Source organism: Kamptonema formosum PCC 10802 (assembly GCF_000332335.1).
Lineage (GTDB): Bacteria > Cyanobacteriota > Cyanobacteriia > Cyanobacteriales > Oscillatoriaceae > Oscillatoria.
Window position 1 is genome coordinate 6230467 of sequence record NZ_KB235948.1, and the last position, 57671, is coordinate 6288137.

Annotated in this window: 46 protein-coding genes and 3 pseudogenes (2 of these 49 only partly in view); 23 read left to right on the plus strand and 26 right to left on the minus strand. The window is 54.3% G+C overall.

Annotated features, from left to right (window positions below):
- A protein-coding gene (locus tag OSC10802_RS0127460) for a rhomboid family intramembrane serine protease (protein ID WP_017719988.1) crosses the window boundary here: on the plus strand, positions 1–725 show its 3' portion. 4 nt of this gene lie to the left of the window's left edge; 725 of the gene's 729 nt are visible here — the last part of the coding sequence; its start codon lies off the left edge, out of view; it ends in the stop codon at positions 723–725.
- A gap of 256 nt (positions 726–981) precedes the next feature.
- On the opposite strand, the gene OSC10802_RS0127465 is transcribed toward OSC10802_RS0127460, so the two are convergent.
- The 5 genes from OSC10802_RS0127465 to OSC10802_RS0127485 form a co-directional block, all read right to left on the minus strand.
- The gene (locus tag OSC10802_RS0127465) at positions 982–1296 is read right to left on the minus strand and encodes a DUF1830 domain-containing protein (RefSeq protein ID WP_017719989.1); all 315 of its coding nucleotides are present in this window, start codon (positions 1294–1296) and stop codon (positions 982–984) included.
- Between the two features lie 225 nt (positions 1297–1521).
- Entirely contained in the window at positions 1522–1764 is a 243-nt protein-coding gene (locus OSC10802_RS0127470; RefSeq protein ID WP_017719990.1) for a DUF7219 family protein, read from the minus strand.
- Positions 1765–1919: 155 nt separating this feature from the next.
- Positions 1920–2294 carry a hypothetical protein gene (locus OSC10802_RS42065; protein WP_017719991.1) on the minus strand — a complete coding sequence of 125 codons (375 nt, stop codon included), beginning with the start codon at positions 2292–2294 and terminating at the stop codon, positions 1920–1922.
- A 46-nt stretch (positions 2295–2340) separates the two neighbouring features.
- The gene (locus tag OSC10802_RS42070; RefSeq protein WP_017719992.1) at positions 2341–2715 is read right to left on the minus strand and encodes a DUF1816 domain-containing protein; all 375 of its coding nucleotides are present in this window, start codon (positions 2713–2715) and stop codon (positions 2341–2343) included.
- Between the two features lie 159 nt (positions 2716–2874).
- Positions 2875–3225, minus strand: coding sequence for a histidine kinase dimerization/phospho-acceptor domain-containing protein (locus OSC10802_RS0127485; protein WP_017719993.1), 351 nt, complete (start codon positions 3223–3225; stop codon positions 2875–2877).
- A 243-nt stretch (positions 3226–3468) separates the two neighbouring features.
- Here OSC10802_RS0127485 and OSC10802_RS0127490 point away from each other — a divergent pair, with 243 nt between their 5' ends.
- The 8 genes from OSC10802_RS0127490 (at position 3469) to OSC10802_RS0127535 (ending at position 19617) form a co-directional block, all read left to right on the plus strand.
- Complete coding sequence (locus tag OSC10802_RS0127490; RefSeq protein ID WP_017719994.1) at positions 3469–5886, plus strand: NACHT domain-containing protein; 2418 nt, start codon at positions 3469–3471, stop codon at positions 5884–5886.
- A 319-nt stretch (positions 5887–6205) separates the two neighbouring features.
- Entirely contained in the window at positions 6206–7249 is a 1044-nt protein-coding gene (locus OSC10802_RS0127495) for a chemotaxis protein CheB (protein WP_017719995.1), read from the plus strand.
- Positions 7236–7478, plus strand: a complete 243-nt coding sequence (locus tag OSC10802_RS53340) for a hypothetical protein (protein ID WP_017719996.1) — start codon at positions 7236–7238, stop codon at positions 7476–7478. Before OSC10802_RS0127495 ends, OSC10802_RS53340 begins: the two co-directional genes overlap by 14 nt.
- Before the next feature lie 369 nt (positions 7479–7847).
- Positions 7848–8471: a chemotaxis protein CheB gene (locus OSC10802_RS0127510; protein ID WP_017719998.1), complete on the plus strand. Its 624-nt coding sequence runs from the start codon at positions 7848–7850 to the stop codon at positions 8469–8471.
- A gap of 648 nt (positions 8472–9119) precedes the next feature.
- A complete protein-coding gene (locus OSC10802_RS0127515; RefSeq protein WP_017719999.1) occupies positions 9120–10979 on the plus strand; it encodes a CheR family methyltransferase in 1860 nt (619 codons plus the stop codon).
- A 1609-nt stretch (positions 10980–12588) separates the two neighbouring features.
- The gene (locus tag OSC10802_RS44885; protein ID WP_017720001.1) at positions 12589–14427 is read left to right on the plus strand and encodes a sensor histidine kinase; all 1839 of its coding nucleotides are present in this window, start codon (positions 12589–12591) and stop codon (positions 14425–14427) included.
- Positions 14408–18382, plus strand: a complete 3975-nt coding sequence (locus OSC10802_RS44890) for a PAS domain S-box protein (protein ID WP_017720002.1) — start codon at positions 14408–14410, stop codon at positions 18380–18382. Before OSC10802_RS44885 ends, OSC10802_RS44890 begins: the two co-directional genes overlap by 20 nt.
- A gap of 371 nt (positions 18383–18753) precedes the next feature.
- Entirely contained in the window at positions 18754–19617 is an 864-nt protein-coding gene (locus tag OSC10802_RS0127535; protein ID WP_044171692.1) for an alpha/beta fold hydrolase, read from the plus strand.
- A 2247-nt stretch (positions 19618–21864) separates the two neighbouring features.
- Here OSC10802_RS0127535 and OSC10802_RS0127545 read toward each other — a convergent pair.
- The 9 genes and pseudogenes from OSC10802_RS0127545 to OSC10802_RS51260 form a co-directional block, all read right to left on the minus strand.
- Complete coding sequence (locus OSC10802_RS0127545) at positions 21865–22146, minus strand: DUF1816 domain-containing protein (RefSeq protein WP_017720005.1); 282 nt, start codon at positions 22144–22146, stop codon at positions 21865–21867.
- A 126-nt stretch (positions 22147–22272) separates the two neighbouring features.
- Positions 22273–23385 carry a 23S rRNA (guanosine(2251)-2'-O)-methyltransferase RlmB gene (rlmB, locus tag OSC10802_RS0127550; protein WP_044171694.1) on the minus strand — a complete coding sequence of 371 codons (1113 nt, stop codon included), beginning with the start codon at positions 23383–23385 and terminating at the stop codon, positions 22273–22275.
- Positions 23386–23590: 205 nt separating this feature from the next.
- On the minus strand, positions 23591–24049 hold the full coding sequence (locus OSC10802_RS0127555; RefSeq protein ID WP_026098872.1) for a Mini-ribonuclease 3: 459 nt from the start codon (positions 24047–24049) through the stop codon (positions 23591–23593).
- A 430-nt stretch (positions 24050–24479) separates the two neighbouring features.
- The gene (locus OSC10802_RS0127560) at positions 24480–24869 is read right to left on the minus strand and encodes an STAS domain-containing protein (protein ID WP_017720008.1); all 390 of its coding nucleotides are present in this window, start codon (positions 24867–24869) and stop codon (positions 24480–24482) included.
- A gap of 89 nt (positions 24870–24958) precedes the next feature.
- Positions 24959–25381, minus strand: a pseudogene (locus tag OSC10802_RS48045) (zinc ribbon domain-containing protein); the annotation flags it as partial.
- A gap of 7 nt (positions 25382–25388) precedes the next feature.
- A pseudogene (locus OSC10802_RS54940) lies at positions 25389–25775 on the minus strand (hypothetical protein).
- Between the two features lie 441 nt (positions 25776–26216).
- Positions 26217–26354: pseudogene (locus tag OSC10802_RS56760) on the minus strand (MerR family DNA-binding transcriptional regulator); the annotation flags it as partial.
- Positions 26355–26475: 121 nt separating this feature from the next.
- Positions 26476–27633 carry a glutamine-hydrolyzing carbamoyl-phosphate synthase small subunit gene (carA, locus tag OSC10802_RS0127585; protein ID WP_017720010.1) on the minus strand — a complete coding sequence of 386 codons (1158 nt, stop codon included), beginning with the start codon at positions 27631–27633 and terminating at the stop codon, positions 26476–26478.
- Between the two features lie 95 nt (positions 27634–27728).
- A complete protein-coding gene (locus tag OSC10802_RS51260; RefSeq protein ID WP_155968461.1) occupies positions 27729–27974 on the minus strand; it encodes a hypothetical protein in 246 nt (81 codons plus the stop codon).
- A gap of 589 nt (positions 27975–28563) precedes the next feature.
- Between OSC10802_RS51260 and OSC10802_RS0127590 the strand changes: the two genes are divergently transcribed.
- Complete coding sequence (locus OSC10802_RS0127590; protein WP_026098875.1) at positions 28564–29412, plus strand: retropepsin-like aspartic protease family protein; 849 nt, start codon at positions 28564–28566, stop codon at positions 29410–29412.
- 63 nt (positions 29413–29475) lie between these two features.
- On the plus strand, positions 29476–30039 hold the full coding sequence (locus OSC10802_RS42095; RefSeq protein ID WP_017720012.1) for a retropepsin-like aspartic protease family protein: 564 nt from the start codon (positions 29476–29478) through the stop codon (positions 30037–30039).
- Between the two features lie 410 nt (positions 30040–30449).
- Here OSC10802_RS42095 and trpD read toward each other — a convergent pair whose 3' ends face one another.
- A complete protein-coding gene (gene trpD / locus OSC10802_RS0127600; protein WP_026098876.1) occupies positions 30450–31526 on the minus strand; it encodes an anthranilate phosphoribosyltransferase in 1077 nt (358 codons plus the stop codon).
- A 284-nt stretch (positions 31527–31810) separates the two neighbouring features.
- Between trpD and OSC10802_RS0127605 the strand changes: the two genes are divergently transcribed.
- The 5 genes from OSC10802_RS0127605 to OSC10802_RS42100 all read left to right on the plus strand — a co-directional run bounded on the left by OSC10802_RS0127605 (position 31811) and on the right by OSC10802_RS42100 (position 38655).
- On the plus strand, positions 31811–33739 hold the full coding sequence (locus OSC10802_RS0127605) for a sensor histidine kinase (RefSeq protein ID WP_017720014.1): 1929 nt from the start codon (positions 31811–31813) through the stop codon (positions 33737–33739).
- Between the two features lie 375 nt (positions 33740–34114).
- The gene (locus tag OSC10802_RS0127610; RefSeq protein WP_017720015.1) at positions 34115–34939 is read left to right on the plus strand and encodes an ABC transporter permease; all 825 of its coding nucleotides are present in this window, start codon (positions 34115–34117) and stop codon (positions 34937–34939) included.
- Between the two features lie 16 nt (positions 34940–34955).
- A complete protein-coding gene (locus OSC10802_RS0127615; RefSeq protein WP_017720016.1) occupies positions 34956–36215 on the plus strand; it encodes an ABC transporter ATP-binding protein in 1260 nt (419 codons plus the stop codon).
- Between the two features lie 48 nt (positions 36216–36263).
- Positions 36264–37538, plus strand: coding sequence for a polysaccharide pyruvyl transferase family protein (locus tag OSC10802_RS0127620; protein ID WP_026098877.1), 1275 nt, complete (start codon positions 36264–36266; stop codon positions 37536–37538).
- A 103-nt stretch (positions 37539–37641) separates the two neighbouring features.
- Entirely contained in the window at positions 37642–38655 is a 1014-nt protein-coding gene (locus OSC10802_RS42100) for a glycosyltransferase (RefSeq protein WP_017720018.1), read from the plus strand.
- Positions 38656–38824: 169 nt separating this feature from the next.
- Here OSC10802_RS42100 and OSC10802_RS0127630 read toward each other — a convergent pair whose 3' ends face one another.
- From OSC10802_RS0127630 to OSC10802_RS51265, 5 genes are all read right to left on the minus strand, one after another.
- Positions 38825–39919: a sensor histidine kinase gene (locus tag OSC10802_RS0127630; protein ID WP_017720019.1), complete on the minus strand. Its 1095-nt coding sequence runs from the start codon at positions 39917–39919 to the stop codon at positions 38825–38827.
- 1721 nt (positions 39920–41640) lie between these two features.
- On the minus strand, positions 41641–42846 hold the full coding sequence (locus OSC10802_RS0127650) for a beta-ketoacyl-ACP synthase (RefSeq protein ID WP_017720023.1): 1206 nt from the start codon (positions 42844–42846) through the stop codon (positions 41641–41643).
- Between the two features lie 253 nt (positions 42847–43099).
- Positions 43100–43864: a peptidylprolyl isomerase gene (locus tag OSC10802_RS0127660; RefSeq protein ID WP_017720025.1), complete on the minus strand. Its 765-nt coding sequence runs from the start codon at positions 43862–43864 to the stop codon at positions 43100–43102.
- A gap of 106 nt (positions 43865–43970) precedes the next feature.
- The gene (locus OSC10802_RS0127665) at positions 43971–44537 is read right to left on the minus strand and encodes a photosystem I assembly protein Ycf4 (protein WP_017720026.1); all 567 of its coding nucleotides are present in this window, start codon (positions 44535–44537) and stop codon (positions 43971–43973) included.
- A 58-nt stretch (positions 44538–44595) separates the two neighbouring features.
- Entirely contained in the window at positions 44596–44832 is a 237-nt protein-coding gene (locus OSC10802_RS51265; RefSeq protein WP_155968463.1) for a hypothetical protein, read from the minus strand.
- A 76-nt stretch (positions 44833–44908) separates the two neighbouring features.
- Between OSC10802_RS51265 and OSC10802_RS0127670 the strand changes: the two genes are divergently transcribed.
- From OSC10802_RS0127670 to OSC10802_RS0127680, 3 genes are all read left to right on the plus strand, one after another.
- Positions 44909–45967 carry a photosystem II reaction center subunit D2 gene (locus OSC10802_RS0127670; RefSeq protein WP_017720027.1) on the plus strand — a complete coding sequence of 353 codons (1059 nt, stop codon included), beginning with the start codon at positions 44909–44911 and terminating at the stop codon, positions 45965–45967.
- A gap of 325 nt (positions 45968–46292) precedes the next feature.
- Positions 46293–47651: a photosystem II reaction center protein CP43 gene (gene psbC, locus OSC10802_RS0127675; protein WP_017720028.1), complete on the plus strand. Its 1359-nt coding sequence runs from the start codon at positions 46293–46295 to the stop codon at positions 47649–47651.
- Positions 47652–48066: 415 nt separating this feature from the next.
- A complete protein-coding gene (locus tag OSC10802_RS0127680) occupies positions 48067–48252 on the plus strand; it encodes a PCP reductase family protein (protein WP_017720029.1) in 186 nt (61 codons plus the stop codon).
- Positions 48253–48683: 431 nt separating this feature from the next.
- Here OSC10802_RS0127680 and OSC10802_RS56765 read toward each other — a convergent pair whose 3' ends face one another.
- The 5 genes from OSC10802_RS56765 to OSC10802_RS0127700 all read right to left on the minus strand — a co-directional run bounded on the left by OSC10802_RS56765 (position 48684) and on the right by OSC10802_RS0127700 (position 53114).
- Positions 48684–49040, minus strand: a complete 357-nt coding sequence (locus OSC10802_RS56765; protein ID WP_026098879.1) for a hypothetical protein — start codon at positions 49038–49040, stop codon at positions 48684–48686.
- A 202-nt stretch (positions 49041–49242) separates the two neighbouring features.
- Positions 49243–49389, minus strand: a complete 147-nt coding sequence (locus OSC10802_RS51275; RefSeq protein WP_198525207.1) for a hypothetical protein — start codon at positions 49387–49389, stop codon at positions 49243–49245.
- A gap of 104 nt (positions 49390–49493) precedes the next feature.
- Complete coding sequence (locus OSC10802_RS0127695) at positions 49494–52286, minus strand: CBS domain-containing protein (protein ID WP_017720030.1); 2793 nt, start codon at positions 52284–52286, stop codon at positions 49494–49496.
- Positions 52287–52334: 48 nt separating this feature from the next.
- Positions 52335–52559 (minus strand): hypothetical protein, encoded by a 225-nt coding sequence (locus OSC10802_RS51280; RefSeq protein WP_155968465.1) that lies wholly within the window; start codon positions 52557–52559, stop codon positions 52335–52337.
- Between the two features lie 342 nt (positions 52560–52901).
- Positions 52902–53114: an RNA polymerase sigma factor gene (locus OSC10802_RS0127700; protein ID WP_017720032.1), complete on the minus strand. Its 213-nt coding sequence runs from the start codon at positions 53112–53114 to the stop codon at positions 52902–52904.
- Positions 53115–53707: 593 nt separating this feature from the next.
- Here OSC10802_RS0127700 and OSC10802_RS0127705 point away from each other — a divergent pair.
- The 4 genes from OSC10802_RS0127705 (at position 53708) to OSC10802_RS0127720 (ending at position 57400) form a co-directional block, all read left to right on the plus strand.
- Positions 53708–53944 (plus strand): hypothetical protein, encoded by a 237-nt coding sequence (locus OSC10802_RS0127705; RefSeq protein ID WP_017720033.1) that lies wholly within the window; start codon positions 53708–53710, stop codon positions 53942–53944.
- A 115-nt stretch (positions 53945–54059) separates the two neighbouring features.
- The gene (locus OSC10802_RS44900) at positions 54060–56105 is read left to right on the plus strand and encodes a putative Ig domain-containing protein (RefSeq protein ID WP_232731851.1); all 2046 of its coding nucleotides are present in this window, start codon (positions 54060–54062) and stop codon (positions 56103–56105) included.
- A 315-nt stretch (positions 56106–56420) separates the two neighbouring features.
- Positions 56421–56693 (plus strand): UPF0367 protein family, encoded by a 273-nt coding sequence (locus OSC10802_RS0127715; RefSeq protein WP_017720035.1) that lies wholly within the window; start codon positions 56421–56423, stop codon positions 56691–56693.
- Positions 56690–57400: an energy-coupling factor ABC transporter ATP-binding protein gene (locus OSC10802_RS0127720; protein WP_017720036.1), complete on the plus strand. Its 711-nt coding sequence runs from the start codon at positions 56690–56692 to the stop codon at positions 57398–57400. Before OSC10802_RS0127715 ends, OSC10802_RS0127720 begins: the two co-directional genes overlap by 4 nt.
- Positions 57401–57602: 202 nt before the next feature.
- Here OSC10802_RS0127720 and OSC10802_RS51285 read toward each other — a convergent pair whose 3' ends face one another.
- Positions 57603–57671: the end of a hypothetical protein gene (locus OSC10802_RS51285; protein ID WP_155968467.1), read on the minus strand. The gene runs 153 nt beyond the window's last position; the window shows 69 of its 222 coding nt (coding positions 154–222); the start codon falls outside the window, past its right edge; the stop codon is at positions 57603–57605.

Below are 57671 nucleotides of genomic sequence, written 5' to 3' on the forward strand. Positions count from 1 at the left end.
TTCCCATTGCGGACAATATTATAACTCGCAATCGTTTCAATGTCAATTATTTGCTCATCGGGCTGACAGTGGCGCTGTTTTTGTGGGAGTTGAAACTGGAAGCTGCCGGTAAGCTCACCGATTTTCTGCTGTTGTGGGGAATTGTTCCCCAGCAGTTGAGTGCGGTGGCGGCAGAGGCAATCGGGCAGAAAAACCCCGCTGCTTGGTTTGTTTTGCTATTCATGTCCGCTCGCTCCCTACTGGGCGCAATGTTTCTCCACGGCAGCTTTAGCCAAATTTTGGGCAATCTCCTGTTTCTTTGGGTGTTTGGCAAGAGTGTGGCGGATATTCTCGGAAGCGGGCGATTTTTGCTGCTCTATTTGCTTTGCGGCGCGCTCACCGGCACCGCCCAAATTCTGCTCGATCCGGCTGTTGCGGTGCCGGTGGTGGGGGCGAATGGGGCGGTGGCGGGTATTTTGGGAGCGTATCTTTTAAGCTTTCCCAAGGCAAAAATTGACAGCATTCTGCCGCTGGTTATTTTATATATTCCTGTGCAGCTGCCGGCGCTTTTCTATTTGCCTTGGTGGTTTGCTCAGCAGGCGTTTTATGGGATTGGGCAGCTGGAGGTTGCCGGTGGCGTCAATTCGGGAGGGATGGTGTTCTGGGCGCAAATTGTGGGGCTGGCAGTTGGGGCTGCCTTGGTGCCGGTGATGGCAAAGCGCAAACCCAACACCGCAATTTATTAAGCTCAGGACTTATGCAGCGACCTCAATTGTGTGGTGGGTTACGCGCTTCGCGTTCCCCACCCTACAGATAGAGTGGGAAAAAGGAGGCTCTGACTTAAAAATAGTCTGGGAGGGGCGACACCCCCGCGCTCCCCCCTCCCCGGGGAGATGATGCTCAATGCTCAATGCTCAATGCTCAATGCTCAATGCTCAATGCTCAATGCCCAATGCCCAATGCCCAATGCCCAATGCCCAATGCCCAATGCTATATCAAGCATCAAGCTGGCTTTTCTGCCAGCATTTCTCTGTTCTCCGTCTCGCGCTTTAGCGGAATTACTTCGCAAACTTGCAAGCGAGCGCAAGGAATCTTTTGTGACAGGATAATATTCGCCGGCTTGGCGGAGTGAATTTCTAGCAAGTCCTCTGGTTTCGCTTCAAACATCAAACGCTCTCCCGGAAAAATAACCCGGTCACAAAACCCATTTGTAAGCTGCGGAACTCGAACAATTTGAATGCGCTCTGTCACGTTAATATAGCAGCAGAGAATGGCAGCGCTGCTCTCAGCGCTGAGAAGATCGTAAATGTGAATCATAGCGGCAAATCCCCCTGGATATCGGTGGCTGTTCTTTTCTCAGAAAACCTGGCTGATATTCAGCACGAATCGGTTTGTTGCGGGAGCTGAGCCCACCGGCAACCTCTGAGCGCTGCAAGCACGGAGCCTGCTGTCGCTAATTTTACATTAAATTGGGAGTGCCAGCTTGCCAGCGCTCCTCGGGAAGAGGCACTGGTCAGCCGGCACCAAAGGCTTGGACTTCGGCTACTCAGTTGGAGCCGGCATTTCCCCAATATCGAGCTGCTTTTTCGCCTGTTTCAGCTGTTGCCAAAGCGCCCGGATTTCTTGATAGGCTACTTCTGGAGCGATTTTGCCGCCGGTTTGCAGACAGCAGATATAGCTGACCTTTTGAGAAAAGTCTTGCAAATTGGCATTGAAGGCCAGATTCTCTGGCGTAAAGTGCCCGAAATAGCGACTGCGCTGGTAAATAAAATCACAGGATTTCATTTTGACCTCTTCTATCTGACCTCTTCTGTCTCACCTGTCTGCTAACTATTTTACCGACTTGGCGAAGCTAAGCGCGAATTTGATAGCGCCTCGCTCCAGAAGTTTACGCGCGGTAACTTCCAGAAATATTTGGTCCCGAGCCAGACGGGTGCCGCCTAAAAATTAAAAGCCGACAGGTGCCCCCCCGCGCTTCTCATTTTTAATGGGAAGATATCCGGGGAAATAGAAAGTGTTAGCCAAGCAGCCTTTTCGCGGAAAAGCTGCTGAATTCCTCGGTGAATGTGAGCTTCTATGCGCAATCGCAGCTCTAGAGATCGGTAGGGAAACTTTGGCGGGGATAGGGGTTTGTTTGTCTCGATCTCATCCCTAGAGAAGACCGCAAGTCTCCTGAGAACATACGCTATTAACTCTTCGCGCAGCTCACAATTGGCGAAAGCGTCTTTGTAGGGGAAATCGGGATATTGATCCAGGGCCATTTCAATTTCCTCGCTCACTACTCTCACCACTTGACTGACTATTTTGTCGTTCATTTTCCCTGTTTTTCGCTTGCTAGTGGTACTCTAGGCGCTTTAACGTTCAGGAGGAGACGGCTCCCGGCTCCCACTGAGACACAGGAGGCTTGGAAGACTGGAAATATTTCTCTTTTGTTTCCCATTTCACCCGCTCCGGAGCGCAATTCCAGCCTCCGTCCGAAACCTGTACCTCTTCCCCATCGATGGTGAGAGCCAGCGGCTGGCACTGCTTAATCTCGAAGGAAATTCCTTCAACCCCCTCCTGTTGCAGGTCTTCCACGTAACCGGCGCAGGCAAGTTCGGCTTCCTTGGCACTCAAGAAAGGCCCAAAATAGTAGGTGCAGGAAGGCCGGTCGGTAAGAATTTCCAGCCACCACGCCAATCCTAATTTTTCTAAGTAAGACGTAAAAACCTCTTCGATCCTTTCTGACAATTCCATAGCCTTTCCTCATCTTTGTACTCAACTGTTCGCTCTCTTATCCTACTGCCAGGAACTTTACTGTTAGCGCTCTCACAACCTCCTCTCACCTAACCCGACACTCAGGAAATATGCCATCTCCGCCTTTCTCCCCCCTGAGGTGGCGTAAAAAACGCACCTTCACTTTTTCTTTAGTTTCTTAGGATCTGGGCGGTTTGAAGCCCCGCTAGAATAGTCATTATTCGGCATTATCCCCGTCTCGCTGAGCAGCTGGTTCATTTCTCTGACCGCATCTTGAATGCGCTGAATATATTTCATGTTTTCCGCAACTGTCCACTGATGGTTGTAAACTTCGAGCAATTGAGCCGAAAGCAGGATCACCGTCAGCTGAGTCCGCAGCTCCTGGGATATCGTCGTGGCGCAGCCGGCTTGGAGCTGGCGGATTTCTCGGTGTAGCACGTCTTGCCATCCCGGACTTTCCCCGAAACGCACCGGCACCGCTTCCAGAACTGTTGACTCTCTCGCATCCATATCTGCACCGTTCGCTTATAAAACTGTTTTTTTCACGCTTACCATTCAACCTAACAGCCGCCTGCGTGAAATCAAGCCTGTGCAAGGGGTTGACTCCTGTATGAGTTTGTGTGATTTGTATGATTTCGCTGTTTTCGTTACAATTATTTACAATAAGCGGTGCGGGAGTTCCGCTAGGCTACAAGAGGGATAAGAATCGTAACATTAAAATAAAATAAAAACTAGCCCTCTATTGGTATAAGTATGATAAAGCGGTCACTCCAGGCATCTCCCGAAGGTGCGCTCCGAGCCAAGCAGGCGGTGGCCCGCAAGGGATGGACGCAACAGGACTTAGCCAATGAAGTGGGTTTAAAGACTCGCCAGCCAGTGGGCAAATTTTTTGCCGGCTTGCCGGTGGACCGTCGCGTCTTTATAGAAATCTGCTTTCAGCTGGGGCTCGACTGGCGGCAGATTGCTGGCCTGCCGGCAGAGGGTCAAGCGCAGCAATCCTCTTCGCCCACCGCGACCGTCGTGGCTGTCGCGCCCCTGGTGCGACAGGCGCGCGCCCTCTGCCACCACAAAATTGCCGACCAGTGCGGCACGTTGCGGATGCTGGACGTTGCCCGCCCAGTAGACATAGGAGATATTTACATCGATGTCAATATCCTCGAAGAAATCACCAGCCGCCGGTGGCTGGACATCTCTGACCTGCTGCAAAACTTCGACCCAACAGAAGATGAATTTGACCGCTTGGGCCTCGGGCAGGTGCGCCAGCAGCGCGTGCCCGCCCTAGAAGCCATCTCCAGATACCCCAAACTGATGGTGCTCGGCAAACCCGGTGCCGGTAAAACCACCTTTTTGCAATATGTGGCCATGCAGTGCAGCCAAGGGCAGCTGATGCCCGACCGGCTGCCGGTGTTTGTGCGGCTTAAAAACTATGCCGACGACGCTGGCAAAACTCCCCCCCCGGAAAGAGAGGGGCGAACCTTCACCTCTCTGGAGGACTACATCAGCGAAGAACTCTCCGGCTGCGGCGTCTCGCCCGACCTGCTGGAAACCGCGCTCAAGCACGGCAAAGCTTTGATTTTGCTGGACGGCTTGGATGAAGTCCCTGAAGAGGACAGCGAGGAAATCCTCAAACAAATCCGCCGGTTTTGCCAGCACTACTACAGCAACCACTTCGCCATCAGCTGCCGCATTGCCGCCCACAGCTACCGCTTTGACGGCTTCACAGAAGTTGAAGTCGCCGATTTCAACTCCGCACAAATCGAAGCCTTCGCCCAAAAGTGGTTTGTCGCCGCTGCCGGCAAACTGGCAGACGGACCGGCACTGGCGGCCCAATTTATCGAGCAGCTCAAACGACCCGAAAACAAGCAAATCCGAGAGCTGGCCACCACGCCCCTGCTGCTCAATCTCGCCTGCTTGGTGTTCAGCGCCAAAGCCGATTTCCCCTCCAACCGCATCAAGCTTTACCAAGAAGCCCTGGCCATTTTGCTCGTCAAATGGGACTCCACCCGAGGCGTTCAGCGACAAGATTATTACCGCTACTTGCCTCTGGCGGAGAAAATTCAGCTGCTCACCCACCTGGGAGCCACCACCTTTTTTGCCGGCGAATACTTCTTCGAGCAGAGCAAAATCCAGCAATACATCGCCGACTATCTCGCCACCTTGCCCAGCGCCCCAAAAGACCCAGTGTCCCTGCAGCTCGACAGTGAAGCAGTGCTGAAAGCCATTGAAACCCAACACGGCTTATTAATCGAGCGGGCGCGGCGAATCTACTCCTTCTCTCACCTCACCTTTCAGGAATACTTTGCCGCTGCAAAAATCGCCGCCGCCTCCGAACTGCTCACCCTCGCCAGACATGCCGGCGACAAGCGCTGGCGGGAAGTATTTTTGCTCGCCGCCAGCATGCTGCGCCCAGCAGATCCCCTGCTGCAGCAAGCGAAACAGCACACCGACACCCTCGCCGCCTCCGACGAGAAACTGCGGGAATTTCTCCGCTGGGTCAACCACAAAGCCCTCTCCCTCCAGGGGCGGGGCAAACCGGCAGCCGCCAGGGCCTTTTACTTTTCCCTCGCCCGCGCCGCCGACCATTACCTGGCCGGTGGGCTCACCCTTGGCCCGCCTAGCTGTCCTTTTCCCAACTTCCCTTACTTTCCCCTCTCCCTCTACCTTTCCCTCGCTCACAATCTCGACCGCGAATTGGCCAAGGTCAATTCTGCCGGCAGCCTCTATACCGCCCTCAACTTTAACTTTTCCTCTCACCGCGAGCTGGAGAAGGTCGAGCCGGTGTTTGAAAAGGCCGTCAGCCGGCTTTCCACCCTGGAGAAAACCCTTGAGTTTGCCCTCGAACTTGACCTGACCCCCCAGCGCGACAGAGCCAGTGAATTGCAGCGCTTGCTGCAAAAGCTGAGAACGGAACTCCCCAACCTTGAGCAAGACCTGGCAAACGTTAAGGCGTGGTGGGTTTCTGCCGGTCAAGCCTGGATTGAAAAGTTTACATCCGCGATTGATCAGTACAGTTCTGCCGGCGTGCACTGGCAGTTCAGCAAGCAGCAAAAACAAGCGATCAAAGATTACTATGAAGCCAATAAATTGCTTGTAGACTGCCTCAATAGCGACTGCCAGGTGACGCAGGCTGTCCGCGAGCAGATAGAAAATAGCTTGCTCTTAAGTTCGTGAGCGATATCTCACGACACCGGGTTTCTTTAAGAAACCCGGTGTCTGGCCCTCAGCAGTAGGTGCGTTCCCTAAGAGGGAACGCACTCTACCCCTGGAGAGAGAGCGGGCTAGCTTTTCTATTTTTTTACAATTGACCGCTCAGCCTGAACAGTTAAAATCACCATTGAACTGGATTTCTTGTCGCGCCCCAGCACCTAAACCGCAACCTTATGCTATAATAGGAAAAAAATTACTTAGCACACGAAAATCGCTGGCAGGCTGCAGAGTCCTCCCGCGCCGGCACTAACCGGGCGATTCAAAACGCCCTGAGGAAAGAAAAATGCCCGGACACGATATCATCGTCATTGGAGCCTCCGCCGGCGGGGTGGAAGCCCTGAGCACACTAGCCGCCGGTTTGCCAGCAAACCTGCCAGCTGCGCTCTTTGTCGTTCTTCACATCCCCCCGCACGCGGCCAGCGTCCTGCCCCAGATTCTCAGCCGCGCCGGCACCCTGCCAGCCTCCCACCCCATTGATGGCCAAGCAATTCAGCACGGGAGGATTTATGTGGCACCCCCAGACTTCCACCTGCTGATGAAACGCGGCCACATCCACTTGGCCGGCGGGCCGAGGGAGAACGGCCACCGGCCCGCCGTCGATCCACTGTTTCGCACCGCAGCGCGGATCTACGGACCGAGGGTGGTGGGGGTGGTGCTGTCGGGAAATCTCGATGACGGCACCGCCGGTCTGCAGGCGGTGAAACTGCGCGGTGGCGTGGCCATCGCCCAAGAGCCCGGGGAGGCGGTCTATTCAGGAATGCCGCGCAGCGCCTGCGAGAATGTCGGGGTCGATTGGGTGCTGCCGGTGTCACAGATTGCCGCCGTCTTGGCGCGACTGGCGAAGGAGCAGGTGGAAGAGAAACCAGCAGGAGCGGTTTCCAAAGATATGGAAATAGAATCGGATATGGCGGAACTGGATATCGGCGCTGCGCAAAGCAACGACCGGCCTGGCAAGCCCTCGCAATACGCCTGTCCGGAGTGCGGCGGTGCCTTGTGGGAGCTCAGCGAGGGAAATCTGCTGCGGTTCCGCTGCCGCGTCGGTCACGCCTTTTCCGCAGAGAGCCTGCTGGCAGAGCAGTCCGAGGCGCTGGAAGAGGCCCTGTGGACGGCGTTTCGCGCTCTCAGGGAGAGCGCCGCTCTGGCCCGCCGGATGGCGGGGCGGGCCGGCGAGCGCGGCCTGAGCCGGACAGTGGCAAACTTTGAAAAGCAAGCCCAGGAGGCGGAGCAGCGAGCCGAAATCATCCAGCAAGTGCTTGTCAGCCAAGACGCTACTCCAGTAGAGGAAGCTGCGCTGAGCGACGAGTTTCAGAGCGATGAAAGCGCTTAAAATTTTGGATTTTGGATTTTGGATTTTGGATTTTGGATTTTGGATTTTGGATTTTGGATTTTGGATTCTCTCGTTCCCAGCCACCCTGACGGGAAGCCTGCGGCTACAGGCAGGGAACGCAATCTGGAGGCTCTGCCTTGAAAAGGTTTGTAGTTGGGCTTTAGCCCTACCGAATCTACCGCCGCCCTTGCAAGTTTTCATTGATGGCGGTGTGCGCAGTTCATCGTGACTGCCTCCTTTGGGCAGATAGGAAGATTAAAAGCCTAACAGCTCAGGATTTTTTATACTAGCTGAAAAAGCTTTCCCGCCCTTTTTTTCCATCCAAAATCCACGCATCCAAAATCCATGCATTGCCATCAGGGGCGGGGCGGCGAGATGCCGGTCAGTGCTGAAATCGCCTCTCTGCTTGTCCTAAGGGTCCTAAAAAATGTGCGCGCCCGCCGGCAACCCTTGCTTGTGGGCGCGGAATGAGCTAGCGACGGGGGTGAAAGTGCGCTGTGTCGCCTCTGTACTTTGGCGGCAAGTCAGGTAAAATTAAAGAAGGCACCCACTCCCGTCTGCCTCAACCGATTCCTGGCTGCGAGGCTAACAGCGAAACGTGAGAAAAAATCAGCAACAGAAAACCCCAGCGCCTTTCTCCGAAGCCCCCTTTGACATCATAGCCATAGCCGCCTCAGCCGGCGGACTGAAAGCTCTGAGTGCCGTACTCTCTGAGCTGAAAGCTGATTTGCCGGTGGCTATTGTTGTGGTGCAGCACCTCGCCCCCAACCACCCCAGCCAGATGGCAGAAATCCTGACTCGGCGGACGCCCCTAGAAGTCAAGCAAGCGACGGATCGGGAGTGTCTGAAACCGGGGACGGTTTATATCGCCCCCCCCGACCGGCACCTGCTCGTCAACCCTGACAGAAGTCTCTCCCTTTCCCAGTCAGAAAAAGTGCATTTTGTGCGCCCCTCAGCAGAGGTGCTGTTTGAATCTGTTGCCAGCAGTTACAAAAACCGCGCCATTGCGGTAGTCCTGACAGGAGCTGACCGAGATGGGACACAGGGAGTGCGGGCGATTAAAAACATGGGCGGCGTCGTCATCGCTCAGAATAAAGAGACTTCCCTAGTTTTTGGAATGCCCGGCGCTGCCATCGACACCGGCTGTGTGGATTTCATATTGCCGCTGCAAGAGATTCCCGGCGCTCTCACAGATTTAGTCTTCCAAGGAAGTCTGGGCTGATCCTGTGTGGGGACGCAACATGTGGCTGATCTAGCAGCAGTCATATTGGTGAGAATAATAGAAGCTTCGGGAGCGGGGGAGAAAGGGAGGCCGGAATGTAGATTTCCTAAATGCTTACTGCTGTATAGACGTCGGGCAGGTGTCCCGCCCCCCCCCTGAAAGTCTAATGTTCTAACCTAAGTGCATACTGCTATACTTTGTAGGGACGCGACATGCCCTTGTCCCTACAGGGGCAAAAAGCGACATGTCTCATCTTTAAACTGCCAAAAAGCGAGTGGCTTTTAGGGAGAAACCCCAGAAAATTTTAAATCTAGCCCAACTTGCTACTTAACCCAAGTTGTAACTTTTGGAGGCTCTGCCTCCAAAACAGCGTCTCCCATAAGGAGCCTGAGAGCGAGGGGAACGAGGGGAACTGGAAAAGCCCCCCTTTTCTAGTGCCGGTGGCACAAAAGCCCGCTCCGTCTGGGCAGCTCGAAAAGCTCACAGCTTGTAGGTAGCAACTTGAGTTATTTATAAGTCTAAGCATCCAGATCCCCCCAAACGGGGTGCGTCCCGCCACGCCCTGGCTGGGGGGGATCGATCCTGACTCACTTGTAAGCAGCAACTTGAGTTAAATCGAAAATCTAAAATCGAAAATCTAAAATCCACATGAGCTCAGCACCCCCAGACCCAGCCTTTGAAGCGCTGCTAGACTACCTCAAGCGAGCGCGAGGCTTCGACTTCACCGGCTACAAGCGCCCCAGCCTGATGCGCCTGATGAAAAAGCGCATGCAGAAAGTTCAGGTGACCAGCTTCAGCGAGTACCTCGACTACCTGGAAGTCCACCCTCTGGAGTTTAGCCAGCTGTTCAACAGCCTGCTGCTCAACGTCACGGCCTTTTTCCGAGACAAATCAGCGTGGGACTACCTCAGCGAAGAGATTGTGCCGCGCATCCTGGGCAGCAAAAACCCTGACGATCCGATTCGGGTGTGGAGTGCCGGCTGCGGTTCCGGCAAAGAAGCCTACACCCTAGCTATCGTCCTCGCCGAAGCCTTGGGGGCGGACGCCTTCCGAACGCGGGTTAAGATATACGCCACCGACCTCGACGATGAAGCCGTCACCGACGGGCGGAGCGCCCTGTACACAGAAAAGGACATTCAGCCGATTCCCCCGGAACTGCGCAGCAAATACTTCGAGACGGTTGCCGCCCACTACACCTTCCGCAGCGACTTGCGGCGAGCGGTGATTTTTGGCCGGCACGACTTAGTGCAGGACCCCCCCATCTCCCGCCTCGACCTGCTGGTGTGCCGCAACACCTTAATGTATTTCAATGCCGAAACCCAAGCCCGCATTCTGGCGCGCTTCCACTTCGCCCTCAACAACACGGGCTTTTTGTTTGTCGGCAAAGCGGAGATGCTGCTCACCCACGCCAACCTATTCGCCCCAGTCAACCTCAAGTACCGCATCTTCGCCAAAGTGCCGCAGGTTAGCATGCGCGACCGCCTGCTTCTTATGGCCCAAAACAGCCCCCTTCAAATCGGCAATCAACTGGAGGCTCACATGCGTTTGCGCGACGAAGCTTTCGACACCTTGGAATCCGCATACCTGGTCGTAGACAGCCACGGCTACCTGGCTATGGTCAGCCGGCAGGCGCGGGCCCTGTTTGGCCTGACGTTCAAGGATCTGGGCCGCCCCTTGCAGGATCTGGAAGTCTCTTACCGCCCAGTCGAGCTGCGCTCCAAGCTGCAGCAAGTTTATGCCGAGCGCCGCCCCGTCCTGGTTTCGGATGTGGAGTTCCTCTTCCCAGACGGAAATGCCGTCTACCTGGATATCACGCTCACTCCCCTAGTGGAAGCCAGCGGGGCGCTCCTCGGGGCTCGCATCACCTTCACCGACGTGACGCGGTACCACCACTTGCAGCAGGAACTGTTCAACTCCCAGCAGGAGTTGGAAACCGCCTACCAGGAGCTACAAGCGTCCAACGAGGAGCTGGAGACGACCAATGAAGAGCTACAATCCACCAACGAGGAGCTAGAGACAACCAACGAGGAACTGCAATCCACCAACGAAGAGCTAGAGACGATCAACGAAGAGCTCCAGTCCACCAACGAGGAGCTGGAGACGATGAACGAGGAATTGCGCCAGCGCACTGATGAGCTCAACCACGTCAATCGCTTCTTAGAGGCGATTCTGGGCAGCCTGCGGGTTGGCATCGCCGTTCTCGACGACAAGCTCAGCATTCACCTGTGGAACGGCCAAGCTGAAGACCTGTGGGGCGTGCGCGCTGAGGAAGTCCAGGGGCATTTTTTTTTGAACTTGGATACCGGCTTGCCGGTGGCGCAACTCAGGGACATCATCCGCACCTGTCAAGCCGGCACTGCGCAGTACCAGGAACTCATCGTCGGTGCCGTTAACCGCCGGGGAAAGTCAATTCGCTGTCGCGTCAGCTGCACGCCCCTGATCGGAATGCCGAGAGCGCCCCTCTGGGTGATTGTGCTGATGGAAGAGATCTCCGATCCGCCGGCTTAGGGCGCTGTGGCCTGGGCCGCACCGACCTTCTAATTTTGCTACTTCCGGAAGAACACATATATACAAAAGGGGTCTAAACCCCGAGATTTGTAAAAACTATTTTTTCGGATATCAAAAAATATCTTGCCCGTTCTGGGTTTTGTGTCGCCCGGCAGGTGTTTGTCCAGCCAGGGCGGGTCAAGCAGATATACTCTGACAGCAGCTGATATAGCAGCAGCCATATTGGTTAGGACAACAGGAGCAACGGGAGCTCTGGAGCAAGGGAGGCGGGGGAGCCAGAATGTCCGTTCCCTCAGTGGCTATTGCTATAGCAGTAGGCACTTAGGTTCGTACATTTCGGCTTCTTTTGCACCCCCGCACTCCGGCTCCTATTGTCCTAACCCATATTACTACTGGGATATAGACGTAGGGCAGGCGTAGCGCCCCCCCTGAAGGTCTAATGTTTTAACCTAAGTGCATACTGCTATATATAGCAATAGACAGTTCCGTAATGGACGCGCTGGATCGGAGGGAACCCCTGTCCTAGGAGGGATATAGCAGCAGTCATATTGGTTAGAACAATAGAAGCTTCGGGAGCTCTGGAGCAAGGGAGGCCGAAATGTAGGTTTCCTAAATGCTTACTGCTCTATAGACGTATGTACGGCGTCCGCCGAGCCTGAAGGTCTAATGTTCTAACCTAAGTGCATACTGCTATAGCAGTAACCACTTAGGTTAGGACGTCAGACAGGCGTCTCGCCTGTCCGAGAGGTCTAATGTCTGTTCCCTAAGTGGCTGCTGGTAGATTCTCAATAAACCCGCCCCGCCGCAAGCGGCAACAAGCTCGCTCTTTTGCATTTAATTTATACTTTTTGTTTTATTGTACGCTGCTATTATTATAGCAGCAATCATATTGGGTAGAACAATGAAAGCTTCGGAATCGGGGGAGCAAGGGAGGCCGGAATGTAGGTTTCCTAAATGCTTACTGCTATATAGACGTAGGGCAGGCGTCCCGCCCCCTGAAGGTCTAATGTTCTAACCTAAGTGCCTACGGCTATACGATATAAAAAGTAATGTGGCGGAGGCCCTCTTGCTGCAATGAGCAGATTAAAAGCTAGCTACCTGTTCTGCTGTACCCGTCGGGAAGGGGGAATCGGAGGGTCAGGCCGGCCTTATCCCTGGACGTATTGGCCCCTACCCCCCTCTCGGATATAGCAGCAGACACCTCAGTAATGGACATGGGCATTGCGGCGGGAGTGGGGCATTGCGGCGGGCGTGGGGCATTGGGCATTGCTGTGAGTCTTCCATGATGCGCCATGCGCCATGCGCCATGCCCTATGCGCCATGCCGCTTTCCCGGCGCTCTAAGCAGTATAAATTCCGGCCTCTCGGGCTTTTAATTTTTGGTGATGTGGCTGAACCCCAGTTATATTGAGGCTTTCAGAGGTTTGTTCCGCCCTAAAATCAAAAATCTAAATCTAGAATCGATATACAAAGGAAAAGGGTGCGGACTGTCCCTGAGGATTAACAAGCAGATCCTCGCCAGGAGAAATCCCACCGGCAACAAGCATAGAAGTTAAAAATAAACATAAAAAAAACGTTAAATAAGAATTTCTCGCAAGTGGTTTCATCAGATGATAGAGAATCTATTCAACGAGCAAATAGAGTCCTCACTCCAGAGGCTGGAAGCGCTGATGCAGGAGCCGGCAGAGGGGTTGCCGCTGCCGCAAAAACAGCTGCTGGCCACCGCCCTGACAGAACTGGCCGTCACCCTGGAACAGCTACAGGTAGCCGGTGAGGAATTGCAAGCCACCAATGACGAGCTAGAGACTGCCCAGCAAGCCTTGGAGTGGGAGCGCCGGAGCTACCAAGAGCGCTTTGAATTGGCTCCCGACGCCTACATAATAACAGACACTGCAGGCGCGATTTTGGAAGCGAACCGCGCCGCAGCCGCCCTGCTCAATTGCCCGCAGAATCACCTGACCGGCAAACCCCTGAGCGTGTTTGTGGCCTTGCAAGAGCGCCGGAACTTTCGCAACGCGCTCAATCAGGCGTCGCCCAGTGCACAGACGCGACTCGGCGTCCTGCAGCTGCAGGACGCCGGTGGCCAGCTGTTTGCCGCCGCAGTCACCCGAGCCCCGATGCGCGACGCCGCCGGCAGCCTCACCGGCTGGCGCTGGCTGCTGCAAGACGCAGAGGCATTCAGCCAGTCCCCAAAGCCGCCAGAGACGGTGGGGGAGCCAGCTCGCGAACTGAAGTTTCAAGCCGGCATCCTGTCCCAGCTGAGCGACGCTGTGGTGGCCACAGACAGGGAGGGCCGCATCACCTATTGGAATCAGGCGGCAGAGCGACTGTATGGCATAAAAGCAGACGAAGTTCTGGGCCGGCCTGCAGCAGAAGCCTGTCAAGCGCGCTGGAACAGCCCCTCCGACGAAGCTGCAGCCCGAGAAGCGCTCAGCAGCACCGGCTCCTGGCGCGGCGAGCTCGCCCACCTCAACAGCAGCGGCGAACTCATCACCGTCGAAGTTTCGGCCAGCCTGCTCAAAGATGAAACCGGTGCCGCTGCCGGTACAGTCAGCGCTATTCGCGACATCAGCGACCGGCGCAGAGCGCAGCTGACAAAAGACGAATTTATCGCCACAGTCAGCCACGAACTGCGCACCCCCCTGACCTCCATCCACGGCTCCCTGGGGTTGCTCACCGGCGGCTTGCTGACCGCGCAGCCCGAAAAAGCGCAGCGGATGCTGGAAATTGCCGCCACCAACACAGAGCGTTTAGTGCGCCTGATCAACGACCTCCTGGATCTAGAGCGCATGACCTCCGGTCAAGTCGCCCTAAAAAAACAGACCTGCAACGCCGCCGACCTTATAGTGCAGGCGTCCGACCTGATGCGGGACATGGCCGAGAAAGCCGGCATCACCCTCTGCGCCGAGCCGGTTCTCGGGCAGCCGCAAGGAGTGTTCTTGGAGGCTGACCCAGATCGCATCCTCCAGACCTTGACAAATTTGCTGAGCAATGCTATTAAATTTTCCCCTCCGGGGACAGCCGTCTGGCTGACCGGCGAGGTGGTTTCTGGAGACGGAATCGATTGCGCCTCCCCCCGGATAGCTCAGACTGGATTTAGCCGGTCTGAAATCTCAAGCACCGGCGAGAAATCGCGCCTGACCGAACAGCGCGCCGGTGGCGCATTACTGATCGCAGTCAGAGACCAGGGGCGGGGGATTCCTGCGGAGAAGCTGGAGACAGTCTTTGAGCGCTTTCAGCAGGTAGATGCTGCAGACTCCAGGCAGAAAGGGGGCACCGGCTTGGGGTTGGCGATTTGCCGCACGATCGTTGAGCAGCACGGGGGGCGCATCTGGGCGCAGAGCGCTGCGGGTGAGGGCAGCACCTTTTTCTTGACCCTGCCCCTGACCGGATCGAGTGACCCTTTCTGTAGCGACGGACAAGCCACTGATGAAAGATTCCAGCCTTGACTCAACACTGGAAAGCTTGCTGAATTTCCTGGAACAGCGAGGAAGCTTCGATTTCTCAGGCGGCAAGCGCCCCAACCTGATGCGCTCCATCCAAAAGCGCATGCAGTCCGTTGGAGTGGGGACTATAAGCGACTACCAAGACTATCTCGAGGCGCACCCAGAGGAGTTCAGCCACCTGTCCCACAACCTAGCGTTCAAGCGCACCGGCTTTTTCCAGGACAAGTCCGCCTGGAACTGCCTGAGCACTGAGACAGTCCCGCAGATCCTGGCGGCGAAGCCTGATACAGAGCCAATCCGGGCGTGGGTGGCCGGTTGCGGTGCCGGTGAGGACGCTTACACCCTGGCCATCACACTCGCCGAAGCCCTAGGTGCGGAGGCATTCCGAGCGCGGGTGAAAATCTACGCCACAGACGCTTCCGCAGACGCCCTGTCGGAAGCCCGTCACGGAGCGTATGCCGAAAAAGACATTCGGGCAATTCCCCCACAGCTGCGCGACCGGTACTTCAAGCGGGCTGCCTCCGGCCACACCTTCCGCCACGACCTGCGGCGAGCGCTGATCTTTGGCTGTCACGACTTCCTGGAGGACGCCCCGCTCGCCCACATAGACCTGCTGGTCTGTCGCAACCTCCCGGATTTCATCAGTACCAGCACCTGCGCCCGCCTCCTGCAGCGCTTCCACTTCGCCCTCACAGACACCGGCGTCCTGTTCCTGGGCAAGCCCAAGCCACCCCTGGCCCAGATACTGGCCGCCAACACCAACCTCTTCACCCCAAGCCACCTGAAAGCCGGCATCTTTGCCAAGGTGCCGCACGCCGACAGGCGGGAGCTACCGCGCCTCCGTGTTCCCACCCCTGAAACCAGCAACCTGCTTCTGGGGGACTTGTATTTGCTCAAACAAGCCTTTGACTCTCTTCCAATAGCACAAATTGTCGTAGATGTCAGAGAAAATTTAGCGATGGCCAACCCGCCGGCGCTGGCGCTGCTGGGCCTGAACGAGAAGGATGTGGGCCGGCCATTCTATCAGCTGGAGGGCAGGCACGGGGGCCTGTCCCTACATCGGATGGAGCTGCGCTCGCGCATCCTGCAGGCTTGTGCGGAACGCCGTCCGGTAGTAATTTCCCATGTAGAATTCTCCCAGGGAGATAAAAAAAGCTGGCAGCTGGATATTCAGGTCAGCCCGCTGCTGGATGGCAGCGGCAACATTCTCGGTGCCGGCATCACCTTCAGTGACGTGACGCGCTACCGCGATCTCCAGAGACAGCTCCAGAGCACCAACCAGGAACTGGAAACCGCTTACCAGGCACTGCAAGCTACCAATGAAGAGCTCGAACTCGCCAACGACGAACTGCACAGCACCAACGAGGAACTGGAGAGCACCAACGAGGCGCTGCTGGTGTCCAACGAGTATCTCGGGAGCGTCAACCAGGAACTGTACGCCTCCAACGAAGAACTACAGAGCCTCAACCAGCAGCTGGTTGCCAGCTACAGCTCACTGGAAGCAGAGAGCCGGCGCTACCAGGAGCTGTTCGACTTCGCCCCTGACGGCTATTTGATCACAGACAGCAGTGGCGCGATCTTGGAAGCCAACCGCGCCGCAGCGCTGAAGCTCAACCGCTCGCAGGCATCTCTAGCCGGCATTCCCCTGGCGGATTTTGTCGCACAGACGGACAGGGAAGCCTTTCAGGCGCTGCTTGTGGGAATCAGAAGTCAGGAGCAACAGCGGGAGAGCCGGCTGATCCCGTCTTCCCCGCTTCCGCTTCACCCCTCACCAGTTCTGATTCAGCCCCCCTTAGCTCAGCCCTTTATCGCCGCCTTCACCATTGCCCCCCAGCACAGCCCGGCAGGCCTGATGGCTGGCATGCGCTGGCTGATGCAAGATATAACTGCGCGCGTACAGGCGCAAGAGGCGCTGCGGGAAAGCGAACAGCGATTCCGCAAGATTTTTGAGGAAGGGCCCCTGGGCATGGCCATCATCGACCGCGACTACCGCTTTGTCAGCGTCAATGCCCGACTGTGCCAGATGCTGGGCTACAATCCCGAAGAGCTGGCGGCGCGAACCGTGCTGGATATTACCCACCCGCAAGAGATTGAGCGAGACCGGCAGCTGAAGTTGCAGCTGTTTAGAGGAGAGATCCCCTCGTACCAGATCCAGAAGTGCTGCCTCAAGAAAAACGGCGAGTTCATCTGGGTTCACCTGACCTGTTCCGTGGTGCGGGATGATGCGGGAGCGCCTCTTTACTATCTGGGCACGGTCGAGGACATCACTGACCGCGTGCGAGCGGAGGAGGAATTGAGGCAGTACCGGGAGCGCCTCGAAGATCTGGTGGCGCAGCGCACCGGCGAACTGGCCAGGGCGAACCAGCAGTTGCGGCAGGAAATTATTGAGCGCCAGCATGTGGAGGCGGTGCTGCGGGAGAGCGAAGAGCGCTTCCGCACGATGGCGGACAGTGCGCCGGTATTGATCTGGATATCGGATGAGAGCGGGCTGTGCACCTATCTCAACCGGACTTGGCTGGAGTTTACCGGACGCACTCTGGAACAGGGGCTGGGCGAGGGCTGGCTCTTGCTCGTCCACCCTGAGGACCGGCGGCGCTGCGAAGAAACCCAGCGCTCAGCGTCTAGGTCCGGCACCAGCTTCCGCATGGAATACCGCCTGCGGCGGGCGGATGGCCAGTATCGCTGGCTTTTGGATACGGGTGCGCCCCGATTTGCCAGCGGTCGCTTTGCCGGTTATATTGGCTCGTGTGTGGACATTACGGAGCGCAAGCGGGCAGAAGAGCAAAACCGGTTTCAGGCCGGTGTCCTGTCTCAGGTGAATGATGCCGTGGTGGCGATTGACACTGAGCACCGGATTACTTACTGGAATGCCGGTGCGGAAAGGCTCTATGGCTATCTCTCAGCTGAGGTTTTCGGGCGGCGGTTGGAAGAAGCGTATCAGTATCGCTGGCACAAGTCCGAGGATGAAGCCGCTGCGCTGGCGAGTCTCGCCGCTAAGGGATTCTGGCGCGGAGAGGTGCTGCATATCAAGAACAGCGGCGAAGAACTGTATGTCGAGGCGTCAGTGAGCCTGCTCAGGGATGAGAGAGGTGCGGAAGCGGGCCTTCTGGGCGTGATGCGCGACATCAGCGCTCGCAAGCGAGCTGAGGCGGCGGTGCGCCAGAGCGAGGAGCAATTGCAAAGGATTTTTGAAGAATCTCCTATCGGTATAGCTTTGTTTGCCCTCCCAGACTACCAGTTCTTCAAAGTGAATCAAGCCTTCTGCAACCTGTTGGGTTACGCGCCGGCTGAGCTGGCAGCACTCAACTTTTTGGATATCACTCATCCAGACAACCTGCGCGAAGAAATTCCCTATATCCAGGAGGTATTGGAAGGAGAGACTAACGGCTATAAATTGGAAAAACGTTTAGTCAAGAAAAACAAAGACATTCTCTGGGGGCGGCTGACCTTGCTGGGGATGCGCGACCAGAAGGGAGATATTCTGTATTTTGTGGCGATGGTTGAGGATGTCAGCGAGCGCCATTTGGAACAGACGTCGGTGCACAGTGTTTACAACCTGCTGCCGGAGATTGCTGCCCCCAAAACCGACTTATTTTTTGGCAAGAATATTGCCGGTTATTATGTGATGCTGAATACGGCTTACGCCCAGCAAATGTTCGGTCTTTCTGTGCGGGATGTCCTCGGCAAAAATGATGCGGAATTATTTCCGCCTGAGATTGCCGAGCGCTCTCTCGACACCGACCGCCATATTCTCCGGACCGGAGAGCCTGAAACCTTTGTGGAATCTTTCAAATTCGGGGATGCCAAGCGGTGGTTCCTCACCCTGAAAGATGTCTGCCGCGACCGGCACGGCAATGTTATATGTCTGATTGGTATGATGCAGGAAATCTCAGAAGCAGAAGCTCGGAAAAGGGCTGCGAGGCTGCAGGAAAACTTGCAATTAAAACTGGCAGATTAATCCTGATTAATGCCGGGGGAAAATTCCCATTTGGACATCAGTGGCCTGGGCAAAGGCGTAGGACAGGCGTCTCGCCTGTCCCTATCCCTACTAGAAAGTGAAATGCCCTGTGCTTAACTGACTGTCCCTTGCTATAGCAACTTGAGTTATATAGCAGTATGCAGTCAGTTTAATACAGTGTACTAAAGTGACTGCATACTGCTATAATGTGTGGTGGGTTACGCTGGCGCTAACCCACCCTACAAATAGAGTGTCTTAATCTAAATGAATGCTGCTATATAATGAAAATTGTCCACGGAACGGGGCTAGCTGGTGTGGCTAAAGCCCAACTACTTTCTTTGGGCTACGCTGAACTTACAAACCTTCAGAAAATGCACTCAAAATCGCAGTCAAAGGAAAGCGGTCGCTATATAGCACAACTCAGTGTGGATGTCAAGGGAAAAGGGTTCCCAATTCTTTGCCTGCACGGCCACCCCGGTTCGGGAGCGAGCATGTCTGTGTTTGCGGAGCACCTGTCGCAGCGGTTTCAAACTCTGGCTCCGGATTTGCGGGGGTACGGCAAGAGCAGAGCGGGTGGGGACTTTGAAATGACGGATCACCTGCTGGATCTCGAAGCGCTGCTCGACCGTTTCGGGATTGAGCGGTGTCTGGTGCTGGGATGGTCTTTGGGGGGGATTCTGGCCATCGAGCTGGCGCTGAAGCTGCCGGCACGAGTGACGGGCTTGATTTTAGTGGCCACAGCGGCCAGACCTCGCAGCAGCCACCCGCCGGTGTCCTGGGAGGATCTGCTCTACACCGGCGTGTCGTCGATAGTGAACCGGCTCTATCCCAGCTGGGAGTGGAATATCGAGACGTTTGGCAAGCGCTCGCTCTACCGCTACCTGATCGAGCAGCACACGCCGGTGGCGTACCAGTACCTGGCCGATTTTGGCATGTCCGCCTATTTGCAGACTTCAGGTCCGGCTCGGCGGGCGCTGGAAACTGCCCTGCGGGCTGGGTATGACCGGCTTTCCGAGCTGTCCGAGATCCAGTGTCCCAGTTTGCTGCTTGCCGGTGCGGCAGACCGGCACATCACCCCGGAGTCGAGTCTGGAAACCGCCCGCCACCTGAAAAACTGCGAGTGGCACTGCTACCCGAATACGGCGCACCTATTCCCCTGGGAAATTCCCAATCGGGTGAATGCCGACATCTACCGCTGGATAGACAGCCACCCTGAGGCTGTGGGGCGTGAATGATCAGTATCTATTCGGATTTTTTCTTACTCCCACAGCGCAATTCCCGACACAGCAAGGTTCGCATTTTGCAAATATAGCAATAGACAGTTAGTTTAGGAGATGATATTCCTAGGCAGGGTCTGTCCTGCGAGTTATAGACGTAGGGCAGGCGTCCCGCCTGCCCTAAAGGTCGAATGTCCTAATCTAAGTGGCTGCTGCCATAACCTCGATTTCCGTCTGTACAGTTTCGACCGCCCCCGGGCGGGGGAGTGCCCGGCTCTCCATTCCCCCTTCGCCCGGGAGAGCGTCTCGAAAGTCTTCAGCCGGATTAATTAAAATTTACAAATCTAAAATGCTTGTATATCAGTGAATGCAGCACGCAAAATTATTAAAATTCCGCTTAAAGAGTTTCAGCACTCCTCCGGGGCGCGACCGAGTGTCTATTTTTCAAGTTCCCTTCCGCCCCGGGGCCGCATCAAAAGTCTTCAGCCGGATTTTGTGCGATTTATATAAGTAAAGTGTTTGTATTGCAGTAGTTACAGCCTTTTGACTAACTTAATTTACGGTTAAACAGTTTGAAACAGCCCCCGGGCGCGACCGAGTGTCTATTTTTCAACTCCCCCTCCCCCCCCGGGAGTCTAATCGAAAGTCTTCAGCCGTAATTTGTAAAATTTTCATAGCTTAAGTGCTTGTATGGTAGTAGTTGCAGCGTTCCAACTAACTTAGGTTGCGGTTAAACAGTTTGAAACAGCCCCCGGGCGCGACCGAGTGCCTATTTTTCAAGTTCCCTACGACCCCGGAAGCGTATCCAAAGTCTTCAACCGGATTTTGTGTAATTTTGCTTATTTAAGTGCTTGTATGGCAGTAGTTGCAGCGTTCTAACTAACTTAATTTACGGTTAAACAGTTTGAAACAGCCCCCGGGCGCGACCGAGTGTCTATTTTTAAATTTCCCTTCCGCCCTGGAGTCGCATCAAAAGTTTTCAACCGGATTTTTTGCGTTTTTTATAACTTAAATGCTTGTATCGCAGTAGTTACAGCGCTCAAACTAACTTGATTTACGGTTAAACAGTTTGAAACAGCCCCCGGGCGCGACCGAGTGTCTATTTTTCAAGTTCCCTACGACTCTGGAAGCGTATCAAAAGTTTTTAACCGGATTTTATAAAATTTTGCTAATTTAAGTGCTTGTATTGCAGTAATTGCAGCGTTTTAACTAACTTAATTTACGGTTAAACAGTTTGAAACAGCCCCCAGGCGCGACCGAGTGTCTATTTTTCACCCCCCTCCCCCGGGAGTATAATCGAAAGTCTTCAGCCGTAATTTGTAAAATTTTTATAGCTTAAGTGCTTGTATGACAGTAGTTACAGCGTTTTAACTAACTTAATTTACGGTTAAACAGTTTGAAACAGCCCCCGGGCGCGACCGAGTGCCTATTTTTCAAGTTCCCTACGACTCCGGAAGCGTATCAAAAGTTTTCAACCGGATTTTGTGCAATTTTGCTAATTTAAGTGCTTGTATTGCAGTAGTTGCAGCGTTACTACTAACTTAATTTACGGTTAAATAGTTTGAAAAAGCCCCCGGGCGCGACCGAGTGTCTATTTTTCAAGTTCCCTACGACTCCGGAAGCCTATCGAAAGTCTTCAGCCGGATTTTGTGCAATTTTGCTAATTTAAGTGCTTGTATTGCAGTAATTGCAGCGTTCCAACTAACTTAATTTACGGTTAAACAGTTTGAAACAGCCCCCAGGCGCGACCGAGTGTCTATTTTTCAACTCCCCCTCCCCCCGGGAGTATAATCGAAAGTCTTCAGCCGTAATTTGTAAAATTTTTATAGCTTAAGTGCTTGTATGGCAGTAGTTGCAGCGTTTTAAATAACGTAATTTACGGTTAAACAGTTTGAAACAGCCCCGGGCGCGACCGAGTGCCTATTTTTCTATTCCCCCCGCCCCCGGGCCACCTCGAAAGTATTCAAGCGGATTTTATAAAATTTTCATAGCTTAAGTGCTTGTATCGCCGTAGTTGCCGCGTGTAAACTGATTTATTTTCCGGGTAAACAGTTTAATTATTGTCCCCGTAGCGACCGAGTGCCTATTTTTCAATTCCCCCTCCCCCCGGAGGCGTCTTTAAACTTTTCATCCGGAAAGTTTGGAATTTTCAAAGCTAACCATGTTCTAGAGGAGGATTTTAAGCCGGCAAAACTTTTCGGTTGACGGTTAAATAGTTTTCAGATTTCCGGGAGGGAGTGCCGGCATGAGGAGCGGCGCTTGCGGCTAGGGCTGGGGGCTGAAATTCCGGAGATTGCGGCGTTTAAACGTTTCCTCGACTTCATCGTAGACGGTGAGATTGCGGGGCTGGCAGCGCTTAGTAACGACACTGACACACTGAGCGCCTTCTTGCTGGAGGTCTTCAATATATCCAGGCTTGGCCTCTAGGGCTTCTTGTTCAGTCAAGAACGGGCCAAAGTAGTAGGTGCAGTGGGGGGTTTCGGTGACAATCTCAATCCAGTAAGCCAACCCGAAAGTATTAAGGGAGCTAATCAAAAGTTCTTTCATAAGCTTTGCCCGAGCGAGAGGTGAGCGAGTGGGGCGCGGGTTGGAGGAGCGAAACATTGCGGCGAGTCAGTGTGCGCCTCAGAGGCAGAGATCGATTGCCCCAATGCTTCGCCCCGCTGGGGAGCTTTACACTTTGCTGCAGTCTGTCGCTTTTTCTGTTTTCAATGGGTTAGTTGCACCGGCGCTATCGAGCTCCACATACCGCGTCGCGGACCAGCGCTGGCGACAGATTTCATACAGGGCCATGCCGGTGGCAACAGAGACATTCAGACTGGGAGTCTTTCCCTGTAAAGGAATAGAAACCAAAACATCGCAGTTGCGCTGTATCAAAAGGCTCAAACCCTCACCTTCAGAGCCCACGACCAGAGCGGTCGGGCCAGTGAACTGAATGGTGTGCACGGGTTTGCTGGCGTTGGTTGCGGTGCCGTAGATCCAGAAGCCAGCTTCCTTCAATTCTTCCAACGCTCGCGAAAGATTGACAACCCTCGCCACTGGAAGATTTTCTAAAGCTCCCGCCGCCACTTTCATCACTGTAGAGGTGACACCGGCAGACCGGCGCTGCGGGATCAGCAGCCCCTGAGCCCCCATCGCCTCGGCGGTGCGAACTATCGCGCCCAGGTTGTGGGGATCGGTAATGCCATCAGCGACAACAATCACAGGATGCTCGCCAGAGGACTTGGCCTGCGAGATCAGATCCCCGAGATCCCAGTAGGCGTAGGGGGCGACTTGCGCCGCGACGCCCTGGTGATTGGCCCTGTGGGTGATTTGGTCGAGGCGTGCATAATCGACCTCATCAATAAATGCGCCATTTTCCTTTGCCTCGATCAGCAAATCGTGAAAGTGGGGGGCGTAGCGCAACTGCTCGGCAATCCAAATCCGGTTGAGCTGGCGGTGATTTTCCAGGGCTGCCAGGACGGTGTGGCGTCCGTAGATCAAGTCTGTCTCTTCTTCAGGAGCTGGGGCTGCCGGTGCTGGGGCGCGGGAAACAGACCGCTGCGCTACCGTCCGCTTGGGCGTTGCCGCTCCCAGGCCGGCTTTTGGCCCGCGAGACTCGGGCCGGTCGCCGCGAGAAGCGGGCCGGTCGCCCCGGAAAGCGGGCCGGTCGCCCCTAGAAGCGGGCCGGTCGCCCCTAAAAGCGGGCCGGTCGCCGCTCGACTTGGGAGCTGCGCCCTGAGGGCGCTCGCGTTTCTCCCGATTCAGCTTGCCCCTGAGATGGGGCTTTTGAGGTTTGTCTGCCATAGAGTGATAACTCGCTGACTGATAATAAGGAAATTTGAACAGCTGAAATCTTCCGCCACGGTCTTCGACAGGCTCTGCCGAGCGAGAGATATCGTTCCCAGATTTAGCTCCGGAACGAGAGAATAAGCAGCGAGGAATCAAATCCCCCTCTCGTTCCATGTATTTCTTGTCCCTCAGGCGCGTCTTGGCGGTTCGGTGTAAAAAATTATTTCTCCCCAACCGGCTCGAGTTGCAGCTGAGCCAGCAACTGGGTCAAGCGCTGGGGATCGGTAAGGTACAGGTATCCGACTAAAGTTTCGAGACTGGTGGCTTGCTGGTAGATCTCTGGATCGAGTCGTTTTGGGCGTCCTGTAGCGGCGTTACGCCCGCGCCGGAGTATTTCCAATTCTGTGCTGGTGAGGTGGGGTGCGAGGGCTCGCAAGTGCTGCGCTTGCGTTTCCGCTCGCACCTGGGCCACTACCTGGTGGTGATAGGTCTGCAAGCGCCTGGGGGGCATGAGGTAGCAGCTGCGGACATACAGCTCGTAAACGGCATCTCCCAAGTAGGCGAGGGCTGCCGGTGAGATCTGCTGAATTTTTGAGCCTGAAAGGATTCCGGCTTCCAGGCGCTGCAACCAAAGATCCGCCAGACTCAGCGCTGGACTTTCATCTGGATTTGATGGCATGCTGCTGTCTCTAGGCTGTACAAGCGCTTGTTTCAATCCCGTTTCCGGCATTCAGCTGGCTAAAGATATTCTCCTCCTACCCCCTGCTGAAATCATTGTGGCATTCATTTGGGCTTGTTTGCAGAACCGGAATGTTCCCGCTTTCATTACTCAAATTCCCCGCAGCGCCCCCAAGGCGATTGGCCGTGTGTGCGGACGCGATATGTCCCATCTCTGCATTTATAGGCGACATCTGGCGTCTGCACATGGATGCAGTCTCTATTCTATCCTGGGGCGGCGATTCTGACGAAGATGGGTGCTGCTGCCCTTTGGGCAGTTGGGGCCGGCAGTTGGGGGGCACAGCCCCGGTGCGACGCCTGCGCGCAAACAAGTTACGCAAATGTAGAGACCGAACATGTTCGGTCTCTACAGGTCTTCACCCTTTCTTGAATCACAACTGTTGTATATTCTCTATCGCCTCGTCAACCGAATTCTGCAAGGACAGAAACTTCTCTAAGCGAACGAGCTTAACAGTCTGAGTGACCCGAGCATTGGAGACGACTCGTAATGTTCCATCTAGGGTTTGGGCTTTCTTAACCAGTTGCACTAGAGCGCCCAAGCCCGAGCTGTCAACGAAGTCTATCTGAGACAGATCTAAAATAAGGTGCTTTGGGCCCTCTTCGATACATTTGCTGAGGACTTTCCGAAAAGTAGGTTCGGAGAAGGCGTCCAGCAAGCCTGTGAGTCGGAATAGTTGGTAATTGTCCCTGATTTCCCGTGTGCCTCTGAGGCTAACGGTCAGGTTTAATGGCTCAGCAATAGCTCCCTCCTCGCTGTGCATCCTAAAATCGACGCTTCAGTATAAAGTCTTTCTAGCATCTTGTCTACTGATACATTAACGCGCTCACAGGACTGAATATCCCTATACCCTCAAGCCACGATGGCACTCCCCTCTTCGATCGCAGAGGCGGTCTCCCGCAAAGCCCTCAGCATTATGCCCAAGGCACCTTGATAGTCCCGGTGGATCTCATCCCCACAGATTGGACCTTTGAACCTCTTTGACCCACCCAACTTCGGATGGTGATGCCCACAGCGCTTACAGGTCTTGGAGGTTTATGCCTCTGACACTTGTATGACTTGGACACCCCGTATCTCAGCTAGGTGCTTGAGACGCATCTTGAATCGATACTGGGCCCAAGTCAGCATAGCCCAGGCCGTCTTGGAGTTCATCCTGCAACTGGCCTTGGCCACCATTGGGGCAGTCTCAAAGGTCGGCAGGAAGATTGCCCTGTAGTTGCTTATCAGGTAACAGGCCACCTGCCTGTGAAGTTCATCCACCAGATTCTGAATCCTGATACATTTACGCGACATTGTTCCGGGCATTGTCGGACAGTGCAACAATAGCTCTATGGCCGGCAAAAATGATAGAGGCGCTATCCCGCAAAGCTTTCAGGAATATCCCATACATGGCCATTCCAGTCTTGCGATCACATAAATCCGCAATGGGGACAGTGAAAAATTTTTGAGCCGCCTAAACGCCTGTGAGCAGAGAATCTGTGATTAAATTTTTGCTCTCCCGCAGACTGGACGCGCCCTGTTTCATCCTCCGCTTCTGCCGGTCTTGGGCTTTAGCCATACACCTCTGTAGCTCATTCAAGTGGGATCTCAGCCGGACGATACGGCCAAAGTCCCCTTTTCCGAAATCTACAAACCTATGGCTGTCAAAGCCTGTCAGGAATGTCCTCACTCCTGGGTCCAGGGCAATTACCCCCCCTATGAGAACTAGCCTGAACCTGTCTCTCTTCTGAAAAGATGGCATACTACTTACCGATACTTTTTTGCTAACAACCTTTGACAGTCGCTAACAAATACAGAAGCTGAGAGGATCTTTCAACCAAGGCGTATCAACCCATTCCCACAGTCAAATCCCGCGCTCGCAATAGATCAGTTCAGATTGAAGCTTACTTTCTTTTGAAAAGAAGCCGATTGAACTAGCGCGAAGTCCACTCCCCCTTGAGTTTCGGGCTTTGTGGCGCTTTTTAGAGCAGCCACCTGCCGGATGGTTCTCAGGCTATAGTGACAGTCTTGAGGAAAGTATAGCAAAACTTGGAAGTTGTTAGCAAATCACCGGCTGCTGTCAGCCCCTGGCCTAGCAGATGGTGATATTGCCTTGGCGGCGGAATCCCTCCCCGGAGTAACTGGAGAGGTCGTAGCGGCGCTCTTTACCGGACGGTGTGCGGATTGCCTTGATTTAGCCAAGTTGCTTCCAGAGGCGGAGGGTGTGGGGGCTGACACCGAAGTATTCTCCGGCCTCGCGGGGCCTGACCTATTTGGCAATAGCTATCTGCCTCACTAAACTCTACACCCTCAAGATACAGTAAAATTCAGCAGGTCGGCAACTAAGTGTTATGCTGCAGGGCAGCACTGGGCTGCGTTGGCGGTGCACCTTACCCCACTTTAGCAGCGTCGCGGGCTTCTCGCATGGCTTTGACAAACTGCTCGAACATGTAGTCGGCGTCGTGGGGACCGGGGCTGGCTTCTGGGTGGTACTGCACCGAGAACACCGGCAGCGACCGGTGCCGCATGCCGGCGACGGTGCGGTCGTTCAGGTTGAGGTGGGTGATTTCCACCTCTGGGGCGAGGGTGTCGGGATCGATGGCAAAGCCGTGATTTTGGCTGGTAATTTCTACTCGCTGCCGCAACCCGGCGGGCTGGTTTAAGCCCCGATGGCCAAATTTCAGTTTGAAGGTGCCGGCACCGAGGGACAGCCCCAGGATCTGGTGCCCCAGGCAGATGCCAAATACGGGTTTCTGGCTGCCCAGCAGGGCTTTGGTGGTTTCGATGCCCTCTGTGACGGCGGCGGGATCTCCCGGTCCGTTGGAGAGGAAGATGCCATCCGGGTTGTATTTTAGTATTTCTTCGGCTGGGGTGCCGGCGGGGACGACGACCAGCCGGCAGCCGTAACTGGCGAGACGCCGCAGGATGTTGCGCTTGACGCCAAAATCAATGGCCACGACGGTGAGCCGGTCGCCGTTGGCCTGACCGGCTGTGTCGCTAAACTCCCAGACTTGTGTGGTGGGTTCAGACCACTCGTACACTTCTTTTGTGGTGACGTAGGGGACGAGGTTTAATCCCGCCATGCTGGGAGCTTGCTGGACGAGGGACAGCAGTTCGGCTGGGTCGAGGATTTCGCTGGAGATGGCACCGTTCATGGCACCGACGGTGCGGATCTTGCGGGTGAGGGCGCGGGTGTCGATGCCGTAAATGCCCGGGATGCCGTGTTCGACAAGGTAGTCTGGCAAGGACTGTGCCGAGCGCCAGTTGCTCGGTCGGGTGCAGATGTTGCGGGCGATGGCTCCGCGCACTTGCGGGCGGCTGGACTCCTCGTCGTCGCAGTTGACGCCGGTGTTGCCCAGTTCTGGGTAGGTGAAGGTGACGATTTGACCACAGTAGCTGGGATCGGTGAGCACTTCCTGATAGCCTGTCATGCCGGTGTTGAACACGACCTCGCCAACGGTGGTGCCGGCAGCCCCGAAGGACCAGCCGCGATACACACTTCCATCCACGAGAACAAGAAGGGCCGGTTGAGCTTTTGAGAGCGGCATAGCGAAACTGAAACTCTTACTTGTGCCAGAGCGTTATTATGCCATGACGGGGCGTGAGGGGTCGGGCCCGACTGATTTATTTAATATTTTCTATTTTATTTACATTTGCTCTCGCTTGTCAAATGCCTGACCGGCGCGAGCCGCCGCTTTCTATTTTGTAAAGCAATCATCCGGATAATAGGGTTTTTTTGCGGCGTGCGACAGCACCGGCACGGGGCGGCGGGCTGGAAAACTGCGAACACAGCGCGAAAGACTCCGCCGATTGCATTGCCTTTCCTCGCCGCAGGGCAGGGCGAGCAAGCCCCTGTCTCCGGCATCATTAAAGGTATAGCAGTAGCCACTTAGATTAGAACATTAGACCTTCAGGCCCGGCGTTAGCGCAGCGGCGCGTTAGCGCTACGCCGTACCTACGTCTATATAGCAGCAAGCATTTAGGAAACCTAGATTCCGGCCTCCCTTGCTCCCCCACTCCCGAAGCTTCTATTGTTCTAACCAATATGACTGCTGCTATAACCTGCTTTTCCTTTGAAACGAGGTAGAGCCTCCAGATTGCCTTCCCAGCTTGAGCTCGGAACGAGAGAACTGACTGTCTGCTCCTAAGCTATTAGGCTTTTAACCTGCTTTTCCGTTGAAATCAGGCAGAGCCTCCAGAGTGCGTTTCCAGCCTCAGGCTGGGAACGAGAGAAAACTTACGGGTTATTGCTATAACACAATTTGTTTCTCCCTCTGAGCCCTTCAGAATGCCTTAAGGCAGATTAAAATCCGCAGAGGTGGCAGCCGGCAGCTCTGCGGCACTTGTGGCGGGGGGGTGTGGGATGGCACACCGGCAGCGTCCAAACAAGTTTAAATAATAAGAGCGGCGGGGAATACTGAAAATAAAGACAATCTCAGGTGCCTCGCCGGCGCGTTATTATACCCCACATCGAGGTCATGGTCAAGCCTTTTCCATTGAGGGCAGCAGGGATTTTTCTGTCGGGCGCACTGGCGCTGCTCAGCGGGGCGTGCGGCGGGGAAAATCCTGAGCGCAGCGCCACCGGCACCGCCAACAGCGCCCAACCGGCACCCCCCGCGACACCGGCACCAGCAGCGAAACCGAAGCCAGCGGCATCGCCGGTCAACCAGCTGATCGATGATGCGGCGGCGCAAAAGTCCTGCGAACTGGCTCTGGACAAAGCCGCCAGCGCCGAAATCATCAGCCAGTCCGCCCAGTCGGCTTCCGACTGGCAGCTGGTAGACATCCAGTGGCAGCAGGCGATAGCGCTGCTTTCCGCCGCGCCAAAGGCGAGTGCGAGCTGCAAGCTAGCCAAAATCAAGATAGCTCAATACCAGCGCAATATTGCCAGTGGGAAAAAGCCGGTGGCGGGTGCAGAGGCGACAGGTCGCGTCCCCGCAGCGCCGGGGCTGAGAGCCCCAGAAGTGTTTCGCGCCCCGATCAAACGGCGCATTGCGGGAACAGCGGTTGTCGAGGTGACATTTAATGGCAAGCACACCTTCGAGATGATTGTAGATACGGGAGCGAGCGGTACAGTAATCACCCCGCCGATGGCAAATAAATTAAGAGTGGTCCCTCAGGGTGCCTTACTCGTGGACACTCCCAGCGCCAAAGGGGTGAAATTTTCCACCGGCAGGGTAAACTCTATTGAAGTGGCCGGTGCGGCGGTGAGGGACGTGCGAGTAGCCATCGCGCCGCAGCTGGACATGGGACTGCTGGGGCAAGACTTTTTTAGCCATTTCGACGTCACCTTTAAACAAGATGTGGTAGAATTTCACACCCGCTGAAAGAAAAAAGTTGAAAGTTAAAATTTAACCGTTAAAAGTTTCCTTCAAAAAGGGGGAAAGCCTGTGCGAAACCAGCTGACTGCGCTGATTTACCTGACTGGAATTAGCCTCGCCGGCACTGCCGCAATGGCGCAAGAATATGAGGGGTGTTTCCTGATCGACAAAAAAGGCAATGTAGTGCAATTAACTAAGCTGTGCCCCAATAACGCCAGACCGGTGGTGCCGACGACTGCCCCGGGGATGGTGCAAGCTCCCATCAAACGCCGGGATGGTGGCACGCCGGTGATTGATGTCGTCTTTAATGGCAATCAAACCTTCGAGATGCTGCTCGATACGGGAGCCACCGGCACGGCGATCACCCCAAAAATGGCACAGGCGCTGGGGGTGAGGCCCGAAGGTGTGATGCGAGTGGATACGGCGAGTGACACCGGCCTTCAAGTCCCCCTCGGGCATGTGGCTTCCATTCAAGTCGGCGCGGCAGTCATCCAGAATGTTCCAGTTACTATTTTACCGAAGCTAGAAATTGGCTTGCTCGGCCAGAATTTTTTTAGCCGATATGAGGTAACAATTAAAAAAGATGTCGTGGAATTTCGCGAGCCGTCATCAGGCGTGACCGTTCAGAAGTAGGGTGCGTTCCGCACCCTCCAAATTTTGGATTTTGGATTTTGGATTTTAGATTTGAGATTAAAACTTTGGGACTCAAGGGGCTTTTCCTTTTTCCCCGGCGGACAGGTATAGCAGTATGCACTTAGGTTAGAACATTAGACCTTCAGGCTCGGCGGACGCCGTACATACGTCTATATAGCAGTAAGCATTGAGGAAACCTACATTCCGGCCTCCCTTGATCCCCCGCTGCCGAAGCTTCTATTCTTCTAACGAATATGACTGCTGCTATAGGAGGCAGATCCTCCTGTTCTTCGTTCCCAGGCATAAATCTTAGGGCAGGCGTTCCGCCTGCCCTAAATATCCTAATCTGAGCTGCCCAGAAACCCGGTTTCTGATGCGCACTTCACCGAGCTGAAAACCACTATATTTTCTCAATTGTGAAGGAACTGAACCAGCTGCTGAAGCTTTGACCAGCCGGCACCGCTGTCGAGAATTTCCTTGGCTCGGGCAATGCCGGCGGCGTGATTTTCCAGGGGAATAACGCCCGCAACTTGCAGGGCGAGTGAGGCATTTAAAGCGACGGCATCCTGTTGCGCCGGCGTTCCCTTTCCTTGCAGGACATTGCGCAAAATCTCAGCATTTTCTGGGACATCCCCGCCGCGGAGCTCCCCTGTGGGGGCCGGTGTCAAGCCCACCTCTTGCGGGTTGAGGGTGGCTCGCCGCACCTGGCCGGCGGACAGAATGGCCAAGTCTGTAAGATCTGCCAGCCCAGCCTCGTCCAGTTTCTCGCGCCCGTGGGCGACAATGCCGAACTGGGCTCCCAGCTGCCCCAAGGCGTGGGCGAGGGTTACTAGCAAGTTGGCATCGAAGACGCCAATCACCTGGCCGGTGGGGCGCAAGGGGTTGACCAGGGGTCCGAGGAGGTTAAACACCGTCCGCACTCCCAGGGTTCGGCGCAGCGGCGCTACGGCTTTTAGTGCGGGGTGCCAGCCAGGGGCAAACAGAAAGGTGATGCCGACTTCGCTGAGTGCGGCGTGCACCCTCTCACTGCCGGCGCTGAGGTTGACGCCCAAGTCTTCCAGGACATCAGCGGAACCGACGCGGCTGGAGGCGGAGCGATTGCCGTGTTTGGCCACCGGCACGCCGGCGGCGGCGGCGACGAAGGCTACGGCAGTGGAAATATTGAAGGTTGAGGCTCCATCTCCGCCGGTGCCGCAGGTGTCAATCAGGGGCGCTGGGATTGGGGCGCTTGGCGCTGTGGCGGACTGGGATTGCAACACTTCAGCCATTCCTGCCAGTTCGTCCGCCGAGACGCTCTTGGCTTGCAGAGCGGCTAGAATAGCGCCGGAGAGTGCCGGCGGGATTTCTTCGCTGAGCCATCCGAGCATCAGTCTGGCGGCTTGCTCCCGGGAGAGCGAGTGCCGGTCGAGCAGCTGTTGCAGTAAGGTTGGCCAGTTGGGGGCCTCAGCTGGGGCGTCTGTGGCTGCCGGTGTTGGGGAATTAGTCATATATTGGTTAGTATGTTGGGCGCGGCGAAAAGAGGCGCTGAGCAAATTATCCTATCCAATGTCAGTTCTGTTACAATTTAAATTCTACACGGCAGTGCGATACTTCAAAAGTTGCTGAAGTCGGCCCAAAAGCAGTACCGTATACATCTGGAGGTTTATCGTGGTTATAACTCTGCTGTGCGGTGCGTGCTGAATCCTTACTCTGACAGGGTTTCAGTCCCTCATTAAACGGGTCTTCCTTTCTGGAATGAATTGTTTGACCAATTTTTTGGAGCCTCATCGATATGCACTCTCAAAACTCACAGGTTCCCTTTAAAAAAATAGAGCTTCCCTCTGCGTCTGCGACCGACTCTGCGCAGGAGAGAGCGGCTATAACTTGGCTCAAGCGGCAGTTCAGTCGTTTAAGTATACGGCAGAAAATCAGCTTGGGCTATGCCCTTTCTATCGGGATTGCTCTTTTGGGATCTTTGACGGGACGACTGACAGAAAACTTCTACGAACATCAGGCGATAATTGAACTCAATCAAGCCCATGAGGCTACAAAAATTTTGAGCCTGTTACAAGCTTCCATGCTGCACGCAAAAGGTCACGAACTGGAGCTGCTTACTTTAGGAAACAATGAGACTGCTTTGAGAGAGGAATCTGCGAGGCTGAAGTCGGCTATTGCGCGCACAGATAGTCTGGCAAATGAAGCGGCTTTTGCTCTAAATTTGTACTCCAAAAATGTGCAAAATTCCACCCATGTAAAGAACTGCGAGATTCAAAAAAAAATCATGCAATCTTATCAGGCAACGGTCGATGATTACTCCCTGCATATAGAGGCGATTCTGGAACGAATAGATTCCGCTAGATTGCGGCCTGATGAAGTTCAGGAAATCCAGCAGTTGCTGAGAAAATTTTCCCAAAGCGAAGTCTCGATCAAGTTTAGCAAACTCTCTCAAGAGCTATCCCCGTTGGTGGAAGCTTTTCATAAGGAGACAGAGGAGGAGTTCAAAGACTATAGGGAAGCCGAGATTCTGGGAACAAAAATTATGCTGGGCAGTCTTCTGATTTCAGCTGGGACGGCTGCTGGTCTGGCTATTTATACAAGTCGGGCGATCGCGCGTCCGATTGAAGAAGCAACTAAAGTGGCTCGACGGGTGACTGAGGAAGCGAATTTTGAGCTGCAAGTGCCGGTGACATCAGAGGATGAAGTTGGGGTGCTGACGACTTCCCTGAACCAGATGATTGACGCCGTGCGAGCCCACACTAAAGAATTGAAGCAAGCGCAGGCTCAGCTGATTCAAACCGAGAAAATGTCCGCACTCGGCAATCTGGTTGCTGGTGTGGCTCATGAAATTAACAACCCTGTCGGTTTTATCTACGGGAACATCAAGTACACCGAAGACTATATGGAAGATTTGCTGAGGGTTTTGCATCTCTACCGGCAGCACTCCCCTCAGCTAAAGCCAGAGATTCAGGAGGAGATAGAAAGCCTCGATCTGGAATTTCTGGAAGAAGACCTGCCCAAAACTCTCGCGTCTATGAAAAACGGCGCTGAGCGGATTCGCCAGCTGGTGCTGTCGCTGCGCAACTTCTCCCGCCTGGATGAAGCGGAGGTGAAAGCCGTCGATCTCCACGAAGGACTTGAGAGTACGCTGGTGATTTTGAACAGCCGGCTGAAAGATAAAATAGAAGTGATAAAGCAGTTCGGAGATTTGCCGCCGGTGGAGTGCAATCCGGCGCAGCTGAACCAAGTTTTTATGCATGTCCTCAGCAATGCAATTGACGCTTTGGAAATGGGGAATGGGGCATCGGGCGAGGAGCGTGGGGAAGTAGTAAAACAGTCCCCACTGAGCCATGCCTCATCCCCTACGATTCGGATTCGCACTTCAATCGGGCGTGGGGAATGGCGCGTGGGGCATGGGAAAGATTCTTCGCAATGCCCAATGCCCAATGCCCAATGCCCAATCCCTGACGATCAATGCGTTTGGATTGCAATTTATGATAATGGTATGGGTATTCCAAAGGAGATTAAAGATAAGATATTTGATCCCTTTTTTACGACCAAGCCGGTGGGTGCCGGCACCGGCTTAGGGCTTTCTATTTGCTACCAGATTGTCGAGCAGCATGGGGGTCAGATTGAGTGTATTTCAACTCCGGGGGAGGGAGCGGAGTTTGTGATTACTGTGCCGGTTAAACAGGTGCCCTCTCCGGCGCTGTCTCCCGCGTGATTGGCTTGGAGACCGATTTTGTGGTTGGGTGCCCGGCTGTGACGGGCGGAACTTCTGTGGAAGGCTTTGCAGTTCATTCGGTGGCTGGGCGTTCGGGTGAGGATCTGCTATAATGGGTGCCAAAGGAATCCCAGGGTTCAGCAATGCTTATTTTGCATTATGTCGGCTCTGGGTATTCTCGGCGAGGGTGTCCGGTTTGGTTGCTGGAAGGCTAGGATCGCGGGCGCATAGCTGGGGGTAAAAGGGCACTATGAGCTTGTCAGCGGCACAAGTGGTTGCCGATAATGCTTATCCTTGGGATGAAACCCACCGGCTATCAGTTCAGGCTCATGCTTTTGCAAGCTGTCAGGTGTATGATGTTAAAAGTTAAAACTTATGAAGGCCGAAGAACTGATTATAGAGGCGGGTCGTACAGAACGCCAATATTGGCAAGATATCTGGCGCTACCGGGAGCTATGTTACTTCCTGGCTTGGCGGGATATACTGGTACGCTATAAACAGACGGCGATTGGTATTGCTTGGGCGCTAATCCGGCCTTTCCTGACAATGGTGGTGCTCACGGTGGTGTTTGGCAATCTAGCCAAGTTGCCTTCGGAGGGGGCACCTTATCCAATTCTAGTGTTTGCAGCCATGCTGCCTTGGCAATTTTTTGCCAATTCCCTGGCGGCGTGCAGCGATAGCCTAATTACCAATGCCAACTTGATTTCCAAGGTGTACTTCCCACGGCTGGTGGTGCCGGCTTCTGCGGTGATTGTCAGTTTTGTGGATTTCCTGATTTCGGGGATAATTATGCTGGGGCTTATGGCGTGGTATAATTTTGTTCCAAGCTGGCGGATTCTGACGCTGCCGGTGTTTGTCGTAATTGCTTTTGCGGCTGCAATGGGCGGAGGACTGTGGCTGGCGGCGCTGAATGTGAAATACCGAGACTTTCGCTATATTGTCCCGTTTATTGTCCAGTTCGGCTTGTATATTTCGCCAGTTGGTTTTAGCAGCAGTATTGTGCCCGAGCGCTGGCGTATGCTATACTCTTTAAATCCGATGGTGGGGGTGATTGATGGCTTCCGGTGGGCCATTTTGGGTTGCAGTGTTCAGCTTTATGGGCCAGGACTATCGCTATCTTTAGCGCTGGTGGCGTTGCTGTTTGCCAGTGGGGTGTGGTACTTCCGCAAGACGGAACGCACGTTTGCTGATGTGATTTAAGCCAAAACTCGAAAATATGTCAGATAGGGTGATTCGGGTCGAGAATCTAGGGAAGAAATATATTATCGGGCACCTGCAGCAGGAGCGCTACACGGCGCTGCGAGATGTTATAGCTAACGGGGCGAAATTTCTCGGGCGCAAAATTATAGCACCGTTTGGCCAAAAAATTGCTGACCCAGCTTTTGAAGAGTTTTGGGCGCTGAAGGATGTTTCTTTTGAGATAAAGCAGGGCGATCGGGTGGGGATCATTGGGCGCAATGGAGCGGGTAAATCGACGCTGTTAAAGATTTTGAGCCGCATCACTGAACCGACTGGCGGTCGCGTCTGTATCAAAGGTCGGGTAGCGAGTTTGTTGGAGGTGGGAACTGGGTTTCACCCGGAATTGACCGGCAGGGAGAATATTTATCTCAATGGTGCTATACTGGGAATGAGCAAGGCGGAGATTAAGAGGAAGTTTGATGAAATTGTGGCGTTTGCGGAGGTGGAGAAGTTTTTAGATACGCCGGTGAAGCGTTACTCGTCGGGAATGTATGTACGGCTGGCGTTTTCTGTAGCTGCACATTTAGAGCCAGAGATTTTGGTGGTGGATGAGGTGTTAGCGGTGGGGGATGCTCAGTTCCAGAAGAAGTGTCTGGGTAAGATGGAAGATGTGGGGAAGCAAGGAAGAACAGTGCTGTTTGTCAGCCACAATATGGGAGTGGTGCAGGCGCTTTGCATCCGTGGTATTTTGCTGCAGCAGGGAACTGTACTAGCTGACGACACTGCGGACGAAGCCGTGAGTGCTTACCTGAGAACCCTTGAAAAATCTGTATCGCACAACCTCTTGGAGAGAACGGACCGACGCGGCAAAGGTAAAGTCAAACTTGCACGAGTGGAGATTTCCACTGATGGCGAATCAACTACTTTAGCTACAGGGCGTCCCGCCCGTTTCGTCTTTGACCTAACAGACACGCTTCCCGGGCTATCCTGTGTCTTTACACTTTATAACCAACTCGGTCAGCCTGTGGTAAATTTTAATAGTTCTACACACAGTCCAAAAGACTTGAAAGATCCCAATATGAAGGCCCAAATTATCTGCGAGATTGATGAGCTTCTACTCCTCCCAGGCCAATATCGGATGAACGTCATGCTTAGCGACAGTGGGGAGCTGTTAGACCATATAGAGGCAGCTGCAGTTTTTGAGGTCGAGCCTGGAGAACTGCAAGGTCGTCCTGTGGCAGTAGGAACGAGCTATGGTAATGTTTGCATGCAGCATAAATGGATATTGCCCGCATAGAACGCTAAGATTAAAATACCATTTTTTTGTCGAATGGAGATTATTTGGATGAACATATATGTAGAAAATGGCGCTCACAGATTAGGCAATTTAGGGGATATTTTCATGTTGCGAGTTGCTCTAGAAAGACTTAGCAATTTCTGGCCTGACTCTTCGATAAATGTTTTAACTTATGCCCCAGATAAGCTGGCAAAATTCTGTCCAAATGCGCTGCCAATAAACCTGTCTGGACGCAACATGTGGTTCTCTCCTCTAATCGGTCGATTCTCTCTGCTTCTGCCTAGTTCAATTGCTCAGCATTGGTCAGATTTAGAGTGGGAACTGCGCCAGCAAGCACCTTCTCTGGTACGCTCCTGGTTGCAATTTAAATTAAAGGTTCGGCGGCATGATAATAAAAATTTTAAATCGTTTTTAGAGGCGGTTTACGAGTCTGATTTGGTAGTCGCTACCGGGGGAGGATACATTACTGATGAATTTCCGGAACTGGCCAGTACGGTTTTGAGTATGTTGGGTATGGCTAAAAAGCTAGGCAAGCCAACAGTCATGCTCGGACATGGCTTAGGCCCCCTTGAGAATCCGAGGTTACGCACAATAGCGAAGGCGGTTCTGCCATCGGTGGATTTAATCACCCTGCGGGAGAGGCGAGCTGGGATTCCACTTCTTGAATCATTAGGTGTCTCCCAGAAACGTGTGATAACGACTGGTGATGATGCAATCGAGTTAGCTTATGAGGCTCGCAATACGGAACTTGGACAGGGAATTGGAGTAAACCTTCGGATGGCTAAATATGCAGGTGTTAGTGGAAATATGCTTGAAACTGTTCGCTCAGCATTACAGGATGTTGCTATAATAAAAGGGGCTTTATTGATCCCACTCCCCATTTCGCAAGATGCCTCTGACGTTCAAACAATTCAGAAACTTATGGCTGGATATGACGATAACTCTGATGGAGGTCAGAGCCTTGATACTCCGCTTAAGGTCATCAAGCAGGTAGGAGAATGTCGTGTTGTTGTGACCGGAAGCTATCACGCCGGTGTTTTCGCACTGGCTCAAGGCATACCTGTAGTCGGTTTAGCGAAGTCTCAGTATTATATAGATAAGTTCCTGGGATTGGCAGAGCAATTTGGTACTGGCTGCGAGGTAATTCTTTTGGAAGACAATCAGCTGCGGGAGAAGTTGATAGTTAGTATTGACAATGCCTGGAGGTCAGCAGAGGCAGTAAGGCTTCAGTTACTGGAATCTGCAAGGCGACAGATAGAATGGGGTCAAGCTGCCTATCAGCGAGTTTACGATCTGGTCGATTCTCGACGGGCTTTATCCTGAATAGGGTCAAGTTGATGTTGGCTTTGTGAAGTCGGATGGTATCTTGCGTTCGCAAGATAAGGTATGGTAGTTAAGTCGGAGATTTGCAGGGCAAAATATTTTTATGGAACTGTCTAAGCGATCTCAATCAGTTCAGCCAGAGGAGGAAATAGTTGTAGCAATTTGTACTTACAACAACGCTCATCTGTTGGAGCGCACGCTAGCTACGATTGAGCAGCAACAGGTAAACCCGTCAATTCGGTGGTCGGTGCTGGTGGTAGATAACAATAGTACGGACGAAACACCTGCTGTTGTGCAGAAGTATGCGGGCTCTGGACGTATTTCCCGGCTGCGTAGCCTGCATGAACCTTGCCAGGGACTTGCTTACGCTCGTCGCCGCGCTATCTGCGAGACTGCATCGGAGTTGATTGCTTTTGTGGATGATGACTGTCTGCTGTCGCCAGATTGGGTGCAGCAAGCAGTTATGTTTTTTAGGGAACACCCAAAAGCCGGTGCCGCAGGCAGCAGAGTGCAATTGCTTTGGGAAGTTCCACCAGATTCAGTTGTTTTACAGTTTCAGAATTCCTTAGCCTGCCAGGATCGCGGTGATTTACTGCTTCAGATGCCTTCCACAGGCGATACCTATCTTGTTGGTGCTGGCTTAGTGCTGCGACGCTCGGCATTACTCGCCTCTGGCTGGTTGGATAAGATAGCTCTGGTAGGAAGGAAGGGAAAACAGCTGACTTCTGGCGAGGACGTTGAAATTGTATTGCGGATTCGTAATGCCGGTTACGAACTTTGGTACAATCCAGCTATGCAGCTACAGCACTATATCCCACAGCGACGCATGTCTGTTGACTATCTCTGCCGCTTGCAGCGGGGAATTGGACAAACTAGGCCAATTCTTTCTGCATTAGCGAACCTGCGAAACCCGACCCTTATTGTTCGGTTAAGTTTCCTTAGAAGCAGTTTCAGCTGTCTGGCCAGAATTATTCTTAGCATTGCGTATAAAAACGTTTTGCGAGGGCGTCCTGTATCTCCAGAGCGCAAAGTTTACCTTTATTCATATCTTGGCTTTTTTGAAGGTTCTGTACAATTTATATTTCAATATTATGCAATCTCAAGGATTAAATTTTGAGAGGAAAAGCTCGGTTTTTACTTTGCTCGATAAGCCCTTCAGTAAATCATACAAAAAAACGCAGCTTTTTCTGCGTAATCTTAAGGCGTTTGGGTGGCCGCAGTGTGGTTCCCTAAAAGTATGGTGTGTGACGAGAACGCCACCACTGCTTTAAACAGAGGGTTAAAATCTAGGTTTTTAAGAGCGGCAAACGGATATAGAATGTTGTCCCAACTCCGGTTTCTGACTGAAAAGAAATCTCCCCACCGTGGGCGTCGATAATCGACTTGGCGATCGCTGTTCCCAAGCCGGTGCCACCGCCTTTTCCATAGGTGACAAACGGTTCAAATAAACGCGAGCGGATTGCCTCCGGGATACCGGGTCCGTTATCGCTAATATTTATTTCCGCCCACTCGCCAGCGGCCCTAGCGGTGATTTCTACCCGACCGCTGTGACCTTTGAACGCCTCTACGGCGTTCGTCACCAGATTTTGCCAAACGCGCATGAGCTTGTTCTCATCAGCGCTGACTGACACATTTTCTACCCGAGTTGCCAGCTCGACTTTGGCATATTCAAAATAAGCGCGGTTTAGCTTTTGAAACTGTTCCAAAAGAGCGACGAGGTTGACGGGCTGTCTGTCCAGCACGCTGGCGCCACGCGCAAATTCCAACACCTCATCTGCCATCCTCAACATGCGCTGGATCTGCGCTTGAATCAGCTCGCAATACTCCTGACTCTGCCGGTCGTGATGCAGTTCTTTCAGCATGACACTGGCTAAATAGATGCCGGCAAACGGGTTTTTGAAATCGTGCATAATGCTGTTTACCATCTCTCCGACCAGCACCATTTTCTCTTTGTGGAACACCTCATTTACATATTCCTCCGTTGTGGCTCTCACCCGCTGAATAATGTAACCGAACAGGTTAATCGCCACCGGACTTTTCGTATTCTGCAAAATTTCCATTAGCCGGTCCCGCTCTATCTTGGCTAGGGTTGCCTCCCCGCAAGCTATAGCCCGTGCGCTGCGCGGCTGTCCATCTAAAACCCCGAACTCGCCAAAAAAGTCATTTGGGCCCGCCACTGCAACGCCTTGATATTTATCTGAAGCGATGCGTTTGCTAACCGCAACTTGGCCAGCTAAAACTAGGTATAAACAGTCAGAGATTTCGCCTTCTTCAAAAATAACCCCTCCATCCGGAAAGCTCTCCAGAATAGCCACCTGGCACAATTGGGCAGCTTGCTCCGGTTCAAAATAGGAGATAAACCGGTGCGATTTCAGATTCATGCTTGATTACCTGCATCGTGAGTGTAGGAAGCTGCTGTCTTCTATATTCCCTGATGGCTACCCCGGGTGAAGTGGTCAATACTTCTCAGACGGCGAGGAGTGTTCCAGCTGACGTCCTGCTGTCCACCGGTACGCTAAGTCGGCTGGCGCAAGCCGTGGCGCAAACCACAGGCACCTGCGAAGTTAACTGGAGGGCACCTACAAGGAGCGCCCCTGCGGCACCCATACGGATTGCCCCGACCGACCAGCATCTCTCCCATTTCGCTATTTTACCTGTTTGGCTGAAAATTTTTATTAAATTTTTATTAAAAAAGTATTTAATTTAAACAAGCACTCAAAATGATTGATAGCCCGCAGGGGCGGGGGGATAAGGGGTGGAAATTTAAACTTGCAGAGTTCTTGTTTGGATCGGCTCTGGCAGGGGGACCCGCCAGAACGCTTATTAATAAGCCAACATTCTTTGGGCAAATGCTTTCATTTTATAGCCCGCTAAAAGAGTTGATTTAATCCATCCCCCCTATTATAGCGCTCTATAGGAAGCTATGACGCATTGAATTTGCACTACCCATCTCTATTCTCTCGTTTCCCGCTTAAGCTGGGAAGGCAATCTGGAGGCTCTGCCTCCTTTCAACGGAAAAGCAGGTTAAAAGCCTAACAGCTAAATTGATTGTGAGCTGAGATTATAACATATTTTGGAGAGCTGGCAGGCATCGCGTAAGCGCGACGCCTCGATCTCACCTCCTTTTAGATTGCTTAAAGTAGCTTATATTTCAATTTTTAAATCCTCCTATCGCACCCGAAATGCTCCCACACTCCCGCCCCATCACCGCTGCCAAATTCTCCCAATGTTGATTTTATATCCCTGGTTTTTGGATTTAAAATACAGACCTAGAACGAGGGGCATCGTGCGGAAAAAAGCTGTCCGCCTGAAGCTGTTATTATAAGTATTTAAGCGAATTTGAGATCAGCCGGCAGCGTTCCGGCAAGCGGCTGTCTCTTTTGGGGAAAAGTGCGCTGGTCGGAGGGGGGAAATCAGTGATGCTGGCCCACGCATTTCAGATGCGTGCCGGAAGGGTGCCGGACGGCGAGCTCACTCGCCGGACTGCCAGCTGGGAAAGCTCCGGCGCTAGCGCGACACTGGAGTCACATCTGGATGAGCGCGCCTTCTATGCAGCCCCCAAACCCCTCACTCCTGATATAGCAGCAGTCATATTGGTTAGAACAATAGAAGCTTCGGGAGCGGGGGAGCAAGGGAGGCCGGAATCTAGGTTTCCTAAATGCTTACTGCTATATAGACGTAGGGCAGGCGTCCCGCCCCCCCTGAAGGTTTAATGTCCTAATCTAAGTGGCTACTGCTATAACTCAAATTATAGCGATTTTCAGTTGGATGAAATACACCCCAAAATCCCGAAAGAGGGCGGAAGGGTCTAATCCTACGCTCGCCGGGTTTCTCAGTACCTCACAAAGTAATGAAAAACGCTATAATATGAGAAGCTAGCCCTGCAAAAATGCAGTCTGCTCCTCCTTCCTTTGGAGTTGGCGACGAGTGAGGGACTTGCGCATTTCAACGGCACTCAAATCCTACAGAGAGAGGGTTCAGGAGAGAAAGGGAATTGTGCGAGCGCCAGGGAGTTCCGCCGGCAGAAAGCAGCGCCAGTCCAATAGCAAACTCAAAAGCTAGCTTCCCTGCGCCTGCGGCGCTACAGCAGCAGTTTCAACCTTCAGGCATTCGACTCGAATTTTCCCAACGCCACCACGGCATTTTGCCCCCCAAACCCAAAACTGAAACAAAGCGCTCGCCGAATCTCAGCCGCACGCGAAACCCGCACCCAATCCAAATCAAACGCCGGCTCGCTCAACCCCACACTTGGCGGCAAAACCTGGTTCTGCAGCGCCATCAGGGAGAACGCCGCGCCCAGCGCCCCAGACGCTCCCAGGGCGTGACCGGTGGCTCCCTTGGTGGAACTCACCGGCACCCTTTGGGGAAAGAGTTCCGCAATCAGCAGCGCCTCAAACTCGTCATTGAGCCTCGTGCCGGTGCCGTGAGCGTGGATATAATCAATCTCAGATAAACCAATCCCGGCGCGCTGACAGCACTGCATCACAGCCGCCCGGGCGCTCCTCCCCCCCATCTCCGGCGCATTAGCATAACGCGCATCATTTGTCAAGGAAAAACCCAAAATTTTTCCGTAAATTCGCGCCCCCCGGCGGAGAGCCAGCTCAGCCGGTTCCAGCACGAACACTGCGCCACCCTCTCCGAGCACCATACCTTGCCGGTGCCGGTCAAAGGGATACGAGCCGGTATCAGCCAAAGCGCCCATCTGGGCAAATCCGGCCAGAGTCAGCGGAGTCACCGGCGCTTCCACGGCACCGACAATAGCCCGCTGGCACTGACCCATTGCCACCAGCAGCGCCCCTTGCGCCAGGGCCCAAATTCCCGTAGCGCAAGCCGCCATTGGTGCCAGCACCGGCCCTGCGGCCCCGACAAGCCGCGCCGCCGAAATCGCCCCCATGTGGGGCAGCGTATCCAGCCAGTCGGCATAACCAGGCACACTGGGCGCAGGCGATACGCCCGCGCCTGCGCCCTCCTGACGATCCCCGGCATAAAACTTCCGGGCCAGCATTTCCCACTGGGCCTGATGGCCGCGACTGGAGCCGAGCACCACCCCGCAGTCTATCAGCGGCGGTTCCAGACCGGCATCCCTAAGCGCCGCCGCCACAACCTGCGGGGTGAGCGAGGGCAAATGAGCCGGTTTTGAGCCAATCAGTGCCAGAGGTCTGGGTGGCTGTTCTGGAAAAGGTTGATGGGCAAAGATGCCAGACTTGCCTTCCAGCAGGCGCAGCCAGCTATCCTGCAAGCTGTCGCCCAAAGCGCAGACCAGACCAATGCCGGTAACGACAACCGAGTTATTGCAAAATTCTCTCATTTTCCCCTCCCCAATCCCCCCAACTCACAGAGATCGCTAACAATTCTGGCTCTCTCTCTTTTATAAGAGCAGGGGTGGGCAGAACTTTAACAGAGATTTTTGCAACATCTCTAATACCCACAAATCGCACAGATACTGTAAAGTCTGCGCCGGGGGCTGCCGGCGCAGGCGTTGCGGGAGCGCCACGGGCGTGCCCAGTGCGGTGCTTTGCGATTCCGGGGCGGGGTTCCCCGCCCTGCTTTGGGCCAAAGGGCTATTTGCCGCCCAGCCTGAGATTTTCAATGCCCTGCGTCACCTTAGCCGATTCAATCCGATCGCCTTGCTGAATCTTGTCAACCACATCCATGCCCTGAGTGACATAGCCAAACACCGCATAGCTGCCATCCAAGAACGGCAGATCCGCCAAAGTAAAGTAGAACTGCGAGGACGCCGAATCTGGCGGAGACGAACGAGCCATCGCCACAGCACCGCGCGTGTGCCGCAACTCAGGTTGCGCCGCGACACCGGCATCTTTGAGCGTCTTGCTGTATACCGGCTCTTTCGCGCCTTTGGGCTTAATTTCTAGGGGAATGTAGCGAGGGCGGGACGTGGCTGGGTCAATAAAACTGCCAGTTCCCAAAGCTTCTGGCGGCACGTTGGGGTCTTTGCCCTGCGGGTCGCCCCCCTGAACCACAAAGGGTGTCGGCTCCCGCACCACGCGGTGAAAGGCCAGCTTGTCGTAAACTCCTCTCTGCACCAGATCGACAAAATTGCCGGCGGTGATCGGGGCGTTGGTGCCATCGACTTCGATGGTAATCGCTTCGCCTTTAACAACCATCAGCACCGTTGCCTTACCTTCCAGTCGGGGTAAATTGCTCGATTGCGGGTTGCTGGCCACAGCAGCCGGTGCTGTGGCTGTTTGGGCCGTTGAGGCATTGGGCGAAGAGGGGGAAGTTGCCTGCTGCTGGGCGCACCCCCCCACGAGCAACGCGCCCAGAAAGATTGCAGACACTAACCAGTGCCGAATTTGGCTCTGCATTTTAAATCACCTAGAAGACCGGCGTGACGATTCCCAGCTGTCGGCTGTCAGCCTCATGCCTGGTGTCATTGGCCAGCTGAAAGCTGATAGCACGATGGCTTCTCGATCATAAGCCTTCCAGGGGAACCCCGAGAAAGCGAGCCAGTTCTGCTCCCTGATTTTCCAGTTCCGACAGGGGCAGGGGCTGGCCCACCCGAGTCAGGGGAATATCTTTTTTGCCCTTGAGCCGCAGATAGAGGGCGCGGCGGGGATTGAGGCCCTCCTTAATGTCCACCCGAACGGATTGCACATCTGCGGTCTTGTAAGTCAGCTCAATGCGGCGATTTTTGCCGGGGAAGCCCCAGCGGAAGATGCGAATCTCGCCAGTTTGCTTGTTGAATTCGTTGTAGCCGCCGCCGATATCCCAGAGTACCGTCAGCCACAGGTAAAGGCTGAGCAGCAAGCCGGCGGTCCCATACAGCCCCATCACCAGCCCTTGCGGGACAAACACCAGTTCGGTGGGGTCAGACAAAGGCAGCAGATTCACCTTCAGGTAGCTGGAAATCCCGGACAGGAGAAAGCCTGTGGCCCCCACAGAGATGACCGTGGCCCAAAAATAGTTGCTCAGCCGGCGAGAGCCGACAATCTCCTTGCGGAGTGTGCGTTCGCTCTTGGAGAGGGTTTGTCCAGTCATGGAACACTAGCGCTCAATTCAGTTTGTAGTGAGGACTTCAGTCCTGATTTGGGTTGTTTCAGTCCCGGGTTGGGGATTCCCGCTCACAGCTGCCACCGGCATTGATGCCGGTGCTGCCGCGTGAGGGGGAAATTTTTGACCCATCGAGCCACCCGCAGGGAAGGACAACATTCCTTAACAATACACCACACCGGCAGCGCCGGTGTCCCTGACTGGGGTTCAGAGACGCCAAAGCCCGACGACTGGCACACCGGCTCAGCTGGCCCGAAATTTTTTTGGCAGGGGGGGTTGTCAAATTTTGGTCAAACTCATATATAGTTATGTTAAGTTACTTAGAAACCTGAGTTTTAAGACAAGAGGGTTTGAACCAAATGACCATTGCAATCGGACGCGAGTCAGCGCAAAGAGGATGGTTTGACGTCCTCGACGACTGGCTTAAGCGCGATCGGTTCGTCTTCATCGGCTGGTCTGGACTGCTGCTGTTCCCCTGCGCCTACCTGGCGGTTGGGGCCTGGCTGACCGGCACCACCTTTGTCACCTCCTGGTACACCCACGGCTTGGCCTCCTCCTACCTGGAAGGCTGCAACTTCCTGACCGTCGCCGTGTCCACCCCTCCGAACAGCCTGGGACACTCCATCCTGTTCCTGTGGGGTCCGGAAGCCCAAGGCGACTTCACCCGCTGGTGCCAGCTGGGCGGTCTGTGGACATTCGTCGCCCTGCACGGTGCCTTCGGTCTGATCGGCTTCTGCCTGCGCCAGATTGAAATCGCCCGTCTGGTAGGCATCCGTCCGTACAACGCCATCGCCTTCACCGGCCCGATTGCGGTGTTCGTCAGCGTGTTCCTGATGTACCCACTGGGCCAGTCCGGCTGGTTCTTCGCACCCAGCTTCGGCGTGGCAGCGATCTTCCGCTTCCTGCTGTTCTTGCAAGGGTTCCACAACTGGACGCTCAACCCCTTCCACATGATGGGCGTGGCCGGCATCCTGGGTGGGGCGCTGCTGTGCGCCATTCACGGTGCTACCGTAGAAAACACCCTGTTTGAAGACGGCGAAGGCGCGAACACCTTCCGGGCCTTTGAACCCACCCAGTCGGAAGAAACCTACTCGATGGTCACCGCCAACCGCTTCTGGTCGCAAATCTTCGGGATTGCCTTCTCCAACAAGCGCTGGCTGCACTTCTTCATGCTGTTTGTCCCCGTGACCGGCTTGTGGATGAGCTCCATCGGCATAGTCGGTCTGGCCCTCAACCTGCGGGCCTACGACTTCGTGTCGCAAGAACTGCGGGCTGCCGAAGATCCAGAGTTTGAAACGTTCTACACTAAGAACATCCTGCTCAACGAGGGCATCCGCGCTTGGATGGCTCCCGCTGACCAGCCGCACGAGAGCTTCATCTTCCCTGAAGAAGTCCTGCCTCGCGGTAACGCTCTGTAAAAACTGGAATTTTGGATTTTAGATTTTGGATTTCGGATGAATCTAAAATCTAAAATCTAAAATCTAAAATAGATAGAAGATTCTGCTCAAAGATGGCATCCGCGCCTGGATAGCTACCGCTGACCAGCCGCAGGAGAACTTCCTCTAACCTGAAGAAGTTCTGCCGAGCAGTAACGATCTGTAAAATTTAGAATTTTGGATTTTAGGTTTTGGATTTCAGATGAATCTACAATCTAGAATCTAAAATCTAAAAGTGATAGCTCCTGATAGTTGGTGACAAAAGAGGTTCTACCCTGTGGCAACGTCTTTTAATAGTGCTCTAGTAATGGGGGGCGGTCGCGACCAAGAATCGACCGGGTTTGCCTGGTGGTCTGGTAACGCTCGCCTGATCAATCTCTCCGGGAGGCTTCTCGGTGCTCACGTCGCCCACGCGGGTCTGATCGTCTTCTGGGCTGGAGCGATGACTCTGTTCGAGCTCGCTCACTTCGTACCCGAAAAGCCGATGTACGAGCAGGGCTTGATCCTGCTGCCTCACCTCGCCACCCAAGGTTGGGGTGTCGGTCCTGGCGGTGAAGTGGTTGACACGTTCCCCTACTTTGTAGTGGGTGTGCTGCACCTGATTTCATCTGCAGTTCTCGGTTTCGGCGGCATCTATCACGCGGTTCGCGGTCCAGAAACCCTCGAAGAGTATTCTCGCTTCTTCGGGTATGACTGGAAAGACAAGAACCAAATGACCAACATCATCGGCTACCACCTGATTCTTTTGGGATTTGGTGCCCTGCTGCTGGTGTTCAAGGCCATGTTCTTTGGCGGTGTCTATGACACTTGGGCACCGGGTGGCGGTGATGTGCGGGTGATCACGAACCCGACGCTCAACCCCGCTGTGATCTTCGGCTACCTGGCGAAGGCTCCCTTCGGCGGCGAAGGCTGGATTCTCAGCGTCAACAACATGGAAGATGTGATCGGCGGTCACATCTGGATTGGCATCATTTGCATTGCCGGTGGCATCTGGCACATCCTCACCAAACCCTTTGGCTGGGCCCGCCGCGCTTTAATCTGGTCTGGGGAAGCTTATCTCTCCTACAGCTTGGGCGCTCTGTCCCTGATGGGCTTTATCGCCTCTTGCTTTGTCTGGTTCAACAACACCGTCTACCCGAGCGAATTCTTCGGTCCGACCGGCGCGGAAGCGTCTCAAGCTCAAGCTCTGACCTTCCTGATCCGCGACCAGCGCCTGGGCGCTAACGTCGGTTCCGCTCAAGGTCCCACCGGCCTGGGCAAATACCTGATGCGCTCTCCGACCGGCGAAATCATCTTCGGCGGTGAAACCATGCGCTTCTGGGACTTCCAAGGTCCTTGGCTGGAGCCCCTGCGCGGCGCTAACGGCCTCGACCTGAACAAGATCAAGAACGACATCCAGCCGTGGCAAGCTCGTCGCGCTGCTGAGTACATGACTCACGCTCCTCTGGGTTCTATCAACTCTGTGGGTGGCGTTATCACCGATATCAACTCGTTCAACTACGTCTCTCCCCGCGCTTGGCTGGCGGCTTCTCACTTCGTGCTTGGTTTCTTCTTCCTGATCGGTCACCTCTGGCATGCTGGTCGCGCTCGCGCCGCCGCTGCCGGTTTTGAAAAGGGTATCGACCGCGAGAACGAGCCGGTGATGTCTATGAACCAACTCGACTAATCAGAAGCGAGTTTGATCAATTAATTCTGACTTCTGACTTCTGACTTCCGAAAAGCTCCTGCTTTAACGCAGGAGCTTTTTCTTTTGGCATCACTTGTGCGGTTCAGCAGTGGTAAGCTAGTCATAGCGAGTTACATTCCAACAAGTATCGCAGTAGGCAGTTAGGTTCGTACATTTCGGCCTCTTTTGCACCCCCGCACTCCGGCTCCTATTGTCCTAACCCATATTACTACTGGGATATAGACGTAGGGGAGGCGTAGCGCTAACGCGCCGCTGCGCTAACGCCGGGACTGAAGGTCTAATGTTTTAACCTAAGTGCATACTGCTATAACTTTCTCCCCCCGCGACCGCTCTAACCGACGCCATAAATTGCGTCCCCACAAAACCCCCCCGCGACCGATCTCCAGAACCTGCCATGCCCGATCCTGATTTCACCGACGAGTTGCAATGGACGCCTGAGGCTAAGGCGAAATTTAAGAATATTCCCTATTTTGTCCGGGCGCAGGCTCGGCAGCGCATTGAGCAGCTGGCTCGAGAACAAGAGCTAGAAGTTGTTACTGGCGATCTCGTTGAGCTAGCCCGCCAGGAGTTTGGCCAGTAATAGATAGCAGTATTCACTTAGGTTAAAACAGTCGGATCGGAGGGAACGCCTGTCCTAAGCCTTTTATCCCTAGGCCACTGATGTCACGTTATATTATGGTGGAGTGGGGAGTGCGGGGGGGGAATTGTTATGCGCCTCTCCTGACATCACGTTCTGGGGAGCCGGTCTTGTATTCTTCTGAAGTCGCAAGAAACCGGGGGACACAGCAGCCTGCCCCTACCGCTAGAAGGCGATAATTTCCTTGTTTTCATCCAAAGAAGTTGGAATAGATAGTATTGTTGACCCACGAAAACCTCGCGATGTGTGGGTTTAAAATCCGGTCATCCAAAATCTAAAATCTAAAATGGGTAGAATTTAACAATTCAGGAGACAGAAGGGGGCTCCTGCAAGCCCCCACATCTAGACTCCTGAATTGCGCAATTATGACGCCGCTACACGACAGCCTTGAGCTGCTGGGCGACTTCGTTGAGGTTTTGGGTGCCGGCCCGGGTTTGACTGATGCCGCTTGCCGGTTCTTTCGCGCCGGTATTGATAGCATTCATCGCTTCTACCACCTGCTGGATAGCAACAGCTTGCTGCTGGGCAGTAAGCGAGAGTTGCTGACTAGAAAAGTTTGCGATCGGATTCACAACTCCCTTGAGCGGCTGAATCAAGGCATTGGTCAAGAAAATGCCAAAAATAAGAGCGGTGAGAGGCGCAATTATTACTCCTAGGAAAACCCAGAAGCCGGTGTTAACCACATCCCTATCAGTTGCTTGCTTGGCTGCGGCTGCTATTTGCCCCTTCATTCATAGGAGTTTTTCGAGTGAAGCATGGGCGGCTAGAAACGCCGGCTGTTTTTTTCAAAAGTTTGATAGTTATAGCAGTATGCACTTAGGTTAGAACATTAGACCTTCAGGCTCGGCGTTAGCGCAGCGGCGCGTTAGCGCTACGCCTGCCCTACGTCTATAGAGCAGTAAGCATTTAGGAAACCTACATTCCGGACTGCTGCTATATCTGCTGATTGTTCGCAACCACCTTGCCAATCGCCTTAGAAACACCGGCAAAAGCAGAAGCCATTCTCCGCACCAGTCGCACCCCAGCTTCAACCGTTTTTATGCCCTCATCCGTCACCGGCACCGTAGAATTGATCGCCATCTGAATATCCGCCACCAAACTGCTAATCTTCTCGGCAGAATTGGGCCGATGCCCTTTTGCGCCATGACCCAATGCCCCATGTCCCCATGCCCATTAAAATGGTTCTAGTGGCGGGGAAAACGCTCTGCCAAAAATCTCTTGGCATCCTCTTTCCCGGCAATCGCCCCATCCAGCGCCCCCGCCAGCAACTCATCCAGGATGCGCTTGAAATCGCGCCCCGGTTTGTACCCCAGCGCCTTCAAGTCATGGCCATTCAGCGGCGGCTGAACCCGCGACCAGTTAATGATATACTGCCAAATGAGCCGGCGCACTGCCCTCGGACCGCCCACCGCAATCAAAATCAAAGTTGGCAGCTCATACCGGCGCAGCAGCCGCACAATTTCACTCGGGCGGGCGCATTTCGGCAAACATTCCATCACCTCAACTTCTGCTGCAGCCAAATCCCGCAGCCTCTGCATACTATCCTCTGACAGCTGCAGGTTTTTCGCCACCGGCTCGCGATATTCCGCCGCCAAATAAGCAATTAACACTTCCAGCCGCATTTGCCAGTGGTGGAAAGTTCCCTCAACATCATAGCGCCGCAAACAGCGGTCTGTCAAACGCAGCTTTTTCCACAAAGGCTCATCCAGCTGCAGCGTCGGGTGGATGCACTTGAGCGCTCCCAAATCGTCTAGCATCTGCAGCGCCGGCTTCCAGTACGCCGCCTGCAAAATATATTTTAGCTCGGTTTTCAGCCTGGTTTCCAGCGCCGGCATGCGGTTGAAATGCCCTTGCGTGCGGTCATAAATTCCGCTTTCAATCGCGTGGCGGATATACCCTTCCGTCTGCGGATCAATTTCAAATCCCAGTTTCACAGCAAACCGCACGGCGCGGTAAATCCGCGTCGGATCTTCAATAAAACTATTAGCGTGCAAAACGCGAATCTGGCGCGATCTCAAATCCAGCAACCCGCCAAAAAAATCCAGCAGTTCGCCAGCGCGGGGTGCAGTCAGGCGCACCGCTAGGGCGTTGATCGTAAAATCGCGCCGGTACAGATCCTGGCGAATCGAAGACGCTTCGACTTCCGGGTTGGCGGCTGGGTAAGGATAGAATTCGGTTCTGGCGGTGGCGATATCCACCCACAGCGAGTCCAGCACCGGATCTTTGTGCCACAGGAGGGCAGCAGTTTGAAATTGCCCGTGAATGTCCAAGCGGGCACCGGGGTAGAGTTTTTGCAGGGCTTTAGCCAGTTGCACACCGGCACTCCCGGAATTTGGCATGCCGGGATTTGGGGATTTGGGGAATTCTGAGGGGTGATAGCCGTCTACTACGAGGTCAATGTCGCTGAGCGCCCGCACTTCATCGGGGTTAGCCAGCAGTAAATCGCGCACTGCTCCTCCGACGAGATACAGCTGGCAGCCCAACTCTCCTGCTAGTTTAGCGGCGGTGGCGAGCAGCTGCCACAATTCGGGAGCGATGCGCTGGCGCAGTTGCTCGCTGACGGATGTGCGCGTTGGGGTGGTGGGGCAGCTGCGCAAGGGAGGGCACGCTTTGGGCAGCTTCAATTGGTGCAATTCTCGCAGCACGTCGGTGCGGGTGACTATGCCCACGAGCTGCCCGTTTTCCAGCACCGGCAGCCGCCCGATATCGTATGTTACCATCAGGGCTTCAATTTCTGGCAGGGGGGTGTCTGGGGTGATGGTTTTCAGGTTGCTTGTCATGTAGCCTTTCACCGGCGCGTGGGAAAAGCCGTGGTGCAGGGCGATGTCGAGATCGCGGCGGGAAATGACGCCGGCTAGGGAGTCGCTGGCGTCTACAACGGATAAGCCGGAGTGCCCGTAGCGCAATAAGATTCTCTGGGCTTCGTGAATGGTGGTTTCGGGGCGGATGGTGCGTACCGGCGAGGACATTAGCTCTCTGGCTATCGGCGGCATTGGAATTTGGGCTTTGAAGTCCTCTACGAGCCGGTGGAAGGTGGCGGTTGTGTCGCCCTTGAGGACGAGGGAGGCGGCTCTGGGATGTCCACCGCCGCCCAGGGGTTTGAAGAGTTCGTTGAGGTTGGTGCCGGCGATGCGGGAGCGCCCAATGACGCTCAAGCGCTGATCGCCGGTGGTGCGCAGGGGGTAGCGGTTGGCGAGCAGCAGGGCGTCGCTTTCGGTGAGGTCGGTTAATTCTGAGGCTAAGCTGGACATTCCGGGGACGTATGCCGGTGTTTCCAGCAGCACCCAGGAAACAGTGTAGCCGGATACGGTTTCGGTTTGCAGCTGTTCTAGGGCGAGGGTGAGGAGTTCTTGCAGGTGGGGGGACAAACCGGGGTCAGCGTATTCGGAGATTACTGGCAAGCTGGCTCCTTGTTGCATTAGCCAAGCGAGTGCTAGGGCGTCTCGGGTGGTGGAGTGATCGAAGGTGAGGGAGCCGGTATCGGCGTGGATGCCGAGCGCCATTACGGTGGCTTCGGAGGGGGTGAGGATTTGGGGATTTGGGGAGGAGGGAATAGGGGTTTTGGGGAGGAGGGTGCCGGTGGTTGCGGCACGCTGCAGTTGCTCGACGATTAGGGTGGTGCAGGAACCGACTGGCTCGATTTGGGTGCGAGTGGCGGGGATGTCTGAAAGCAGTTCTGTGTGGTGGTCTATGATGGCAATTTCTGTTAGGTCGGGGAGGTCGAGCCACTCGGCTGCTTTGCCGAGCCGGTCGCGCAGCTGGGTGTCTACGATGGTGAGGGAGCGTATTTTTTTGGCGCTGACTGACCGGCGTTCTATGAGGGGGTATTCGTCGCGGTGCAGTGCTAGGAAATCTCGCACGGTGGGGTGGGTTCCGCCGGTGAGTACGATGCGAGCCCCCGGTTGCAGCCGGGTCAGTCCCACCGCTGCGCCGAGGGTGTCAAAATCTGCTGTTGTGTGGCACAGGACGAGATCCATTGAAGCTCTGCTTTTTGATGGGTGGTGCTGATCTAAAAGTAACGCAAGCTACATTGACATAATCAGGTGACGCCGCGCCGGCTGTGCGACTGCGGGGATTGCGCCTGGAAAGCGCTGTTTTTCGCGACAGCGCCGGCGGTTTGGCTGGTGTGCCAGCGATTCAATCAGGACGTCGCGCTCGAACGCCGGTGGGATGAACCCCACGCAAGCCTCTATCTGTAGGGTGGGTAACGCGATAGCGTCACCGTGCCCTACGGATATAGCAGCAGTCATATTGGTTAGAACAATAGAAGCTTCCGAAGCTCTGGAGCAAGGGAGGCCGGAATGTAGGTTTCCTAAATTCTTACTGTTATATAGACGTAGGGCAGGCGTCCCGCCTGTCCTGAAGGTCTAATGTTCTAACCTAAGTGCATACTGCTATATAGCAGTAGTCATATGGGTTAAGACAATAGGAGCTTCGGGAGCTCTGGAGCAAGGGAGGCCGAAATGTAGGTTTCCTAAATGCCTGCTGCGATATAGACGTAGGGGGGGCGTCCCGCCTGTCCTGAAAGTCTAATGTTCTAACCTAAGTGCATACTGCTATAAAGTCACAGTCTCAGGCAGAATCAGTTCAACTTAAGCAGCCTTCTGAGCAGCCTTCAGGGACTTAGCTGGTTTTGCCGGCACCTTGGCTGTAGCCGGTTCCGTTCCCTCCTCCCCGATAAAATAGCACCGCAACTTCTTTGCCAGAATGGCCCGCGCCTTGGAGATGCGCTTGCAGACATTCGGGTAGGTAACCTTTTGCCTTTCGACTATCTCTTCATGAGACAGTTCTTCATAAAATGTCAAGACAGCTCTAACACCGCTTTCGGCATCCCAACACCGGCATAAAGGCGGGAAAATTTTTTACAAAAGGGATTGACATTACGGGTCAGTTGTGCTATAAATATTACATCTCACCGGCACCGGGACAGCAGCCCTAAAAAACCCACTCTTAAAGGGTAACTCTCTCAGGCTAAAATCTGTCTGCGGTTAAATTAAGATGGGAAAGTGGCGTGTTAGCTGGCTGGACACATTCCCCCCTGTGGGGCGGACACTATCTGGCAGTCAACCTTATTAATATGTGCCCTAGAGATTTCCGAAGCGGGGGCGGGGGATGCCGGTGCCCGGAGAGCCAGTATTGTAGCCAATAGCCAGTTCTGTTTCTTCTCGTAATTGTGTGTGAGCGAATAAAAAATAACAGATGATGCAATTTTTCAGGGGCAGATAAAAAAATATTAAACCGTCATGCCCCTCAGTTAGGGCAATCCGTGAACCCGGTTCACCGCGTCTTGTGAAATGGCTGGAGCAAGAGTTGCATTTAGCACCTCTTCTTCCCCACACCAGGCGGCAAAACTTGGCCGATCTCAAATTTCCAGAGCCACAAGTTAAAATCGAAATTTATGCCAATTGCTCAATTATTTCCCGGCACCGCACCCAGTGAAGACGGCACCACTGCTATCACCGGCAATTTTACCGTCACCCTCGACGCACCGGCAACGGCAGGGGGGTTAACGGTGGTTTATGCAGTAAGCACCGCTACTTCCGGCACCGACTACACTGCGCTGTCGGGAACAGTTACTTTTGCGCCCTCAGAAACCGCAGCCACCATTATAGTGACGCCGATGAACGACCTTTGACCCCGGCGAGACAGTCAGCATTACCCTCACCGACACCGCAGAGTACAGCGCCGGAACCGCCGCCACAGCTGAGCTGACGATTGCGGATAATGATGTTGCCAATACTGCCCCAACCATTGATAAAAATGCCGGTTTAACAGTTGCGGAAGGCGCGCCAGATCAAACGATTGGCAATACGGCTCTCAATGTCACGGATGCCGAACAAACGGCAGCGCAACTGACATATACCGTCACGACTTTGCCGGCACAAGGCACTCTGCTGCTAAATGGCACCGCTGTGGCAGTTAACGGCACTTTCACCCAAGCTGATATTGATGCCGGCACACTCACTTACACTCACAATGGCAGCGAAACGGCGAGCGACAGTTTCACCTTTACAGTTGCCGACGGTGCCGGTGGCACTGTTGCTGATAAGACTTTCAATATTACTGTCACTCCCGTCAACGACGCGCCAACCGCCGGCACAATTGCCAATCAATCCGCAACCCAAGATACTGCCTTCAGTTTCACTATTCCCACCGGCACCTTCACAGATGTTGACGCGAGAGACACCTTAAGCTATAATGCCACACTCGCTGAAGGCAGTGGCTTGCCGGCATGGCTGACATTTGACGCCGCAACGAATACTTTTTCTGGCACGCCGGCGAATGAAAATGTCGGCACAATCAGCATTAAGGTAACGGCGACAGATAGTGCCGGTGCAACCGCAGAAAGCACCTTTGACTTGACAGTAGCCAATATCAACGACGCGCCAACCGCCGGCACAATTGCCAATCAATCCGCAACCCAAGATACTGCCTTCAGTTTCGCTATTCCCGCCGGCACCTTCACAGATGTTGACGCGAGAGACACCTTAAGCTATAATCCCACACTCGCTGAAGGCAGTGGCTTGCCGGCATGGCTGACATTTGACGCCGCAACGAATACTTTTTCTGGCACGCCGGCGAATGAAAATGTCGGCACAATCAGCATTAAAGTAACGGCGACAGATAGTGCCGGTGCAACCGCAGAAAGCACCTTTGACTTGACAGTAGCCAATATCAACGACGCGCCAACTGTAGCGAATCAGATTGGTGACACCACTGCAACTGCCGGCATACCGTTCAGCTTCACGATTCCTGGCAACACCTTCGCAGATGTTGACATTGGAGACAGTTTAAGCTATAATGCAGCGTCTCTTCCCGACTGGTTGAGCTTTGACGAATTCACCGGCATCTTCTCTGGTACACCAGCTTCTGGGGATGCCGGCAGTTTCAACATTGAAGTGACGGCAACGGATGCTGCCGGTGCGTCTGTTAGCGATAGTTTTAACCTGACAATTTCTCCAGCACCGACGCCGGCACCCACACCGGCACCGATTCCGACGCCGGCACCGATTCCGGTACCGGCACCGATTCAAACGCCGGCAGCGACACCGACACCGATTCCAGCGCCGGCACCCGCGCCGGCACCCAGCCCAACTCCGAACACGGGCACGGACGGGACATTCACTCCCACTCCAGGACATGACTTCTTCTGTGCGAGCGACAGCAATAATTATGTGATTGCCGACGACATCCTCTGCGGCGACACCGGCAGCGATACTGTCAGTGGCGACGACGGCAACGACTTGCTGTTTGGCGGTAAGGGCGACGATCTGCTCGATGGCGGGAATGGTGACGATACAGTCTTTGGCGGTCAGGACAGCGACACCCTTACTGGCGGCACCGGCAACGATATCCTCTGCGGCGACGCTGGTAACGACAGCCTCAGCGGTGGCGATGGCAATGACCTGATGTTTGGCGGAAGCGAGGCGGACACTGTTGATGGGGGTGCCGGCAGCGATACCCTGATCGGCGGTAAAGGCGCTGACACCCTCACCGGCGGTGATGGCAATGACATCCTCACCGGCGACACTGGCAGCGACATCCTCACCGGCGGCACCGGCAGCGATTTCTTTGTCTTGACACCTGGCGAAGGAACTGATATAATCACCGACTTTGAAAATGGCACCGATTTCTTGGTGTTGACCGGCGGCTTGCAATTCGGGCAGCTGACGCTTATCTCTGGGAGCACTGCCACCAGCATCGCCATTACCAGCACGGGTGAGCTGCTTGCCATGCTCAATAGAGTGGATGTTAACCTCATCGGGATCGAGGATTTCACCACCCTGCAGTCCTAATCCCCCTACTGCGGTGGGGCTAGCATTAGCCCGCCCCACTGGCTCTTGACTTCCAGAAGCTGGCGACTGTAGGGCAACGTCTCTGAGTGCCGGTTGAATTAATCTTGAATGAGAAGTGTCAGACAGCAACGGAGAAAGTTACTGCCTAAATCTGGCACCGTTTTCGCGAACTCGGGGAAAAACTAATCAAACGTAATTTTAGCAAGGTGGGTGGAAAGCGGGAGGGAGGTGCGGGCTGTCAGCGGTACGGGTGAGGCAAGATCCCATTAAACTGGATACTAGAAATCGAACCCGCAGTTAACCTCTTGATATCGCATGTACATTATTGACGTGGCCTTGAAACTCAGCCCCCTGCCGGTGTCGGTGCAGCGCAAGTCAGCTGAGGATGCCGAGGCGCTCTACCAGGAAATCGTAGAAGCGATGCGCACCGGCCACCCCCAAATTTTGGAGATCGCCTGCGATCAGGTGCCTGACAAAAAAGTCAGCCTCCTGAGCAGCGAGATTTGCGCCATTCAGAAGTATCAGAAATCCAGCACAACAGCGGCTTCTGGCAGAGCCCCCGGTTTCGCCGCTGCCCTAGTGGAATGAGAGAGCCCGCTTCCCGGGAATCAGAGGCACCGGCGATAGCGGTGCGGCAGCTGTGCTTCAGCTGGCCAAAGGGAGAGCCGGTGTTAAAATCGTGCTCTCTACAAGTGCCCAAAGGCGAATTTTGGATGCTTTTGGGCACAAACGGCAGCGGCAAATCAACGTTGCTGAGATTGCTGGCCGGTCTGTTGCGCCCGCTCTCAGGCGAGATTGAGATCTCCAAGCGGGTGGGGTTTGTCTTCCAAAACCCAGATCACCAGCTGGTGATGCCCACCGTGGGCGCGGATGTGGCCTTTGGCCTGGTGGAGGAAAACCTCTCGCAAGTTCAAGTGCGGGCTCGGGTGAGAGAGGCGCTGACTGCAGTCAATCTCCAGCTGCTAGAGCGCCGGCCTATTTACGCCCTCAGTGGCGGGCAAAAACAGCGGGTGGCCATTGCCGGCGCTATCGCGCGTCACTGTGAGGTGTTGCTGCTGGACGAGCCCACCGCCTTGCTCGATCCCGACAGCCAGCTAGACCTAGTGCAGCAAGTGAGTTCCTTGGTAAAAAGCCGGGGATTAACTGCTCTGTGGGTGACTCACCGGCTCGACGAGTTGAACTATTGCGATGGAGCCTTCCTGCTAGAGCGGGGCCAAGTCGTAGAGCGTGGCCATCCAGCGCGTCTGAAGCCGCGCCTGATGCAAACTCAGGAGACGATCTCAGAAAAGGAGTGAGAGGCGCAGCCCCTCGCTCCCCCTCCGGCCCTGACTGCTGCCGGTGGCGCTTTGGCTGCCATGCGCGACGCGCCACAAAAGCTCCCGCCGCACGCCTCAACTATCATATCCGGTCAATTTGCGATCTAAATTTTTACTGTGGCTCTTCCTTGTTTCAACGCCTTGGCGTCCCTTCACGGGAGCGGTTCATTATTAAAGTTAATCAATCAGACGTAATATTCCCGTCCCTCTCACCAGCTCGCGCCAAGATTGGGATGGGAATTGACCCCAG

What these genes read in the sequence shown, in the direction of transcription:
- OSC10802_RS0127465 (WP_017719989.1), bottom strand. Translation starts at nt 1,296, where the DNA reads ATGATTCACATTTACGATCTTCTCAGCGCTGAGAGCAGCGCTGCCATT.
- OSC10802_RS0127470 (WP_017719990.1), bottom strand. Translation starts at nt 1,764, where the DNA reads ATGAAATCCTGTGATTTTATTTACCAGCGCAGTCGCTATTTCGGGCAC.
- OSC10802_RS42065 (WP_017719991.1), bottom strand. Translation starts at nt 2,294, where the DNA reads ATGAACGACAAAATAGTCAGTCAAGTGGTGAGAGTAGTGAGCGAGGAA.
- OSC10802_RS42070 (WP_017719992.1), bottom strand. Translation starts at nt 2,715, where the DNA reads ATGGAATTGTCAGAAAGGATCGAAGAGGTTTTTACGTCTTACTTAGAA.
- OSC10802_RS0127485 (WP_017719993.1), bottom strand. Translation starts at nt 3,225, where the DNA reads ATGGATGCGAGAGAGTCAACAGTTCTGGAAGCGGTGCCGGTGCGTTTC.
- OSC10802_RS0127490 (WP_017719994.1), top strand. Translation starts at nt 3,469, where the DNA reads ATGATAAAGCGGTCACTCCAGGCATCTCCCGAAGGTGCGCTCCGAGCC.
- OSC10802_RS0127495 (WP_017719995.1), top strand. Translation starts at nt 6,206, where the DNA reads ATGCCCGGACACGATATCATCGTCATTGGAGCCTCCGCCGGCGGGGTG.
- OSC10802_RS53340 (WP_017719996.1), top strand. Translation starts at nt 7,236, where the DNA reads ATGAAAGCGCTTAAAATTTTGGATTTTGGATTTTGGATTTTGGATTTT.
- OSC10802_RS0127515 (WP_017719999.1), top strand. Translation starts at nt 9,120, where the DNA reads ATGAGCTCAGCACCCCCAGACCCAGCCTTTGAAGCGCTGCTAGACTAC.
- OSC10802_RS44885 (WP_017720001.1), top strand. Translation starts at nt 12,589, where the DNA reads ATGATAGAGAATCTATTCAACGAGCAAATAGAGTCCTCACTCCAGAGG.
- OSC10802_RS44890 (WP_017720002.1), top strand. Translation starts at nt 14,408, where the DNA reads ATGAAAGATTCCAGCCTTGACTCAACACTGGAAAGCTTGCTGAATTTC.
- OSC10802_RS0127535 (WP_044171692.1), top strand. Translation starts at nt 18,754, where the DNA reads ATGCACTCAAAATCGCAGTCAAAGGAAAGCGGTCGCTATATAGCACAA.
- OSC10802_RS0127545 (WP_017720005.1), bottom strand. Translation starts at nt 22,146, where the DNA reads ATGAAAGAACTTTTGATTAGCTCCCTTAATACTTTCGGGTTGGCTTAC.
- rlmB (WP_044171694.1), bottom strand. Translation starts at nt 23,385, where the DNA reads ATGGCAGACAAACCTCAAAAGCCCCATCTCAGGGGCAAGCTGAATCGG.
- OSC10802_RS0127555 (WP_026098872.1), bottom strand. Translation starts at nt 24,049, where the DNA reads ATGCCATCAAATCCAGATGAAAGTCCAGCGCTGAGTCTGGCGGATCTT.
- OSC10802_RS0127560 (WP_017720008.1), bottom strand. Translation starts at nt 24,869, where the DNA reads ATGCACAGCGAGGAGGGAGCTATTGCTGAGCCATTAAACCTGACCGTT.
- carA (WP_017720010.1), bottom strand. Translation starts at nt 27,633, where the DNA reads ATGCCGCTCTCAAAAGCTCAACCGGCCCTTCTTGTTCTCGTGGATGGA.
- OSC10802_RS0127590 (WP_026098875.1), top strand. Translation starts at nt 28,564, where the DNA reads ATGGTCAAGCCTTTTCCATTGAGGGCAGCAGGGATTTTTCTGTCGGGC.
- trpD (WP_026098876.1), bottom strand. Translation starts at nt 31,526, where the DNA reads ATGACTAATTCCCCAACACCGGCAGCCACAGACGCCCCAGCTGAGGCC.
- OSC10802_RS0127605 (WP_017720014.1), top strand. Translation starts at nt 31,811, where the DNA reads ATGCACTCTCAAAACTCACAGGTTCCCTTTAAAAAAATAGAGCTTCCC.
- OSC10802_RS0127610 (WP_017720015.1), top strand. Translation starts at nt 34,115, where the DNA reads ATGAAGGCCGAAGAACTGATTATAGAGGCGGGTCGTACAGAACGCCAA.
- OSC10802_RS0127615 (WP_017720016.1), top strand. Translation starts at nt 34,956, where the DNA reads ATGTCAGATAGGGTGATTCGGGTCGAGAATCTAGGGAAGAAATATATT.
- OSC10802_RS0127620 (WP_026098877.1), top strand. Translation starts at nt 36,264, where the DNA reads ATGAACATATATGTAGAAAATGGCGCTCACAGATTAGGCAATTTAGGG.
- OSC10802_RS42100 (WP_017720018.1), top strand. Translation starts at nt 37,642, where the DNA reads ATGGAACTGTCTAAGCGATCTCAATCAGTTCAGCCAGAGGAGGAAATA.
- OSC10802_RS0127630 (WP_017720019.1), bottom strand. Translation starts at nt 39,919, where the DNA reads ATGAATCTGAAATCGCACCGGTTTATCTCCTATTTTGAACCGGAGCAA.
- OSC10802_RS0127650 (WP_017720023.1), bottom strand. Translation starts at nt 42,846, where the DNA reads ATGAGAGAATTTTGCAATAACTCGGTTGTCGTTACCGGCATTGGTCTG.
- OSC10802_RS0127660 (WP_017720025.1), bottom strand. Translation starts at nt 43,864, where the DNA reads ATGCAGAGCCAAATTCGGCACTGGTTAGTGTCTGCAATCTTTCTGGGC.
- OSC10802_RS0127665 (WP_017720026.1), bottom strand. Translation starts at nt 44,537, where the DNA reads ATGACTGGACAAACCCTCTCCAAGAGCGAACGCACACTCCGCAAGGAG.
- OSC10802_RS0127670 (WP_017720027.1), top strand. Translation starts at nt 44,909, where the DNA reads ATGACCATTGCAATCGGACGCGAGTCAGCGCAAAGAGGATGGTTTGAC.
- psbC (WP_017720028.1), top strand. Translation starts at nt 46,293, where the DNA reads ATGGGGGGCGGTCGCGACCAAGAATCGACCGGGTTTGCCTGGTGGTCT.
- OSC10802_RS0127680 (WP_017720029.1), top strand. Translation starts at nt 48,067, where the DNA reads ATGCCCGATCCTGATTTCACCGACGAGTTGCAATGGACGCCTGAGGCT.
- OSC10802_RS56765 (WP_026098879.1), bottom strand. Translation starts at nt 49,040, where the DNA reads ATGAAGGGGCAAATAGCAGCCGCAGCCAAGCAAGCAACTGATAGGGAT.
- OSC10802_RS51275 (WP_198525207.1), bottom strand. Translation starts at nt 49,389, where the DNA reads ATGGCGATCAATTCTACGGTGCCGGTGACGGATGAGGGCATAAAAACG.
- OSC10802_RS0127695 (WP_017720030.1), bottom strand. Translation starts at nt 52,286, where the DNA reads ATGGATCTCGTCCTGTGCCACACAACAGCAGATTTTGACACCCTCGGC.
- OSC10802_RS51280 (WP_155968465.1), bottom strand. Translation starts at nt 52,559, where the DNA reads ATGACTGCTGCTATATCCGTAGGGCACGGTGACGCTATCGCGTTACCC.
- OSC10802_RS0127705 (WP_017720033.1), top strand. Translation starts at nt 53,708, where the DNA reads ATGCCAATTGCTCAATTATTTCCCGGCACCGCACCCAGTGAAGACGGC.
- OSC10802_RS0127715 (WP_017720035.1), top strand. Translation starts at nt 56,421, where the DNA reads ATGTACATTATTGACGTGGCCTTGAAACTCAGCCCCCTGCCGGTGTCG.
- OSC10802_RS0127720 (WP_017720036.1), top strand. Translation starts at nt 56,690, where the DNA reads ATGAGAGAGCCCGCTTCCCGGGAATCAGAGGCACCGGCGATAGCGGTG.